Origin of the sequence: Rhizobium sp. CF122 (genome assembly GCF_000282035.1) — a bacterium.
GTDB lineage: Bacteria > Pseudomonadota > Alphaproteobacteria > Rhizobiales > Rhizobiaceae > Rhizobium.
Genome location: NZ_AKKA01000078.1, coordinates 57,672 through 108,828 on the forward strand (window position 1 = coordinate 57,672; position 51,157 = coordinate 108,828).

Annotated in this window: 43 protein-coding genes and 2 pseudogenes (1 of these 45 running past the window's edge); 19 read left to right on the forward strand and 26 right to left on the reverse strand. The window is 61.6% G+C overall.

All coding sequences use genetic code 11. The features are described from left to right. Window positions 1-498 carry the 3' portion of a histidinol-phosphatase gene (hisN, locus tag PMI09_RS18700; RefSeq protein ID WP_037083526.1) on the forward strand. The gene continues 276 nt to the left of window position 1, outside the view, so the window shows 498 of its 774 coding nt (coding positions 277-774); its start codon lies beyond the left edge, outside the window; it ends in the stop codon at window positions 496-498. A gap of 42 nt (window positions 499-540) precedes the next feature. Here hisN and PMI09_RS18705 read toward each other — a convergent pair whose 3' ends face one another. Next, window positions 541-1,515: an alpha/beta fold hydrolase gene (locus PMI09_RS18705; protein ID WP_007797798.1), complete on the reverse strand. Its 975-nt coding sequence runs from the start codon at window positions 1,513-1,515 to the stop codon at window positions 541-543. A gap of 260 nt (window positions 1,516-1,775) precedes the next feature. Between PMI09_RS18705 and PMI09_RS18710 the strand changes: the two genes are divergently transcribed. Both PMI09_RS18710 and PMI09_RS18715 read left to right on the forward strand, forming a co-directional pair. Beyond that, complete coding sequence (locus PMI09_RS18710; protein WP_007797800.1) at window positions 1,776-2,654, forward strand: Hint domain-containing protein; 879 nt, start codon at window positions 1,776-1,778, stop codon at window positions 2,652-2,654. A gap of 358 nt (window positions 2,655-3,012) precedes the next feature. Then, window positions 3,013-3,480: an Hsp20 family protein gene (locus PMI09_RS18715; protein ID WP_007797803.1), complete on the forward strand. Its 468-nt coding sequence runs from the start codon at window positions 3,013-3,015 to the stop codon at window positions 3,478-3,480. A gap of 64 nt (window positions 3,481-3,544) precedes the next feature. On the opposite strand, the gene PMI09_RS18720 is transcribed toward PMI09_RS18715, so the two are convergent. After that, window positions 3,545-4,549: a bile acid:sodium symporter family protein gene (locus PMI09_RS18720; RefSeq protein ID WP_007797806.1), complete on the reverse strand. Its 1,005-nt coding sequence runs from the start codon at window positions 4,547-4,549 to the stop codon at window positions 3,545-3,547. Between the two features lie 93 nt (window positions 4,550-4,642). Here PMI09_RS18720 and PMI09_RS18725 point away from each other — a divergent pair, with 93 nt between their 5' ends. Further along, window positions 4,643-5,500, forward strand: coding sequence for a LysR family transcriptional regulator (locus PMI09_RS18725; protein WP_007797809.1), 858 nt, complete (start codon window positions 4,643-4,645; stop codon window positions 5,498-5,500). Between the two features lie 101 nt (window positions 5,501-5,601). Here the strand turns inward: PMI09_RS18725 and PMI09_RS18730 are convergent, their stop codons facing one another. Further along, a complete protein-coding gene (locus tag PMI09_RS18730) occupies window positions 5,602-6,099 on the reverse strand; it encodes a GNAT family N-acetyltransferase (protein ID WP_007797812.1) in 498 nt (165 codons plus the stop codon). A gap of 269 nt (window positions 6,100-6,368) precedes the next feature. On the opposite strand from PMI09_RS18730, the gene PMI09_RS32550 reads away from it, so the two are divergent. Next, window positions 6,369-6,497: a hypothetical protein gene (locus PMI09_RS32550; RefSeq protein ID WP_259128832.1), complete on the forward strand. Its 129-nt coding sequence runs from the start codon at window positions 6,369-6,371 to the stop codon at window positions 6,495-6,497. A 10-nt stretch (window positions 6,498-6,507) separates the two neighbouring features. On the opposite strand, the gene PMI09_RS18735 is transcribed toward PMI09_RS32550, so the two are convergent. Beyond that, window positions 6,508-7,557 (reverse strand): threonine aldolase family protein, encoded by a 1,050-nt coding sequence (locus PMI09_RS18735; protein ID WP_007797820.1) that lies wholly within the window; start codon window positions 7,555-7,557, stop codon window positions 6,508-6,510. A 539-nt stretch (window positions 7,558-8,096) separates the two neighbouring features. Here PMI09_RS18735 and gltB point away from each other — a divergent pair. The 3 genes from gltB (at window position 8,097) to PMI09_RS18745 (ending at window position 14,529) form a co-directional block, all read left to right on the forward strand. Beyond that, window positions 8,097-12,818, forward strand: coding sequence for a glutamate synthase large subunit (gene gltB / locus PMI09_RS18740; RefSeq protein ID WP_007797823.1), 4,722 nt, complete (start codon window positions 8,097-8,099; stop codon window positions 12,816-12,818). 66 nt (window positions 12,819-12,884) lie between these two features. Continuing rightward, window positions 12,885-13,055 carry a hypothetical protein gene (locus PMI09_RS31410; protein WP_007797826.1) on the forward strand — a complete coding sequence of 57 codons (171 nt, stop codon included), beginning with the start codon at window positions 12,885-12,887 and terminating at the stop codon, window positions 13,053-13,055. Window positions 13,056-13,074: 19 nt separating this feature from the next. After that, window positions 13,075-14,529 carry a glutamate synthase subunit beta gene (locus PMI09_RS18745; protein ID WP_007797829.1) on the forward strand — a complete coding sequence of 485 codons (1,455 nt, stop codon included), beginning with the start codon at window positions 13,075-13,077 and terminating at the stop codon, window positions 14,527-14,529. 48 nt (window positions 14,530-14,577) lie between these two features. Here the strand turns inward: PMI09_RS18745 and PMI09_RS18750 are convergent, their stop codons facing one another. The 3 genes from PMI09_RS18750 to PMI09_RS18760 form a co-directional block, all read right to left on the reverse strand. Beyond that, window positions 14,578-15,222, reverse strand: a complete 645-nt coding sequence (locus PMI09_RS18750; RefSeq protein ID WP_007797831.1) for a nucleotidyltransferase domain-containing protein — start codon at window positions 15,220-15,222, stop codon at window positions 14,578-14,580. A gap of 121 nt (window positions 15,223-15,343) precedes the next feature. After that, on the reverse strand, window positions 15,344-16,573 hold the full coding sequence (locus PMI09_RS18755) for an SGNH/GDSL hydrolase family protein (protein ID WP_037083508.1): 1,230 nt from the start codon (window positions 16,571-16,573) through the stop codon (window positions 15,344-15,346). Between the two features lie 60 nt (window positions 16,574-16,633). After that, complete coding sequence (locus tag PMI09_RS18760; protein WP_007797837.1) at window positions 16,634-17,857, reverse strand: lytic murein transglycosylase; 1,224 nt, start codon at window positions 17,855-17,857, stop codon at window positions 16,634-16,636. Between the two features lie 201 nt (window positions 17,858-18,058). Between PMI09_RS18760 and galU the strand changes: the two genes are divergently transcribed. Then, the gene (galU, locus tag PMI09_RS18765) at window positions 18,059-18,946 is read left to right on the forward strand and encodes a UTP--glucose-1-phosphate uridylyltransferase GalU (protein ID WP_007797839.1); all 888 of its coding nucleotides are present in this window, start codon (window positions 18,059-18,061) and stop codon (window positions 18,944-18,946) included. Window positions 18,947-19,015: 69 nt separating this feature from the next. On the opposite strand, the gene PMI09_RS18770 is transcribed toward galU, so the two are convergent. Beyond that, window positions 19,016-20,539: an outer membrane beta-barrel protein gene (locus tag PMI09_RS18770; protein ID WP_007797842.1), complete on the reverse strand. Its 1,524-nt coding sequence runs from the start codon at window positions 20,537-20,539 to the stop codon at window positions 19,016-19,018. Between the two features lie 125 nt (window positions 20,540-20,664). Here PMI09_RS18770 and PMI09_RS18775 point away from each other — a divergent pair, with 125 nt between their 5' ends. Next, window positions 20,665-21,660, forward strand: a complete 996-nt coding sequence (locus tag PMI09_RS18775) for a KpsF/GutQ family sugar-phosphate isomerase (protein ID WP_007797844.1) — start codon at window positions 20,665-20,667, stop codon at window positions 21,658-21,660. On the opposite strand, the gene PMI09_RS18780 is transcribed toward PMI09_RS18775, so the two are convergent. After that, entirely contained in the window at window positions 21,661-22,116 is a 456-nt protein-coding gene (locus tag PMI09_RS18780; RefSeq protein WP_007797846.1) for an NfeD family protein, read from the reverse strand. A gap of 3 nt (window positions 22,117-22,119) precedes the next feature. Next, window positions 22,120-23,124: an SPFH domain-containing protein gene (locus tag PMI09_RS18785; RefSeq protein WP_007797849.1), complete on the reverse strand. Its 1,005-nt coding sequence runs from the start codon at window positions 23,122-23,124 to the stop codon at window positions 22,120-22,122. 202 nt (window positions 23,125-23,326) lie between these two features. Between PMI09_RS18785 and queC the strand changes: the two genes are divergently transcribed. Genes queC through queE form a run of 3 tightly spaced genes read left to right on the forward strand, consistent with a single transcriptional unit; the run spans window position 23,327 to window position 25,127 of the window. After that, the gene (gene queC / locus PMI09_RS18790; RefSeq protein ID WP_007797851.1) at window positions 23,327-24,037 is read left to right on the forward strand and encodes a 7-cyano-7-deazaguanine synthase QueC; all 711 of its coding nucleotides are present in this window, start codon (window positions 23,327-23,329) and stop codon (window positions 24,035-24,037) included. Next, entirely contained in the window at window positions 24,037-24,393 is a 357-nt protein-coding gene (gene queD, locus PMI09_RS18795) for a 6-carboxytetrahydropterin synthase QueD (RefSeq protein WP_007797855.1), read from the forward strand. The genes queC and queD overlap by 1 nt, the downstream gene beginning before the upstream one ends. Beyond that, window positions 24,390-25,127 (forward strand): 7-carboxy-7-deazaguanine synthase QueE, encoded by a 738-nt coding sequence (gene queE / locus PMI09_RS18800; protein WP_007797858.1) that lies wholly within the window; start codon window positions 24,390-24,392, stop codon window positions 25,125-25,127. The genes queD and queE overlap by 4 nt, the downstream gene beginning before the upstream one ends. On the opposite strand, the gene hemH is transcribed toward queE, so the two are convergent. The 7 genes from hemH to PMI09_RS18835 form a co-directional block, all read right to left on the reverse strand. Further along, entirely contained in the window at window positions 25,128-26,165 is a 1,038-nt protein-coding gene (gene hemH, locus PMI09_RS18805; protein WP_037083517.1) for a ferrochelatase, read from the reverse strand. It lies immediately after the preceding gene. 122 nt (window positions 26,166-26,287) lie between these two features. Next, window positions 26,288-28,183, reverse strand: a complete 1,896-nt coding sequence (locus PMI09_RS18810; protein ID WP_007797865.1) for a 5'-nucleotidase C-terminal domain-containing protein — start codon at window positions 28,181-28,183, stop codon at window positions 26,288-26,290. Window positions 28,184-28,366: 183 nt separating this feature from the next. Next, entirely contained in the window at window positions 28,367-28,735 is a 369-nt protein-coding gene (gene omp10 / locus PMI09_RS18815) for an outer membrane lipoprotein Omp10 (RefSeq protein ID WP_007797867.1), read from the reverse strand. A gap of 170 nt (window positions 28,736-28,905) precedes the next feature. Further along, a complete protein-coding gene (locus PMI09_RS18820) occupies window positions 28,906-30,357 on the reverse strand; it encodes a homospermidine synthase (protein WP_007797874.1) in 1,452 nt (483 codons plus the stop codon). Window positions 30,358-30,499: 142 nt separating this feature from the next. Further along, on the reverse strand, window positions 30,500-31,375 hold the full coding sequence (locus PMI09_RS18825) for a heme-dependent oxidative N-demethylase family protein (RefSeq protein ID WP_007797877.1): 876 nt from the start codon (window positions 31,373-31,375) through the stop codon (window positions 30,500-30,502). 9 nt (window positions 31,376-31,384) lie between these two features. Beyond that, window positions 31,385-31,753, reverse strand: a complete 369-nt coding sequence (locus PMI09_RS18830) for a nuclear transport factor 2 family protein (protein WP_007797880.1) — start codon at window positions 31,751-31,753, stop codon at window positions 31,385-31,387. A gap of 24 nt (window positions 31,754-31,777) precedes the next feature. After that, a complete protein-coding gene (locus tag PMI09_RS18835) occupies window positions 31,778-32,062 on the reverse strand; it encodes a YciI family protein (protein ID WP_007797883.1) in 285 nt (94 codons plus the stop codon). Between the two features lie 132 nt (window positions 32,063-32,194). Here PMI09_RS18835 and PMI09_RS18840 point away from each other — a divergent pair, with 132 nt between their 5' ends. Beyond that, entirely contained in the window at window positions 32,195-33,103 is a 909-nt protein-coding gene (locus tag PMI09_RS18840; RefSeq protein ID WP_007797885.1) for a sensor domain-containing diguanylate cyclase, read from the forward strand. Here the strand turns inward: PMI09_RS18840 and PMI09_RS18845 are convergent. From PMI09_RS18845 to PMI09_RS18855, 3 genes are read right to left on the reverse strand one after another with little or no spacing between them, the layout of a single operon-like run. Further along, entirely contained in the window at window positions 33,100-33,726 is a 627-nt protein-coding gene (locus PMI09_RS18845; RefSeq protein ID WP_007797888.1) for an aminotransferase class IV family protein, read from the reverse strand. The two genes, PMI09_RS18840 and PMI09_RS18845, sit on opposite strands and share 4 nt — an antisense overlap. Then, a complete protein-coding gene (locus tag PMI09_RS18850) occupies window positions 33,723-34,883 on the reverse strand; it encodes an aminodeoxychorismate synthase component I (protein ID WP_007797891.1) in 1,161 nt (386 codons plus the stop codon). Before PMI09_RS18850 ends, PMI09_RS18845 begins: the two co-directional genes overlap by 4 nt. Before the next feature lie 31 nt (window positions 34,884-34,914). After that, window positions 34,915-36,762 carry a M3 family oligoendopeptidase gene (locus PMI09_RS18855; RefSeq protein WP_037083529.1) on the reverse strand — a complete coding sequence of 616 codons (1,848 nt, stop codon included), beginning with the start codon at window positions 36,760-36,762 and terminating at the stop codon, window positions 34,915-34,917. A gap of 208 nt (window positions 36,763-36,970) precedes the next feature. Between PMI09_RS18855 and PMI09_RS18860 the strand changes: the two are divergent. The 5 genes and pseudogenes from PMI09_RS18860 to PMI09_RS18875 form a co-directional block, all read left to right on the forward strand. Further along, window positions 36,971-38,234 (forward strand): annotated as a pseudogene (locus PMI09_RS18860) (sigma-54-dependent transcriptional regulator); the annotation flags it as partial. Window positions 38,235-38,299: 65 nt separating this feature from the next. Next, window positions 38,300-38,524, forward strand: a pseudogene (locus tag PMI09_RS32845) (helix-turn-helix domain-containing protein); the annotation flags it as partial. A gap of 180 nt (window positions 38,525-38,704) precedes the next feature. Further along, the gene (locus PMI09_RS18865; protein ID WP_037083520.1) at window positions 38,705-40,597 is read left to right on the forward strand and encodes a DUF882 domain-containing protein; all 1,893 of its coding nucleotides are present in this window, start codon (window positions 38,705-38,707) and stop codon (window positions 40,595-40,597) included. A 172-nt stretch (window positions 40,598-40,769) separates the two neighbouring features. After that, complete coding sequence (locus PMI09_RS18870; protein ID WP_007797903.1) at window positions 40,770-41,678, forward strand: LysR family transcriptional regulator; 909 nt, start codon at window positions 40,770-40,772, stop codon at window positions 41,676-41,678. Between the two features lie 54 nt (window positions 41,679-41,732). Then, complete coding sequence (locus PMI09_RS18875) at window positions 41,733-42,854, forward strand: HPP family protein (protein WP_007797907.1); 1,122 nt, start codon at window positions 41,733-41,735, stop codon at window positions 42,852-42,854. 13 nt (window positions 42,855-42,867) lie between these two features. Here the strand turns inward: PMI09_RS18875 and PMI09_RS18880 are convergent, their stop codons facing one another. From PMI09_RS18880 to PMI09_RS18905, 6 genes are all read right to left on the reverse strand, one after another. Next, a complete protein-coding gene (locus PMI09_RS18880) occupies window positions 42,868-43,185 on the reverse strand; it encodes a hypothetical protein (RefSeq protein ID WP_007797910.1) in 318 nt (105 codons plus the stop codon). Further along, the gene (cysG, locus tag PMI09_RS18885) at window positions 43,185-44,681 is read right to left on the reverse strand and encodes a siroheme synthase CysG (protein ID WP_007797913.1); all 1,497 of its coding nucleotides are present in this window, start codon (window positions 44,679-44,681) and stop codon (window positions 43,185-43,187) included. Before cysG ends, PMI09_RS18880 begins: the two co-directional genes overlap by 1 nt. Continuing rightward, the gene (locus PMI09_RS18890) at window positions 44,653-47,310 is read right to left on the reverse strand and encodes a nitrate reductase (RefSeq protein ID WP_007797916.1); all 2,658 of its coding nucleotides are present in this window, start codon (window positions 47,308-47,310) and stop codon (window positions 44,653-44,655) included. The genes cysG and PMI09_RS18890 overlap by 29 nt, the downstream gene beginning before the upstream one ends. Beyond that, window positions 47,310-47,645, reverse strand: coding sequence for a nitrite reductase small subunit NirD (gene nirD, locus PMI09_RS18895; protein WP_085990691.1), 336 nt, complete (start codon window positions 47,643-47,645; stop codon window positions 47,310-47,312). The genes PMI09_RS18890 and nirD overlap by 1 nt, the downstream gene beginning before the upstream one ends. 4 nt (window positions 47,646-47,649) lie before the next feature. After that, window positions 47,650-50,100: a nitrite reductase large subunit NirB gene (nirB, locus tag PMI09_RS18900; protein ID WP_007797923.1), complete on the reverse strand. Its 2,451-nt coding sequence runs from the start codon at window positions 50,098-50,100 to the stop codon at window positions 47,650-47,652. A 19-nt stretch (window positions 50,101-50,119) separates the two neighbouring features. Next, window positions 50,120-51,157: MFS transporter (locus PMI09_RS18905; protein ID WP_007797927.1), on the reverse strand; the 1,038-nt coding region annotated here is incomplete at its 5' end.

Here is a 51,157-nt window from a genome sequence, read left to right on the forward strand (position 1 = left end):
TCGGGCGTGCCTGTCTGGGGAACGCTGATCGGTCTGCAGCGCGACGGTCGGGCCATTATGGGGATGATCGAGCAGCCCTTTACCGGCGAACGCTACTTCGCGGATGCGAATGGTTCCATCTACAGCGGTCCGGAGGGAGAGCGCCGGCTGCAGGTTCGCGATTGCGGCGCCCTGACGAACGCCATCCTTTTCACCACCTCGCCGCATCTCTTTGTAGGCGTCGAAATGGAGAAATATCGGGAAATCGAAAGCCAGGTGCGGCTGTTCCGCTACGGAACGGATTGCTACGCCTATGCGCTGCTTGCCGCCGGCCACGTTGACCTGGTGATCGAAAACAGCCTGAAGCCCTACGATGTCGGCGGCATCATTCCCGTCATCGAGAATGCCGGCGGGATCATCACGACCTGGGATGGCGGGCGTCCGGAAAACGGCGGTTCGATCATTGCCGCAGGCAGCCGCGCCGTCTACGAACAGGCAATGGCTGTCCTCAATCGATAACAGCAATCGGCACTTCCAGAGGTCACTCGGATAGCGATCGGGCTACGTGCCAAACCCTTCGACTTCCTCGACCGCCTCGGCATCGCTGCCGGGAATGAAGGCGTGAAATGCCGCAAGTGCTGCCTTGCGGTAGACATCGCGCTCCTGCAGCACCTCATGCCGCCCACCATTGATCGGTACGAACTGAGCGGCGCGGAAATAGCGTGAGATTCGCTCCTGCGCGATATAGGGCACGATGGCGTCGCGCGTCGGCGCGATCACGACCGTTGGTATGGTGATCGAAAACAGATGGCTCGGAGAGGTCACGCGGTCGATCGCCCGGAAGGAGTCGTGCAGCCAGCGCGCGGTCGGCGGGCCAAGCGTCAGTTCCGGATGGGCCGCGGCAATGGCGACGTTGCGCTCGAACCGCGTCTCGTCCGATGTTAGGGGGTTATCGCGGAACGGCTGCTCCTTGAGTTTGCGCGTTAGCGGAAACGAGCCGAGACCGAGCGAACAGGCGACCCCGGCGAGGGCGCGGATGGTGCCTTCCGACGCCGCCTGACCTGAGAGGCCGATAAAGGGTGCCGTCAGCACCATCCGCTCGATGCGTGTCGAAAGGTACGGGGCGGCGGACATCGCGATCAGCGCTCCGGTCGAATGCGCGAGAATGAAGAAGGGCAGGCGGGTATCCGGCAGCACGATCTTCTCGAGGAACGTGTCGAGGTCATGCTCGTAATCGATGAAGCGCCGGACATGGCCGTAGGAGCCCTTCTTCAGAAGCCGGTCGGAGCCGCCCTGGCCGCGCAGATCGAAGGTCGCGACCCAGAGCCCCTTGGCCGTCAGGTCGCGGATCGTCTCGAAATACTTCTCGATAAATTCGTTTCGGCCCTGGAGGAGGACGACAGTGCCCTTCGCTACCGGCGCATCAGAGCGGAAGACGGCATAGCGCAGCCGATGGCCATCGTGCGTCTCCAAGTAGCCTTCGGTGCGGTTTTCGGGTGCCGGATTGTCGGGGGTCGAAAAAAGGACCTGTTCCATGGTCGATCGATCGTGTCCTTCGCGGATTCGCCTCTAGAGTAAAGCGGATAGGCGATCGCGCTGTCAAATCAAAGAAAAAAGCTTCGGTAACGGGCGATGGATCGGACGTTGAATTTGGTCGTTGCCTTGCAAATCCTTGACCCGAACGACCGGCCTTGCCTACTCCCTTTTCGGTAGGTGTTAGCGCTATTCTCCGAAGTTCAATGCAATACAACTTATTATAACATGGGCTGGCGTTACTCTTATCAAAGGAAGCCAGCATGTCATCCACGGAAGATCCGAAGCTGCCACGCAATACCGCACGAAGGCATTTTCTAGGTGTGGCCGCCGCCGCCGGTGCTCGGCTCGCCAGCGTCGCGGCCGCAGCAACGGCAGTTTCCACGTCTCCCGCGAGCGCGATGGGCCGGCGTTGGGGGAGGGGAAACTCCGGGAGAGGCGGGAACGGCTCTGGCGGAGGCGGACACGGCAGTTCCGGCGGCGGCGGTGGCGGTGGCGCGCAGTGCTTCCTGCGTGGGACGGCGATCCTCACGGATTGCGGTGAAAAGCCTGTCGAGGATCTTCGCATCGGCGATCGCGTTTCGCTTCCGGATGGGGATGCCCGCCCGATCAAGTGGGTCGGCCGCCAAGTCTTCAAGAAAAGTGGTGCACGCTGGCATGAAGGCGTGGTGCCGATCCGCGTCTCGCGCCACGCGCTGGATAGCCGAACACCACATTCCGATCTCTACCTATCGCCCGGCCATGCGCTGTTCCTGAATGGCGTTCTGATCCGTGTGAAGGATCTGGTGAACGGCACGACAATCGCACCGGTCGTTCCTGCGGCCGATAAGTCGATCGAGTACTATGCCGTCCTGCTCAATACGCATGAGGTCATCCTTGCCGAGGGCGCTGCAGCCGAAACTTTCCATCCCTCGGACAGCAACCACGAAAACTTCTCTAATTTTGCGGAGTACGAACGTCTTTATGCCGGCGAGGCGCGCACTTCGATGACATCCTATGCGACGGTCCTCGGCGAGGAAGGCGGCTGGAAGCATTTGAAAGCGCTTCTTCTGCTTGGCGCTTCGCATTTGTTGCCGATGCGCGATCCATTCCAGGATGCCTGCAGGAAGATTAACGCGCGCGCCAAAGAGCTATCGGCCTGATTTCCTCGTCTTCGAGCTCGAATCAAAAAAAGACCGGCATGCGGAACTTGAGGGGTTTCGCGATGCCGGCCGGAGATCGGGCTGAAGACGAAGGGACGATACACTCCAGCCATCGGGCCAGTGTCACCCGATGGCACGATTCCTAATCCCCCACTCATGAACGGCTTCCGAACCGGCTATTCATATGCGGTTCACGCAACGTGAGTTCGCTCCTGTGCCAGGGTCTTGAACTGCGCAAAAGCCATCCCCATCTCATTCCTGCAGGCGCCAAACGGGCCTGCAGAACCGTCCCAAAGCTGCCGAATAAGGGGTTTTAGGGGCACCTATCGCAACACGTCGCTTCCTTAAGGAGGACATCATGCGTCACGTAGACTTCTCTCCCCTTTATCGTTCCACCGTCGGTTTCGACCGTCTCTTCACCATGCTCGACAGTCTCGGTCAGCCTGACCAGGGCCAGACCTATCCGCCCTACAATATCGAGCGCACCGGTGAAAACACCTACCGCATTACTATGGCCGTTGCCGGTTTCGATGAGACCGAAATCTCCATCGAGGCACAGGCCCACGCTCTGACCGTCAAGGGTGAAAAGAGCGAAGACAATGCGGAAGGCAGTGAGTTCCTCTATCGCGGCATCGCCAAGCGCGCCTTCGAGCGCCGCTTCCAGCTTGCCGACCATGTGGAGGTTACTGCCGCTTCGCTGAAGAACGGTCTGCTCCACATCGACCTGCTTCGCAGCATTCCGGAAGCCATGAAGCCGCGCAAGATCGCGATTGCGGCTGAGCCGGTCAGCGCGCCGAAGGCCATCGAGGCGCAGGTCGCCAACTAATCGGTCCTCCCAGGCCAATGATGCCGGCGGCGCTCGTTCGAGCGCCGCCTTTTTGTTATCGAGGTCAGGCTGGGCTTGCCGCCTCCTCAACTTCCTCTTCGGTGATGCGGTGCGCGGCCTTCGCCGCATATTTCTGCGCGATCACGGCGCAGACCATCAACTGGATCTGATGGAATAGCATCAGTGGCAGCACGATCGCGCCGACCGATTGCCCGGCAAAGATGACGCTGGCCATCGGCGCGCCGCTGGCGAGGCTCTTCTTCGATCCGCAGAAGGTGATAGTGATCTCGTCGGCCTTGCTAAAGCCGAGGAGGCGGCTGCCAAACATGGTGAAGCACAAGACGAGAGCAAGCAGACTCATGTCGGCGATAATGACCGCTGCAATGTCGGCGATCGAGAACGTGTGCCATAGCCCCTCGACGACCGCCTTGCTGAAGGCAAGATAGACGACCATCAGGATCGAGCCGCGGTCAACCGGCATCAGCAGGGTCTTTTTCGCGCGGATCCAGTTGCCGATCCAGGGCTGGAGCGCCTGGCCGACGACGAAGGGCAGCAGCAGCTGCAGGAGGATCTGTCCGAGGACGTCCCATGAGAAACTGCCATGGCCGCCGACCGAGAAGAGCAGTCCGACGAGCAGCGGCGTCAGGAACATGCCGAAGATGTTCGAGGCCGATGCCGAGCATATGGCAGCCGGCACGTTGCCGCCTGCCATGGACGTGAAGGCGATCGAGGATTGCACCGTCGAAGGCAGGACGCAGAGATAAAGGATGCCGAGATAGAGGGGCTTCGGCAGGATCCATTCCGGCACGAAGCCGAGACCCAGGCCGAGGATGGGAAACAGGCCGAACGTCGTCAATAGGATCGCAAGATGCAGCCGCCAATGCAGCAGGCCGGCGATCACGACGTCACGTGACAGGCGGGCGCCGTGCAGGAAGAAGAGGAGGGCCACCGCCAGGTTCGTCGCGATCCCGAAATAGCCAACAAAGGTGCCTTTGGCGGGCAGCAGCGAGGCGAGGATGACGGTGCAGACCAACAGCATCGTAAAGTTATCGGGTAGAAAACGGCGCATGACGGATACTCATCGAGATCGGTAGATCATTTGTCTTTCTTCCATTATGATACAGGATGCAAGGAATAACAGTTATCGTATTTCTGGATTGCCATGCTTGATCTTACGCAGCTGCGCAGTTTTGTTGCCGTCGAACAGATGGGAAGCTTCACACTGGCAGCCGAAAGGCTCGGCCTCGGCCAATCGACCGTCAGCCAGCACATCCAGCGGCTTGAAAGCGCGGTCGGACGGCGGTTGCTGGCGCGCGACACCCACAAGGTGCAACTGACGACCGACGGCGAGGCGCTGCTTAGCCATGCGCGGGCGATGCTGGCGATCGAGGCACAGGTTCAGTCGCAATTCAGGGGGCAGAGGCTGCGGGGCAATCTGCGGCTCGGCGTGTCGGAAGACTTCGTGACCAGCCAGCTACCGGCAGTGCTCGAGGATTTCGTTCGCTCGCACCCATCGGTCGATTTGGAGCTGACGGTGGCGCTCTCCGGCACGCTCTACGAGATGCAGGATAATGGCGAGATCGACCTCGTGCTGGCGAAGCGCCGGCTCGGCGATGCACGCGGGCGGCTGGTCTATCGCGAGCCACTGGTCTGGCTAGCACGCGATCCCGAGCACGTCTTGAGCGGTGGGCTCCTGCCATTGATCGCCTTCCCGCCGCCGAGCGTGACGCGCAGCATTGCACTCGAAGCGTTGGGGCGCAGCCAGGTCGCGTGGCGGATCGTCTGTACCTGCGGCAGCCTCAGCGGACTGACGGCGGCAGCGCGGGCGGGGATGGGCGTTCTGGTGCAGCCACGCAGCATGGCGCCATCGGGGTTGAAGGAGATCGGCAAAGGCAGGCTGCCGGTGCTTGAGGACGTCGAGTTTGTGCTGGTGCCGCGCAAGGGGGCGGACCAGGCACTGGTTTCAGCCCTATCGGACGACATCCTTGGCAAGGTGCGCAGCCTTCGCGCCAACGCATGACAAGCCGTTGGCTTTCAGCCGCCGGACGAACAATCGCGAACCAGTTTCCTAACCTCAGTTATCGAGAAGGCAGCCTTGTCTTTAAGACCTCAGCTTCGCTATCAAGTGGCGTTGAAGCCAGCGTGATAGCTGACTTTGCCCGCAGGCGTGTCGCCGTCGAACGCCAAGCGCATGAAATATTCCGCAGGCGCAGCCTCAAAGATCAGATTGGCGTCATTCTGGAAGCCGAAGCGCATATAGTAGCCGGGATCGCCGAGAACGACGCAGCCTTTGGCTCCGATATCGGCGAGTCGCGATAGCCCGTCGCGAATGAGTTTTCCGCCAATGCCCCCTTTTTGACGGTCCGGCCTGACCGAGACCGGTCCGAGTCCATACCAGCCCTTGTCTTCGCCATCGATCGTAACGGGCGAAAACGCGACATGCCCTACAACGGCACCATCCTCGACGGCGACGTGCGAGACGATCAGGGCGTCCGCATTACGCAGAGCGTCGACGATCTCTGCTTCTGTTTGGCTGCTATAGTCCATCGGTGCGAACGCCGCCTTTGTTATCTGACGGATCGCCGCGATGTCGCTTAGCTGTTCAGGACGGATTTCCATTCGGGTCTCTTTCGCCGTTTTCCGATTTCAGACCGGTGCCCCGTGATAGCGCGGCTGCGGCAGGGCGGTCAGGGATAGGTAATCAACCACGCCGATCCTGCAACAAAGCTTCATGCCGGCGCAATTCTGGTTCGCCTCTTGCCTCAAAAGTTAATGGACTACTTACCATCTTAAGGCGCTTTCAACCCTATGGGTTAGGCATCTGGTTAGGTTCGGGGTCTAGGCTCCCCTGCTGGATGGTCGATCTTCGGGGCAAGGAGAACGGACCGATGACGTATGGGGTACTCTTCGTATCCGGGCTGGTTGCCTGTGTGATGCTGATTGTCGTGGCCGGACACGACGCGAAAACGACGGATAGCGGCAAGCCGCAATCCGCCGTGACGGGGCATCAGAATTGAGCCCTGCGACTCAGCCTGCAAGGCAGCCCAGGAAGCCATCGACGTCTGCCTCATCTGTCGCAAAGCTGGTGACGAGGCGGACCAGCGTCTCACCCGAGCCGACGAGTTCGGGCGTTGCCGGCGACACCGGCCATTCATAGAACTTCGCGCCCTTCTCCTCGGCGGTTTTGGCCGCGCTCTTCGCGATGACGGCAAAGACTTCGTTGGCCGAGGTCGGCCATGCGAGGCGGGCCAGGTTGCTCGCGGTGATGCCGGCGCGCAGACGATCGGACATGCCGTTCGCATGGCGAGCGAGATCGAGCCACAGATCGTTCTCGAAATAGGCATCGAACTGGGCCGCGATGAAGCGGGACTTCGAGAACAGCTGGGCGGCGCGCTTGCGGATGAACGGCATCTCTTTCGCCTGCTCCGCATTGAAGAAGACGATCGCTTCCGCGCACCAGCAGCCGTTCTTCGTGCCACCGAAGGACAGCATGTCGATGCCGCGCTTCCAGGTCATCTCGGCCGGACTGACACCGAGGGAGACGAGGGCATTGGCAAAGCGTGCGCCGTCCATGTGGAGGGGTAGGTTGTCCCTTTGGGCGATCGCGGCGATTTCGTCGATTTCCGACAGGCTGTAGACCGTACCGGCTTCCGTCGCCTGAGTGATCGTTACAGCCGTTGCGCGTCCGTGTTGCACGGCCGTTTGCGGGTAAGCTGCGACCTTCTGCTTCAGTTTAGTCGGATCGATCTTTCCTTCCGCGCCGGGGACGCCGAGCAGGCGGGCCCCGCTGAAGAAGTCGGGCGCGCCGCATTCGTCCGCAATCACGTGCGCTTCGGAATGGCAGAAGGTGATGCCGCCCGGCCGTTGGACGCTGGCGAGCGACAAGGAGTTCGCTGCCGTCCCGGTGCCGACGAAGAGGACGGCGACCTCGCGCTCGAAGACTTCGGCAAAGCGCCGCTCGACGCGCCGGTCGAGATCGCTCGCGCCATAAGCTGCGGCAAAGCCGTCGGATTCCCGGAGCAGACGTTCGGCGATGGATCGATGGGCGCCGGCCCAGTTGTCGGATGCGAAATACATGGAAGGAAACCGCTTGGGATGGATGAGGATCGGGTTCGGGGCGGGACACTACGCGATCATCCCGGCTGGTCAAAGAGGCGGCGTGGAATCCATCACAAAAATTGACTTCGGCAATCAATAAACAAAATAGTGCGGAAAGGCGTAATTTTATGTCGCATATATGCGTTGTTTCGGCAATATTAGGTCGCAAACTGCCGATTTTTTGAATCTGCACTCTTGCGTAGACAATATGTTTCTGGCATAGATCAGGTGAATTAGGACAGTGTTGCTGTCCTATTTTGGCCGCGATGGCCGAAGAGGCGCCAAAAAACCTTACACTTGTGGGGTTTCACGCTATAGTTCTTCAAAAGCGGGCAAAAGCCCGCGTGCGGAGGCGGATGGCAGGCGCGGGAGCGCACGGTTGCTTTCCCTGGAAAGCCTGCCGCCGGCGACCGGATCTTCGATAATGCAACAGCGCTGTCACGCGCCGAACCTAGGATCAGGGACGGCGCGCGACAAGAAGCCGCCCGCAGCCCCGCGGGCTCTGACAGGAGGGAAAGATGACGAAGACGCCGTCCACGGGTTTTGACCAGTTCGCAGCAGCAACGATGCGCGCGACGGCCAATACGCGTAAATTCGCCTCCGGTCTGCCGCGAAAACAGGGGCTTTACGACCCGCGCAACGAGCACGATGCCTGCGGCGTCGGCTTCGTCGCTCATATGAAGGGTCAGAAGTCGCACCAGATCGTCAAGGACGGTCTCTTCATTCTCGAGAACCTGACGCATCGCGGTGCCGTCGGCGCCGATCCGCTGATGGGCGATGGCGCCGGTATTCTCGTGCAGATTCCGGACCGCTTCTTCCGCGAGGAAATGGCCAAGCAGGGTATCACCCTGCCGAAGGTCGGCGAGTACGGCATGGGCCACATTTTCATGCCGCGCGACGAAAAGCAGATCGCGCATTTCAAGAAGGTGATCCAGGACGTCATCACCGAAGAAGGCCAGGTCTTCCTCGGCTTCCGTGACGTGCCGGTCGATAACTCCTCGCTGTCGAAGGCGCCCGATATTGCCGCCACCGAGCCGCACCACGTGCAGGTCTTCATCGGTGCCGGCAAGGACGCTGCGACGAACGACGAGTTCGAGCGTCGCTTGTTCACGCTCCGCAAGGTGATCTCCAACCGCATTTACGACGAGTTCGACGGCGAGGAGAGCAACTTCTATCCGGTCTCGCTGTCGTCGGCGACGGTTGTCTATAAGGGCATGTTCCTGGCCTACCAGGTCGGTGCCTACTACAAGGACCTGTCGGACCCGCGTTTCGAAACCGCGGTCGCCCTCGTCCATCAGCGCTTCTCCACCAACACCTTCCCGTCGTGGAAGCTGGCGCACCCCTATCGCATGGTCGCCCACAATGGCGAGATCAACACGCTGCGCTCCAACGTCAACTGGATGGCGGCGCGTCAGGCCTCTGTTTCCTCGCCGCTCTTCGGTGACGACATCTCCAAGCTCTGGCCGATCTCCTATGAAGGCCAGTCGGACACGGCCTGTTTTGACAACGCGCTCGAGTTCCTCGTGCGCGGCGGCTACTCCATGGCGCACGCCGTGATGATGCTGATCCCGGAAGCCTGGGCCGGCAACCAGTCGATGGCGGCCGAGCGCAAGGCATTCTACGAATATCATGCCGCGCTGATGGAGCCGTGGGACGGACCGGCGGCTGTCGCCTTCACCGACGGCAAGCAGATCGGCGCGACGCTCGACCGCAACGGTCTGCGTCCTGCACGTTATCTCGTCACCAGCGACGACCGCGTCATCCTCGCTTCGGAAGCCGGCACGCTGCCGGTGGCTGAAGAGGATATCGTGCAGAAGTGGCGCTTGCAGCCAGGCAAGATGCTGCTGATCGACATGGAAAGAGGCCGGATCGTTTCCGACGAGGAAGTGAAGTCCGAGCTTGCGACCAAGCATCCCTACCGCAACTGGCTGGATCGCACGCAGCTCATCCTGGAAGACCTGAAGCCGGTCGAGCCGCGCGCGCTGCGCCGCGACGTGTCGCTGCTCAACCGCCAGCAGGCCTTCGGCTACACGACCGAAGACACCAAGATCCTGATGTCGCCGATGGCGACGACGGGGCAGGAAGCCGTCGGCTCGATGGGCACGGATACGCCGATCTCGGCGATGTCGGAGAAGTCGAAGCTGCTCTACACCTACTTCAAGCAGAACTTCGCGCAGGTTACCAACCCGCCGATCGACCCGATCCGCGAAGAGCTCGTCATGAGCCTCGTCTCGTTCATCGGGCCGCGTCCGAACATTCTCGACCATACTGGCATGGCGAACGCCAAGCGCCTGGAAGTGCGCCAGCCGATCCTGACCAATGGCGATCTCGAAAAGATCCGCTCGATCGGTCACACCGAGGACCGCTTCGACACCAAGACGCTCGACTTCACCTATGACGTCGAGCGTGGCGCCGAAGGCATGCCCGAGATGCTCGACCGCCTCTGTGAGCGCGCGGAAGCGGCGGTGAAGGGCGGCTACAACATCATCGTGCTCTCCGACCGCCAGATCGGACCGGACCGAATCGCGATCCCGGCGCTGCTGGCGACCGCTGCTGTCCACCATCACCTTATCCGCAAGGGTCTTCGCACCTCGGTCGGCCTCGTTGTCGAGACCGGCGAGCCGCGCGAAGTGCATCATTTCTGCCTGCTCGCAGGCTATGGCGCCGAAGCGATCAACCCTTACCTTGCCTTCGACACGCTGCTCGACATGCATGCCAAGGGCGAATTCCCGAAGGAAGTGGACGCTAGCGAAGTCGTCTACCGCTACATCAAGGCGGTCGGCAAAGGCATCCTCAAGGTCATGTCGAAGATGGGCATCTCGACCTATCAGTCCTATTGCGGCGGTCAAATCTTCGATGCGATCGGCCTGCAGCAGGAGCTGGTCGACAAGTACTTCTTCGGTACGGCAACGATGATCGAAGGCGTCGATCTCACGGCGATCGCCGAAGAGACCGTTGCTCGTCACACCTCCGCTTTCGGCAAGGATCCGCTGCTGGCGACCACGCTGGATATCGGCGGCGAGTATGCCTTCCGCATGCGCGGCGAAAGCCACGCCTGGACGCCGGATGCGGTCGCGACACTGCAGCATGCCGTTCGCGGCAATGCCGAAGACCGCTATCGCGAGTTTGCCGAGATGGTGAACACCTCGGCGCTGCGCATGAACACGATCCGCGGCCTCTTCAACATCAAGAGCGCCGAACAGCTCGGCCGCGCGCCCGTCTCGGTCGACGAGGTCGAGCCGGCGATCGATATCGTCAAGCGCTTCTCGACCGGTGCCATGTCCTTCGGCTCGATCTCCAGAGAGGCGCATACGACGCTGGCGATCGCCATGAATAGGATCGGCGGCAAGTCCAACACCGGCGAGGGGGGCGAAGAGAGTGATCGCTACATGCCGCTGCCGGACGGTTCGTCGAACCCGGAACGCTCGGCGATCAAGCAGATCGCATCGGGACGCTTCGGTGTGACGACCGAATATCTAGTCAATGCCGACATGCTGCAGATCAAGGTCGCGCAGGGGGCAAAGCCCGGCGAAGGCGGCCAGCTGCCCGGCCACAAGGTCGATGCGACGGTTGCCAAGACCCGTCACTCGACGCCGGGCGTCGGCCTGATTTCGCCGCCACCGCACCACGACATCTACTCGATCGAAGATCTGGCGCAGCTGATCTACGACCTGAAGAACGTCAACCCGACGTCCGATGTCTCGGTAAAGCTCGTCTCGGAAGTCGGCGTCGGCACGGTTGCCGCCGGCGTTGCCAAGGCGCGCGCCGACCACATCACCGTCTCCGGCTTCGACGGCGGCACCGGCGCATCGCCGCTGACCTCGCTGAAGCATGCGGGCAGCCCGTGGGAAATCGGCCTTGCCGAAACCCAGCAGACGCTGGTGCTGAACGGCCTGCGTTCGCGCATCGCCCTGCAGGTCGATGGTGGTCTGAAGACCGGCCGCGACGTCATCATCGGTGCGCTTCTCGGCGCTGACGAGTTCGGCTTCGCGACCGCGCCGCTGATCGCCGCCGGCTGCATCATGATGCGCAAGTGTCACCTGAACACCTGTCCTGTCGGCGTTGCCACGCAGGATCCGGTTCTGCGCAAGCGCTTCAAGGGCACGCCCGAGCACGTCGTCAACTACTTCTTCTTCGTCGCCAACGAAGTGCGCGAAATCCTGGCGTCTCTCGGCTTCACCAAGCTCGATGACATCATCGGCGCTTCGGAGTTGCTCGAGAAGGACGAGATGCTGGCGCACTGGAAGTCCAAGGGTCTCGACTTCAGCCGCATCTTCCACAAGGTCGAGGCGCCGAAGGATGCGACCTACTGGACAACCCGCCAGAAGCACCCGATCGACGACATTCTCGATCGCAAGCTGATCGCGGAGGCCGAGTCGGCATTGTCTTCGAAGACGCCGGTTGCTTTCGAAGTCGATATCAAGAACGTCGACCGTTCGGCGGGCGCGATGTTGTCCGGCGAAGTCGCCAAGCGCTACAACCATCGCGGCCTCAAGGACGACACGATCAACGTGACGCTCAAGGGCACGGCAGGTCAGTCGTTTGGCGCCTTCCTGGCGCGCGGCATCACCTTCAACCTGATCGGTGACGGCAACGACTATGTCGGCAAGGGCCTTTCGGGCGGCAAGATCATCGTCCGGCCGCCGGAGAACTCGAAGATTGTCGCGGAAGAGTCGATCATCGTCGGCAACACCGTGCTCTACGGTGCGACCGAAGGCGAGTGCTACTTCCGCGGCGTCGCGGGCGAGCGCTTTGCGGTCCGTAACTCGGGTGCGATCGCCATCGTCGAAGGCGTGGGTGACCACGGCTGCGAATACATGACGGGCGGTGTCGTTGTCGTGCTCGGCTCGACGGGTCGTAACTTCGCGGCCGGCATGTCCGGCGGCGTCGCCTATGTGCTCGACGAAACGGGCGATTTCGCCAAGCGCTGCAACATGGCAATGGTCGAGCTCGAGCCGGTTCCGGAAGAGGACGACATGCTGGAGAAGCTGCATCATCACGGCGGCGACCTCATGCACAAGGGGCGCGTCGACGTCTCCGGTGACATGACGCGCCACGACGAGGAACGCCTCTACCAGTTGATTTCCAACCATCTGCACTACACGGGTTCTACCCGCGCCAAGCTGATCCTGGACAACTGGGCCGACTACCGTCCGAAGTTCCGCAAGGTCATGCCGGTCGAGTACCGCCGTGCCCTTGAAGAAATGGAACGCGCCCGCATGGGAATTGCGGCGGAGTAATGCTCTTGAATCGCTAGGTCTATAACTGCTCTGACGAGGGGCACGGAGATACCGGAAAGGACGCTGATGAGAAATCGATGGTCGCTGTTCCACCTCTTCATATCCCTGTGCCTCGCCGTCGCAGTTTGCGCCGGGACCTCATATCTCGGCGATGACCTGAAAACGGAATTTGTAGCCCTGGGTGCGGTCATGGGACACGCCTACTGGTACTGGGGACCTCTGGGTCTTGGGCTTTGAGATGATGAGGGACGAAAATATGGGTAAGGTCACAGGGTTTCTGGAAATCGACCGGCAGGTGGCGAAGTATCAGCCTGCCTCGGATCGCATCCGGCATTTCCGCGAATTCACGATCCCGATGTCGGACCAGGAAGTGCAGAAACAGGCAGCCCGCTGCATGGACTGTGGCATTCCCTATTGCCATGGGCCGACTGGTTGTCCTGTCCATAACCAGATTCCGGACTGGAACGACCTCGTCTACAACAACAACTGGGAAGCGGCGATCCAGAACCTGCATTCGACCAACAACTTCCCTGAGTTCACTGGCCGTGTCTGCCCGGCGCCCTGCGAGGAAGCCTGCACGCTGAACCTCGAAGACACGCCGGTTGCGATCAAGACCGTCGAACAGGCGATTGCCGACAAGGCCTACGAGCTCGGCTTCATCCGCCCGCAGCCGGCGACGGTCCATACCGGCAAGAAGGTCGCCATCATCGGCTCCGGCCCGGCCGGCATGGCGGCTGCGCAGCAGCTCGGCCGCGCTGGCCACGAGGTTCACCTCTATGAGCGCGAGTCGAAGCCCGGCGGGCTCCTGCGTTACGGCATCCCTGACTTCAAAATGGAGAAGAACTTCATCGATCGCCGCGTCGAGCAGATGAAGGGCGAGGGCGTCACCTTCCACTGTGGCGTCAATGTCGGGGTCGACGTGAAGGTCGAGCAGCTGCTCGCCGATTACGATGCGGTGCTCTATTGCGGCGGTTCGGAAACGCCCCGCGAAGCGGGTATCCCGGGCATCGAGCTTTCCGGCGTTCATGATGCAATGCCGTACCTCGTGCAGCAGAACAAGCGCGTCGGTCGCGAAAACATCGACAGCGTTGGCTGGGCCTCTGACCCGATCCTCGCCGGCGCCAAGCACGTGGTCGTCGTCGGCGGTGGCGATACTGCGTCTGACTGTGTCGGCACGGCGTTCCGTCAGGGTGCAGTGAAGGTGACCCAGCTCGACATTCGCCCGCAGCCGCCGGAGAAGGAAGACAAGCTCGCCGTCTGGCCGTTCTGGGCGACGAAGATGCGCACCTCGTCCTCGCAGGCGGAAGGCGCGATCCGCGAGTTCCAGGTTGCAACGCTCGAATTCGTCGGCGAAGACGGCGTGCTCACCGGCGTGAAGTGCTGCGAGGTGGACGATCGCCGCAAGCCGATCGCCGGCACGGAGTTCATCATCAAAGCCGACCTCGCCTTCATCGCGATCGGTTTCAGCGGTCCGTTCAAGGACAGCGTGCTGAAGGAGCTCGACGGCAAGCTGACGCTCAATACCGACCGTCGCGGCTCGACCAACGTTGTTGCCAACGACCGCGACTACAAGACGTCGGTCGACAAGTTCTGGACGGCAGGCGACGTGCGCCGCGGCCAGTCGCTAGTCGTCTGGGCGATCCGCGAAGGCCGCCAGGCCGCCCGCGCCATCGATGAAGCCCTGATGGGCTCGACGGTTCTGCCGCGGTAAGCAAAGCCGTTTGATGAATGGAGTTTGGGCCGCTTCGAGCGGCCCTTTTCATTCCATAGGCTCCAGATCGAGCGTCATCGGCGGCTCTTGCAGGCTTTTCAACCATGCATGGTCGGGGTGGCATGCCGCAAGGCAGGTTTTCAGCCACAGACGTTCCGAAGCGGGCAGTTTCGGCAAGGCTTGCTCGAAGTCGATTTCATCCTTCGCGCGTCTGTATTTCGCCTTGAACAGCAGGACCGCAGCCGGCTTCAAATAGGGAATACCCTCAGCCGTCGTACCAACCATCTCTGCACGCGGCCGGGAGATGGTCGGATCCCGTTTGTAGACCCAGGTCTCGAACGTTCCCGGCTCGATCATCATGTCGACGCGCCAGCGTCGCTCCGCCATGTCCAGACACCATATCTGCGAGATTGCTGCCGGTGGCTCCTCGTCTGCTGGCAGGTACTCAACAACGCCATCTCCCGCCGTATGGAATTCCATGCCTTTCAGGGCGTCGCGAAAGATGCCGAGATCTTCGCGTAGAACCGTCAATTCCAGGTCCTCGTGCTCACGAGTCTGACAGCCATGCCAAAGGTCGAGCGCCCATCCGCCGACAATGCACCAGGGCCTTGAAATGCCACTCAACCGGCCTGCCAGTTCCGCTGGGCTCCAAGCGGACCATGCGCCGTGATCAGTCGGCATTTCTAATTGCATGACGTTTGTCTCCGTCTGCGGTGTCGAGCGGCGGTTGGGGTGAAGGTCTCCGCGCAACGGCAGAGGCAGTGCCTGAGATTGGCGACGGGTTGTCGCTGTAATTCGCCCTGCGAGGAAGCTGCTATTTGATGGAAACCTGTGCCGTGGGCTTCATCGGCGTCATGCGGTAGTCATCGACGCGGCCGGCTGGGGGAGGCGCCATCTCGCCGTCCTGAACCAGCATGTCGCGCGGTGACTTGGTTACGCTGACTGGCAGAGCTCTGCCGCCGAGAAGCTCCGCGCCGCCATCGAGGTTCGGGTCGGAGAGACTGATCGGTTCCGTGCGGCCGGGCATTGCAACCGCGTCGATCGCCGGCGCATTGCCCGTATCGAGGCGAACGAGGTCGGGGCTTGTTTGAATGCCGAGGATGCGTCGCACGGGCTTTTCGACATAAAAGGCGAGCTTGCGCCGGCCGGCCTCGGTGAGATTGATGCCGTCGGACGTGCGCAGGCGCACCTGCTGGCCGTTGATATCAGAGCCGGTGACGATGAAGTCACCACCTTCGCTGACGAAGCCGTCCCAGATATCGACGAACTCGCCGCCGCCGCTCTCCATCTGCTTGCGGAACAGCTGGTTGAGCTGCACGGCATCGGCGGTCATCGCGGGCGAATCGAAGGCCGGCAGGCCGACCCAGAGCAGTGGGATCTTGCGGCTGGTGACCTGCTTGCCGAAGGCCACGACGCGGCGCTGATACTCTGCATACCAACCGTCGGTCCTGAATTTCTCCTTGCCTACATCCGTTACCATCTGCTGGCGATCATTCGCGCCGAGCATGACGATGACCATGGCGGGCTTTGCCTCGTCCATGAATTTCGTCAACTGTTGCGGCCAGTCATAGTAGTCGTCTCGCACCAGACCGGAGGCGACGTTGCTATGTGTTTCGACGACAATGCCGGGAGAATCCTTGAATGCGGCATCCATGCCGACGCCAAGACCGCCGGCGAGAAAGTCGCCGACGACAAGGATCTTCTGAGCGTTGGCAAGTTTTTCGACCACCTTCTCTTCAACGACCACGGGAGCGGCTGGGCGTGGCGCTGCAGCCGCCTTCGGCGCCGCCTTCCTCTTCGGCGCAGGCTGTCGTTGCGGCGCGTTCTGAGACGGTGCTTGTGGCGGATATTCCTGGATGTAACGACGACCAAGGAAGAAGTCGAGAATGGAGCGGCGATAGTAATAGCGCTCCTGCGCATCGGCCACGTGCACCGGCAGCGCGCTGAAGACAAGCACCAACGTCGCAGTGCCGATCGCACCCCAGCGGAGCGTTGCCCGGTTTACTCGTTTACGCATAGTCAGCAGCCTCGCATCTGCCGGCATTCTCGCATGGAGCGGGAAGGTGCGTCCACACCCCAAAATGCATGTCGCCGATTATTCCGTCTACTTGCGAAGCGCGTTCAAGAGCGGCAGCGATGGCTCGCCGTCCTGCTGCATTCCCATGCGTGCCTGGACCGCCGCAATGGCTGCCTTCGATCCGCTACCGAAGTTGCCGTCGACCTCGCCCTCATAATAGCCGAGCGTCTTCAGGCGGGTCTGCAGTTCGAACTTCTCTTTCATGTCGAGTGTGCCGTCTGGTCGGGGCCAGCGTTGTTTCATGCCGCCGTAGCCGGCGAGCTCGTCCGCGAGCAGCCCGACGCCGATCGCATAGCTGTCCGAGGCGTTGTATCTCTTGATCGTGAAGAAGTTGCTGGTCATCAGGAAGCCGGGGCCGTTGGGACCGGCCGGCATCTTGAGGACGGCGTTGCCGCCGCCGTCGCGGAAACCCTTGCCGTTGGGCCGTGTCAGGCCGAGGGAGGCCCACTGCGCCAGTGTGTGGGTCTTGCCGACCTGCTTGCGTGCGCTCGCCGGCACGACGACCTCATATCCCCAGGTCTTGCCCCTGTCCCAGCCGTTCTTCATCAGCAGGTTCGCGGATGTTGCCAAGGCATCGGGCACGGAGTTCCAGATGTCGCGATGGCCATTGCCGTCCGCGTCGATGGCGTAGAGAAGATAGCTTGTCGGAATGAACTGGGTGTGGCCCATGGCGCCCGCCCAGGAGCCGGTCATGCCATTCGGGGAAATGTCGCCATTCTGAAGGATTTTCAAAGCCGCGATGAGCTGCTTCTTGGCGAACTTCGCGCGGCGTTCATCGGCATAGGCGAGTGTCGCCAGCGCCCGCGGCACGTAATGCAGGCGGTCGTCCTTGTCGAGAACTGCGCCATAATTGGATTCCATCGACCAGATCGCGAGGAGAATCGATTTGTCGACTCCGAAGCGGCGTTCGATCGCATTCAGCGTCGCGGCATGCTTGGCGGCCATCTGACGGCCGATCTGGACCGTGTAGGGATTTACACGGGAATCCACATAGTCCCAAATTTTTGTCGTGAATTCAGGCTGATAGGCAGCCTTCTCGAGCACGGTCGGGTCCGGATCGCTGACGCCTGCGAAGGCTTTGCGATAGGTTGCCTTGCTGATGCCATTTTGAGCGGCAGTTTGATAGAAGTCCGCGATCCACTTCTGGAACTGCTGATCTGCTTTCGCATTGATGGGAGCCAGGCCGGCGGACGCGGTCACGATGAATGCAATAGCAAGACCACGAAGGGAATTTCTGTGATTTTGAGTCATCGGCGGTCATCCGTCCTTTTCGTTTCAGGCACAGCAGAGCGCGAAGTTCCGCTCAGGCCCGAGACTACCCGAACGGAGTCAACAAATTCTTTACCATGACGCAGGAACGCAGTCACCATTTGCAAAACGGTAGCAAATCTCATCTAGTCCAATCAAAAATGCCTTTTATTTCAAGCGGTGTAATCATCGCAGGAGGATTGTGTGGCAGAGCATAAAAAAGTTCGCAAAGCTGTATTTCCGGTTGCAGGTCTCGGGACCCGCTTTCTCCCGGCCACCAAAGCCGTGCCGAAGGAAATGCTGACTGTCGTCGACAAACCCATCATTCAGTATGTCGTCGACGAAGCCCTGGAAGCTGGCATCGAGCATTTCGTTTTCGTCACAGGTCGCAACAAGCACATCATCGAAGACTACTTCGATATTCACTTCGAACTCGAGCAGACGCTGCGCGAGCGCAGCAAGCAGGCGGAAATGACGTTGCTTGCCGGCCAGCTTCCCAAGGCTGGTACGGTCAGCTTCACCCGTCAGCAGGAGCCGCTCGGCCTCGGCCACGCCGTCTGGTGCGCCCGCGAGATCGTCGGCAACGAGCCATTCGCGCTACTGTTGCCCGACATGATCATGAAGAGCGAAGGCAAGGGTTGCATGAAGGGCATGATCGATCTCTATGCCCAGAGCGGCGGCAACATCATCGCCGTCGAGGAGTGCGCCCCCGATCAGGCCCATAAATACGGCATCGTCGGCGTCGGCGAAGCGATCGGTGATGGCTTCCGCATCACCGGCATGGTCGAGAAGCCGGCCAAGGGCACAGCGCCGTCGAACTACTTCATCAATGGCCGCTACATCCTGCAGCCTGAGGTCTTCAAGATCCTGGAAACCCAGGAACGCGGCGCCGGCAACGAAATCCAGTTGACCGACGGCATGCTGAAGCTGCTCAAGGATCAGACCTTCGCGGGCTATCATTTCCGCGGCACGACCTACGACTGCGGCGCCAAGGATGGCTTCATCCTCGCCAACGTGGCATTCGCACTGGAACGTGCGGATATCCGCCCGACGGTCGAGGAAGGCTTCAAGGCGCTGCTGAAGGGCCTCTGAGGCAAGTCTAGATAATTCTTGAATAGATTGATCCGCCTTCAAGTCTCCCACTTGGAGGCGGATTTCGTTTCAGCGCTTCAGTTTAAGGCCGACACCGGCCCGCCACTGTTCGGAGTCAGTGCTCGTCTTGCGAGACGTCAGTTCGTAGCCGATCGTGCTGGTCAGATCGAGGTAGCGGTTGATGTTCCAGGTCAGGCCGGCGCTCGTAGTGTAGACCGTCTCGTCGCTGGTCGGGCTATCGGAGGGGTAGTCGCGGTAGGTGATGCCGCCGAGGACGGTGCCTGTCAGATTGTCACGCAGCTGATGCGTGACGCCCGTCGTCAAGGCATGGGAAACATAGCCGGATTCACCGGCGGCCGTCGACGGGTTGATGCTTGTCAGCAGGCCGATATTGACGTCGGTGCCTCTGAGCGGCGACCAAAGGAGTTGAGCGTCTACCACGGCCGTGTCGATATCCGAAAGGCGCGGATCGTCGAAGGTGGCCGTCTCGTAGCCAACCCCAACCTCCCCGCGAAGCTTTTCGCCCATATCAAGCTCGACGCCGACTTTGGCGCCATAGCTATCCCCCGACCGGCGGAAGCCGGCCGAATCAACTCTCTCGTCATAGACCGTCTTGCCGACATTGGCCTCGATGAAGGGGATGAGTGCGGGAGATAGCTCGTAGCCGATGCGACCGCGGATCGTGCCGCTCGTCTGGTTGCGGTCGCCCAGCGAAACAGTCGTGCCATCAGACAACGTGGCGTCGGAATAGATCGCGCGGTTGAGATCGATGCCGGTACTGCCGCGCAGGATGCCGAAATCGCGTTCAATCGAGGCGCCGGCGCTGAATTCCTGGACATCCGATTGCTGGTCCGCGTTCTGCACGGCATTCGGATCATCAGTGTCTTCGCGGTAGAAATGATAGCCGCCGGTAATGTGCGCCGTCGTATCCTCTGGAAGATCAAGGCGCAGATCGCCGATAATCCTGAAATCCGGCTGTTCTTCACCTTCGCCGCTGACGTTTTTCTGCCAGGCACCGTCGGTCGTCACCAAGAGCTGGTGCAAAGCCCAGTCGGACGTCAGCGTCGTGTGCATGTCCGTTTCGAGAAACGCGCGTGTCTGCTTGACGCCGCCATCCTCCTGCGTCTCGGTGTTGATGCTCTGGGTGATGGTGGGGCGCAGTACGAAGGTGCCGATGTGGATGCCCGGCGTTTCCTCGGTAGCCGGATTCGGCTCCGGCTTGCGGGGCGGCAGCCGCTCGTCGAGCGGCGCCTCGCGCGTGTTGAGGCGCATCATGTCCTCATCAAGGATCGCCCCGGTGGTTTCATCGCTCGGCTTCTGATCGGGCGCTGCGATGGTGGCGGTCGTGGCTCCTTGTGCGGCATTATCGGTCGCTGACGTGGTGCTATTCGGCGTTTCGGGGATATCGCTTTCATCCTCCGGCGCCGCGAAAGCCGGTGCGTTGGATGAGCGTATCGAGGTGTTGGAGACCGGCGTCGACTGCGCAAATGCGGCTTGGGAAACAAGGAAAGCGCCTACGGTGAGAGCCATGGACACGGCAAAGCCCACCGCGCGGAGCGGCGTGAGACTGCTCGTGTCCTTCCAATGACTCATGTCGATCCTGGCATGCTTCGAAGCGTTACCCGAACGTAAAGGCTTGTGGTTAACCATTCGTTTCCCGGGCATGCCTTGAGGATCAGCCGATGGACTCGGCCAGTGAAAACCGCTAACCCAGTGCCATGATCAAAAGAGCGGTAAATGTCATCGAAGACGGTGTCCTGGAGTCTGCGAAGCGGACGATCGGCACCGAGAGGCGGGCGCTTGAGGCCTTGGAGCGTGCTTTTGGCCACGGCCTTGCTGCGCCCTTCATGCGGGCGGTCGAGACGATTACCGGGATCACCGGTCGCGTCATCGTCACCGGTGTCGGCAAGAGCGGCCATATCGGGGTGAAGATCGCCGCCACATTGGCTTCGACAGGCACGCCGGCCTTCTTCGTCCACGCTGCCGAGGCGAACCACGGCGATCTCGGGATGATTGGCACGACCGATGTGGTTCTTGCCCTTTCCAAGGGCGGGGAAAGTGCTGAGCTTCGCAGCATCGTTGCCTATACGCGCCGTTTCTCGATCCCACTGATTGCCGTCACTTGTTCCGAGAAATCGTCACTCGCCACTGCCTCCGACATCATCTTGCTGATGCCAAACGAAGAGGAGGCCTGCCCGCATGGGCTTGCGCCGACGACGTCGACGTTGATGCAGCTTGCCATGGGCGATGCGCTGGCAATCGCCCTTTTGGACGCGCGCGGCTTCTCTGCCCGCGATTTTCATGTCTTCCACCCGGGTGGCAAGCTCGGTGCAAGTCTCAGCCACGTCGCCGACATCATGCATACAGGTGATCGCGTGCCATTGGTAGCGAGGGGGACGTCGGTGCCGGAAGCCATCTCGACACTCTCGCGCAAGCATTTCGGCTGCGTCGGGATCGTGGAGGAGGACGGCCGTCTCTGCGGTATCGTCACCGAAGGCGACGTGGCGCGCAACCTGGCGCGCAACCTCTCCGAACTGCTGGTTGACGATATCATGACCCGGACACCGAAGACGGTGAAGCCGACAGTGCTGGCAACGGCCGCGCTGGCGATGCTCAACCAACACAGTATCGGGGCGTTGATCGTGATCGACGATGACAACCGCCCGATCGGGCTCGTGCACTTCCACGATCTGCTGCGGATCGGCGTCGCTTGATCAGGCCGCTTCCACGGTGAGATCGCGGCCGCTGCTTGCCACTACCTTTACCTTGGTGCCGACCGGCAGATCGGGGCCGCTGACGCGCCAGACCGTATCGTCGAGGCGAATACGGCCGCGCCCTTCGCGAATGGGCTCCGCAAGGGTTGCGGTACGCCCCACGAGGCTTTCGGCCCGCTGATTGAGGAAAGGCTGATCGGTTTCGCCGTGCCGCACGGTCAGTTTGCGGCCGATGAAGGTTGCCACGACGGCAAGCAGCGCAAACAGGATGGCCTGAACTTGCCAGAACCAGAAGCTGCTATCCCAGAACAGCAGCGACAGCATGCCGACGATCAAGGCAGCAAGGCCGATCCAGATGAGGAAGAAGCCCGGGGCGATCAATTCTGCCGCCAACAGTATCAGGCCGGCAATCCACCAGCTCCAGGGCCCGAGTTCCGCGACAAGGCTGGCAATCATGGCTCAGCGCTCCGTTGGCGGGTTGAAGGGGTTGACGGCCGGGGTGGTGCGCGGCGTTGGCTGCGGACGCGGCGCCGGCGGCGTCGGATTGTCGCCAAAGACCTCCTTGGCGATCGCGCCGATACCGCCGAGCGATCCGATGAGGGAGGAAGCCTCGACCGGCATCAGCACGACCTTCGAATTGCCGGCGGTGCCGATCGCGGTCAGTGCCTCGGTATATTTCTGGGCCACGAAATAGTTGATGGCCTGGACGTTGCCTGAGGCAATCGCCTCCGACACCATTTTTGTCGCCTTGGCTTCGGCTTCCGCGAGCCGCTCGCGGGCTTCCGCATTCCGGAATGCCGCCTCGCGCTGGCCCTCGGCCTGAAGGATTGCGGACTGTTTGGCGCCCTCGGCCCGGAGGATCTGCGCATTACGGGAGCCTTCGGCTTCGAGCACCTGCGCGCGCTTCTCGCGCTCTGCCTTCATCTGCCGTGCCATAGCGTCGACCAGGTCGCGCGGCGGCTGGATGTCCTTGATCTCGACGCGCGTCACCTTGATCCCCCACGGCTGCACCGCGTCGTCGACGACGCGCAGCAAGCGGTCGTTGATCGCGTCGCGGTTCGAGAGCAGTTCGTCGAGGTCCATCGAACCCATGACCGAACGGATGTTGGTCATCGTCAGGTTGAGGATGGCGTTTTCGAGGTTTGATACCTGATAGGCGGCCTCGGCGGCGTTGAGAATCTGGTAGAAGGAGACCGCATCGGCAGAGACGGAGGCGTTGTCCTTGGTGATGACCTCCTGTGTCGGCACGTTGAGCACCTGTTCCATGACGTTCATGCGGGCGCCGACGCGCTCGATGAATGGTGTAATCAGGTTGAGGCCGGGCTCGAGGGTGCGGGTGTAGCGGCCGAAACGCTCGATCGTGTAGCGGTAGCCCTGCGGCACCGTCTTGATACCGGCAAACAGCACCAGGATGACGAAGACGACCAGAGCAATAACGACGATATCAAAGCCGCCCAGAACCATAAAACTCCCCCGCGATAGAATCGACTGTCACAACCTTAAACGAGCCGACCCCAAACGCCAGTAGCTTCGGCCGGCGACGCCGTTCGATCATGGATTCGATATGGGATGTCCGGAGGCTATTCACAACGGGGTCGCTTTGGCATAGAAGTCCCGCAGAAAATACCGGTCGCAGCCCACCCGGTCAAAACAAGGGATCCTCATTATGAAGACTATCGTCATCTGCTCCGGCGGATTGGACTCCATTTCGCTCGCCCATCGGGTGGCGGCGGAGCATCAACTTATCGGCCTGCTTTCCTTCGATTACGGACAGCGCCACCGCAAGGAACTGGACTTTGCCACCGCCTGCGCCAAGCGACTCGGCGTGCCGCACCAGATCATCGATATCCGCACCATCGGCCGGCACCTGACAGGATCGGCGTTGACCGACGATGTCGACGTGCCTGACGGCCACTATGCTGAGGAGACAATGAAGGCGACCGTGGTGCCGAACCGCAATGCTATCATGCTGGCAATCGCCTTCGGCCTCGCCGCGGCCCAGAAGGCGGATGCGGTGGCCGTTGCCGTGCATGGCGGCGACCACTTCATCTATCCCGATTGCCGCCCGGGCTTCATCGATGCCTTCCAGGAAATGCAGAACCAGGCGCTCGACGGCTATGCCAGCGTTTCGCTGCTGGCACCATACGTCAACATCTCGAAGGCCGACATCGTCACGGATGGCGCGAAATACGGGACGCCCTTTGCCGAGACGTGGTCCTGTTACAAGGGCGGCACACGCCACTGCGGGCGGTGCGGCACCTGTGTTGAGCGGCGTGAGGCTTTTCATCTGGCCGGCGTCGCCGATCCGACGGAATACGAGGATCCGGATTTCTGGGTGGCCGCAACGTCAGGCTATTCGGCCAGGGAGGTGAAGTGATGTTTCGCATCACCAAGGAGTTCCACTTCTCCGCATCTCATCAGCTGACGCATCTGCCCGCCGATCATCAATGCGCGCGACTGCACGGGCACAACTATATCGTCGTGGTGGAGTTAGCTGCCGCCGAGCTCGATGAGAACGGCTTCGTGCGCGACTATCACGAGCTTTCGCCGCTGAAGCGCTACATCGACGAGCGCTTCGACCATCGGCATCTGAACGAAGTGTTCGGCCATGATCGCGTGACATCGGAATATCTCGCCAAGCACTTCTACCACTGGTGCAAGGAGCGACTGCCGGAGACATCGGCGGTGCGCGTTAGCGAGACGCCGAAGACCTGGGCGGAATACCGGCCATGAGCGCGGCTCGCGAGACGCAGATCCGCGTCAGCGAGATCTTCGGGCCGACGATCCAGGGGGAAGGCATACTGATCGGCCTGCCAACCGTCTTCGTCCGCACCGGCGGTTGCGATTATCGCTGTTCGTGGTGCGACAGCCTGCATGCTGTTGATAGCGAGTATCGCGATCAATGGCTGCCCATGACGGTCGATGGCATATGGGCAGAGGTGACGCGGCTCTCCGGCGGCAAGCCGCTCATGGTGTCGCTTTCGGGCGGCAACCCGGCGATCCAGCCGCTTGGCGGTCTCATCGCGCACGGGCATGAGCAGGGCTACAAGTTCGCGCTGGAGACGCAGGGCAGCGTCGCCAAGGAATGGTTTGCCGATCTCGATGTGCTCGTGTTGAGCCCCAAGCCGCCGTCGAGCGGCATGGCGACGGACTGGGATGCCTTCGAGGACTGTCTTCGCAAAGCGGGCAATGGGCCTGCCATCGCCTTGAAGATCGTCGTTTTCGACGATCTCGACTATGCCTATGCCCGGGAGGCGGCGGTGCGTTATCCACATCTGTCCGTCTACCTGCAGCCGGGAAACCACACGCCACCGCCGCCCGACGACGACGATGCGCGCGTCGATATCGACGGTATCATGGACAGGATGTTGTGGCTGGTCGACAAGGTGACCGAGGACCGGTGGTTCGAGGCACGCGTGCTGCCCCAGTTGCATGTCCTGATCTGGGGCAACAAACGCGGCGTCTGATCAGACCCAGCCGAGCAGTTCGCGGCGAACGACCTTTTCCAGCACCCGCATGCCGTCTTCGCTGTCGTTGAGGCAGGGAATGTGGGTGAACTTCTCGCCGCCATTCTCATGGAAAGAATGGGCAGCCTGTTCGGCAATCTCTTCCAGCGTCTCCAGACAGTCGGACACGAAGCCGGGGTTCAGCACGGCGATCTTCCTGACGCCATCCTGCGCCAGCTTCTCGACCGTCTTGTCGGTGTAGGGCTGCAGCCACTCTTCCGGGCCGAAGCGAGACTGGAAGGTCACCATGAATTTCTCCTCCGGCAGTCCCAGCCGTTCGCGCAGCAGCCGACCAGTCTTCTGGCATTGCCAGTAATAGGGGTCGCCCTGCTCGGAGTAGGAGAGCGGAATGCCGTGGAAGGACGCGAGCACCATGTCCGGCTGCCAGTCGAGCGTCGCCAGATGGTTGGTCACCGAATTGGCAAGCGCCTCGATATAGGTCTCGTCGTCGTGATAATCCGGGACGGTGCGCAGCGCCGGCTGCCGGCGCATCTTGAGCAGCTGCTGGAAGGCCTTGTCGTTGACGGTCGCGGTCGTTGCGGCGGCATATTGCGGGTAGAGCGGGAAGAGAACGATGCGGTCGCAGCCTTCGTCCTTCAGCGTCTGGATGCGCGAGGGGATCGAGGGCGTCCCGTAGCGCATCGCCCAGTCCACCTTGACATTCGGCAAGTCCTTCAGGCGTTCGGCCATAAGGTCGGACTGGTTGCGCGTGTAGGTGCGCAGGTAGCTCTCATTCCTGTCCTTGTTCCAGATCGTCTCATAGGCCTTGCCTACCTTCTGCGGACGGGTGTTGAGAACGATGCCGAACAGGATCGGATACCACTTCCAGGGCGACCACTCGATGACGCGCTTGTCGGTCAGGAATTCCCGGAGGTAACGGCGCATGGAGGCGTAGTCGGTGCCATCGGGCGTGCCGAGATTGACAAGCAGGACGCCCACCTTGCCTGATTTCACGGGCGGATGGTCCGCCGGACGGTGCGCAGTATCAACAGTCGTCATTTAAACCCCGGTATCGTCTGGTCTGCCGGCTCATACGCAGCCCGGCTTCGATGGTTCACCCTATAGGAACAAAGCCGGCCCGGGAAACCCCGGACCGGCTTTCAGGATCGAGACAAATCGTCTTACTTCGACGGAATCTGCAGTTCCTTGCCGATCGTCAGGTGGCGTGGCGCCGGCGTGCCGTTGGCCTCGGAGATCTTCTTCCAGAGCGCGCCGTCGCCGTAGAACTGCTCGGCGAGATCCCAGAGCGTATCGCCGGCGGCGATGACGTGGTTGGTCGGCGTATTCGGGGCAAGCGCTGCGGGAGCTTCCGCGGTCGGCGCTGCCGGGACCGCCAACGTTGCCGGTGCCGTCGGGGAGGCAGGCGCAGCGGGCGCGGGTTCCGTCGTCGCCGGTGCTTCGGTTCCGGAGGCTGCGACCTCGGTCACGCGACCGTCGGTGTAGGGCTTGTAGGGCGAGTGCGCGGCAATGTACTCGGCCGTCACGTCGGCTAGGTCGGGGCCGAAGTCGTAGGCGTTCTTGCCTGCTGTCTCGAAGATCGAATAGCCATCGCCACCGGCACGCATGAAGTTGTTGGTGACGACACCATAGGTTTTCGCGTCATCGAGCGGCACGAAGGCGTCGCCCTCCTTGGCCTCGACCGATACGAGACGGTTGCCGGCGGGCTTGGTCCTGTCGAAGGTGTATTTCAGGCCCGACACCTGTGGAAAGCGGCCGGCGCCCTGTTCGATCTGGCTTAGGCCGTTTTCCAAGGCCTTGCGGATTTCGGCGCCCGTCAGCTGGAAAGTCGCCAGCGTGTTCTGGAACGGCAGAACGGTGATCACTTCGCCCTGGGTGATGTCGCCGGCATCGATCGATGCGCGCAGTCCGCCGCCGTTCTGGATGGCGATGGTCATGCCCTGGCTCTTGCCGCGGTCGAGCATGGCGTCGGCAACGAGGTTGCCCATTGAGCATTCCTCGACGCGGCAGACAGTGCGGTCACCTTGGATCGGAGCTTCGCTGGAGCCGATGACCTTCTTGCGCAGTTCCTCGATCGGCTTGGCGAGCTCGGCGATCCGGGCGGTGAGTGTCGGATCGGGGGTGAAGGAAGAATCGATCAGGATCGGGTCGCCCTTGGCTTCCTTGACAACGCCATTGTCATCGAAGGTGACGACGAGGTCGCCGAGATACTTGCTGTAGGACGCGGCCTGGACCACCGGCACCTTGTAGCCGCCGGGATTGTCGACCATCGTCGGGTAGGGGCCTTCCGCTTTCGGGTCGGTATTCGACAGCAGGCTATGCGAATGACCGCCGACGACAACGTCGACATCGGGGATCTTGGCGATGGCCGCGAGGTCGCGCGGATAGCCGACATGGGTCAAAGCGATGATCTTGCTGATACCCTGCTTCTTCAGGTCTTCGACGGCCGCCGTGATGGTCTGCACGTCGTCGGCGATCATCACCTTCGGGCCGGGCGAGGACAGTTCTTCCGTGTCGTTGGTCACGGCGCCGACGATGCCGATCTTCTGGCCACCGACATCGAGCACCAGCGAAGGCTTGATACGGTCGCCGAGCTTGGAGCCGTCGCCGGCCAGGACGTTGGCCGAAATGACGGGAAACTTGACCTTGTCGAGGAAGGTTGCCAGGCCATCCTCGCTGTCGTCGAACTCGTGGTTGCCGACGGTCATCACGTCGAACTTCATCTCATTCAGCACTTCGGCTTCGACAGCGCCCTTGTAGGTGGTGTAGAAAAGCGAGCCTTGGAAATTGTCGCCGGCATTGAGCAGCATCACGTTCTTGCCGTTCAGGGCATCGCGACGCTGGTCGATCGCGGTCTTCAGGCGGGCTGCACCGCCGAAGCATTCCTTCTTGCCCTCTTCCTCGGCAGAGCAGGTGGAGTCGAACTTGTTGATCGACTCGATGCGCGAATGGAAATCGTTGATGTGAAGAATATTGAGCTCGTAATCGGCAAAAGCGGCGCCGCTCGACAGCGTCAGCATCGACGCGGTCAGCAGACCGAATTGAAATGATTTCGTCATCCTGCTCTCCTGATTTCTGGGCGAAGCCTTTGACCCCTGCGCTCCGCCGTCCCTGCGTGATCGATGTTTTCACCTAGCACTAGCGGCGGCAAGAGAAAAAGCTGTGACAGCCTCGGTGCTTTCCAAGAGCAGTAAACAAAAAAGCTCCCCGAAGGGAGCTTTTGTCGTTCGGTGCTGGCGACCTTACATGCGGCGGGTCAAGGTGAATTGCGACCCGGCGTCCGAGGTGCAGTTTAGCTGGCTCTGGGTCACCAGCGCGCAGTTGACCTTGGATTGCGTCTTGCGCACCAGCGACGTCATATTGATCTCGACCAGCGACGGAGAGGTATTCACATAGGTGCCGGACGCCAGAAGCTGATTGCTGTCGGTCGTGCGGGTGGTGAATGTTCCCGCCTGGAAGGTGGAGATGATGCCGTTCGGATCCGCCCATGAGCCTTCGACGCCAGACGGAGCCGGATTTGCTGCAACCGGCACCGGGCGTGGCGACGACATAGTGCAAGCAGTCAAGGCTGCGGCGGCGCCGACAATGGCAACGAGGGTTCTGATTTTCATAGGCTTCTCCCGGAGATTCGGAGCAAAAACTATCCGTGTGGTTGCAGAAAACATGGCGCGAGCACCCAAGGAAGGCAAGGCTGCGTCGAGATGAGACGGCATTTATACAGCAGGCGTTACAAAAATGCCCGCCTTGCGGCGGGCACCTTGGAATGCGGTTCTGGCTAAGATCAGCGAACGAGGATGTTCTTGAACTGCCAGGGATCCTTGGTGTCGATCTCTTCCGGGAAGAGTCCCGGGCGACCGTCCAGCGGCGTCCAGTCGGTGTAGTGGCCTTCGACGGGTCCGAGGTATTGCGTCTGCACTTCGAGGCAGCGCTTGTAGTCGATCTCGTCGGCTTCAACGATGCCGGCGTCCGGGTTTTCGAGCGCCCAGACCATGCCGGCGAGAACAGCGGAGGTTACCTGTAGGCCGGTGGCGTTCTGATAAGGCGCGATGCGGCGGGTTTCTTCCAGCGACAGGCGCGAGCCGTACCAGTAGGCGTTCTTTTCGTGGCCGTAGAGCAGGACGCCGAGTTCGTCGATGCCGTCCTCCAGTTCGTCCTCATCGAGAACGTGGTGCACCGGCTGCGACGTGCCGCCATTGCCGAACATTTCGTGCAGCGACAGCACGGCGTCGTTGGCCGGATGGTAGGCGTAGTGGCAGGTTGGGCGGAAGGTTACTTCGCCGTCCTTGTCGCGAACCGTGAAGTAATCGGCGATCGAGATCGACTCGTTATGGGTGACGAGGAAGCCGTACTGCGGGCCGGGCGTCGGGCACCAGGTGCGGACGCGCGTGTTGGCGCCAGGCTGCTCCAGGTAGATCGCAGCCTTGCAGCCCTTCTTGTGCTTCTTGCCGTTCTTCGGCATCCAGTTTTCGTGGGTGCCCCAGCCGAGCTCGGCCGGCTGCAGGCCTTCCGAGATGAAGCCTTCGACAGACCAGGTGTTCCAGAAGACGTTGAGCGGCTTCGGATGCTTGGTGCGCTGCGTGTCACGCTCGGCGATGTGGACGCCCTTGACGCCGACCTTCTTCATCAGCTTTGCCCAGCCTTCGCGGTCATGCTGATCCGGCTCCTCGAACTTCAGGCCGATATCGTTGGCAAGGTTGACGAGCGCCTTCTTGACGAACCACGAGACCATGCCCGGGTTAGCGCCGCAAGTCGAAACAGCAGTGGCACCGCCTGGGTTCTTCGCCTTTTCCTTGCGCAGGGTTTCGCGCAGCGCGTAGTTGGTGCGGTCGGCGTTCTTCATGCTCTTGTCGAAATAGAAGCCCAGCCAGGGTTCGACAACAGTGTCGATGTAGAGAGCGCCGAGCTTGCGGCAGAGCTTCATCAGGTCGACCGACCCGGTATCGACGGAAAGATTGACGCAGAAACCCTGGCCGCCGCCTTCGGTCAGAAGCGGCTTCAGTAGCTCCTTGTAATTGTCCTTGGTGACATGCGACTTGATGTGCCTCACGCCGTGCTTTGCCATGATTTCGGTGTGATCTGCGTCGTCGCGCGGGTCGATGACTACCATCCGGCTCTTGTCGAACTTGAAGTGGCGCTCGATCAGCGGCAGCGTGCCGCGGCCGATGGAGCCAAAGCCGATCATGACGATCGGGCCGGTAATTTCGGCATATACCGGGTGGGTCTGTTCCGTCATTCTTTTCTCCTGTGGAAGGCGACGAAGGCGATGAGCCTTAAGAATTAGAATTCATCTGAAATGGCGCAGATAATGCGAAGTGACCGGCTCTAACCATAAAACAGCGTCACAATAAAGAGCGTTCGGGCCGGGAACACGAATATCAGGCGGGAAAGAGGGCGGCTGCGAGTGCCCGAAGCTTGGCGGCGAGCTCCGCCTTCTGCAATGTCAGACCTTTATAGGCCGCCTGATGATCATCGAGACTGTCCAGTTGCACGGCGAAGCTTTCGGCGAGTTTGCCGGCGTTCGGATGATGGGCGATCGCTGCAATTGGATCGACGTGGACGCGGATCGTGAAAAGGATATCGCCCGACCTGGGCAGTCTGCGCAGTGTCTGCCGCTCGACCCGCGCAAAGCGCTCGGCGAGCGTAAACGGTTCGGCAGACGGCGGGCGGCGGTGTTTGGAGACCGGGAGGAAGAGATCGTCCGTGACGTTCACGGACCAATTCAGTCGTTCCACTGGCTGCGAGACCTGCAGGTTATCAAAGATGCGGGTGATGAGCGCCGCGTTGCGCGTCCCTTCGCCGAAACCGGGCACGTCGGCGTGGATCGCCTGCATCGGACGACCGAACTTTTCTTGCAGCGACCACGAGGAAGGGAAGGCGACGAAGCCGGCGACGAGATGCCAGCCGTCCTGCTTACGCCGCATGATGACAAGATCGTCCTGCACCAGCAGGCCGGCGCGCAGCAGGGGTGGCGCGTCCCGGTTGGCGGCATCGGTAACGCTGTGGGCGAACTCCGGATGGCATTCTGCAAGGTGAGCCTGCAGGAGATCGAAGACCTCCTGTTGCGCCTCCGCGGTCTCCTCCTCGGCAACGAAAATCTCGTCGCGATGGCTCTCGATCAGTCGTTTCTTCTCGCCGATATAGCGTGCCCAATCGCTATCCGGTTCGATCCAGCGGGCAAGATCGAGCGGCATCAAGCCGATGGTGAACGGGGGAGTGGAGCCGTCATAGGGCGTGTGGGTCGGAAGCGTCATGACAGCACTCTATGCCGTCAACGTCCCCTGATGGAAGACCATCCGCCACTGACCGTCGGCATCATACCGCCAGACGGAACTGCGCAGCGATCTGACGGGCGGGCTGGCGGGAACGGTCCGCATCGCCCTGTAGGTGACGAGCGCCAGGTCGGGAGAGAGCAATTGCATCTCGAAATCGGTCAAAGTGCGCGCTGTACCGTCCGGTGGCTCAGCGAGTAGGGCAGATATGATGTCCTCATAGAGATACAGGCCACCGGAAGCGCCGATTTCCCGGAATTCGGGGGCAAGAAGGGATTCGAGCGCGGAACGCGAGCTGCGGACTTCCGACTCGAACAACAGCTGTTCCAAAGATTGAAGATGTTCACTGAGGTCGTTCATACCGCTGCCACGTTGGTTTGGCGTTTAGTCTTTCAGGATATCCAATCCCGCCGCCGTCGTGGTGATGGCGACCTCGGTGATCTCGTATTCGGCGATGCCATTCACCGTGAACGGGTCTTGTGCGACATAGGCATCGATTTCGGCGCGCTGTCCGATCGCAAGGACCACGCCTCCGGTGCGCGGCACTTTGCGTCCGGAGGCGAGGAACCAACCTTTTGCATAGCCTTCCCTGACCCAGGCCATATGCGGCTCCATGTGCTTGTCGGCTTCCTCGTTCGGCTTCACATAGGTTAGGGCGAGGATGAACATCGCAGAATTTCCTTTCAGGGTGTTGCGTTCCGACGCACGTGAATATTCAATTGGCGCGGAGCCATCCATACTCTTTTCAGAATTCTGCTCCAAAGTGCGAACCGTTAATGTCAGCACGCCCGGAACAATCGGATGAACCAGATATCTGAGCGGCTTGCCGAATTGCAGGAAGACAGTGCCGTCCTGATTGCCCTTTACGATCAGGAAGACCGACTGCGCTATGCAAATCCGGCTTTTCGTTCGACCTACGCCATCGAACCCGATGAAACGCCTTTGTGGTCGGAACTGATGCGGCGCAATACGCGCGCCGGCAAGGGGACGATCATTCGCACTGCCGATTTCGAGGTGTGGCTCGTTTCCGCGCAGTCGCGCCGCGGCAAGCTGCCATTTCGCGCTTTCGAGACGGACGTCGTCGACGGGCGCTGGTTCTGGATGACCGAGACAGTGCAGAAAGATGGTTGGATGCTCTGCATTGCCAGCGACATCACGCATCTGAAGCAGAGCGAACGCGATGTCAGGCAGGATCGTGATTTTGCGCTGCGGGCCTCGCAGACGGATGAGTTGACGAGTATTTCCAACCGTCGTTTCATGATGGCGGCGCTGGAAAGCCTGATTGCACGTCAGGGGTCCGCCAATGCAGGCGTCGTCGGCTGCATCTGCATCATGGACCTCGACTTCTTCAAGCGCATCAATGACATTTATGGCCACCAGTTCGGCGACGACGTACTGATCGATTTCTCGCGCCGCGTGCAGCCGGTCATCCGGCGACGCGACAGCTTCGGGCGGATCGGCGGCGAGGAATTCATGCTGATCCTGCCGGATACGACGCTGGCGCAGGCGGAACTGATTGTCGACCGTATCATCGGAATGGTGCGCGGCGCCCGCCCCATACCGACGGTGCCTTCGTTCTCTTACACATGCTCGGCGGGACTGGCCGAGTTGCGGCCGGGCGAGACGGCGCGCGAGGTTTATGCCCGGGCCGACGAGGCGTTGTACCACGCCAAACAGAGCGGCCGCGACCGGCTAAAGATCGTCGCCTAGTCGACGAGGCGGGCGTGGATCAGCCCCCGCAACGAATTGCCGACATAGAGTTTGCCTGCTGTGAGATCCTGTCGGGTAATGCGTCCGACGCGTGCCTTGCGCTGGCAGATCAGTTCGGTGCGCAGCACGCCGGCCAGCAGGCCGCAGGAAATCGGCGGCGTTCGCAGCATTCCCGACCCGTCGTCGAGGAAAATGGAGGTGATCGTGCCGTCGCAGACGTCGTCTCGCTCGTTCAGGAGCAACACTTCGTCGGCTTCCGACGCGGGATATTCGGCACGAGCCGCCTCATAGACGCCACGGCGCGTCGTCTTCAGTCGCAGCAATTTGTCAGTGGAATCAAGGCGCGCCTTTGCGAGCCGGACCTTCCATTCGGTGCCGGTGGGCGTGGGGACAAACGGTGTCGACATCACTTCGATATGCCCGTGCCGATCGAGTGTCAGCCGTATGCGCAGGGGCATATCAGCGCTCGCAACGGCCGCCTCGAGTTTGGCGGCGGTAGCCGCGGGATTGGGAAAGCCGATACGGCGGGCGGAGCGGGAGAGGCGTGCCAGATGCAGGCGTAGTCGGACGAAGCCAGTGTCCGGTTCCCAGCGCAGGGTTTCGATCAGCGAGAAGTCGTTCATCGCGCGATCTCCTGATCGCCGATCGCAAACCGCGCCTTCAGAAGGCACTCTTCGTATTCGGCCTCGGCGGTGGAATCGAAGACGATGCCGCCGCCGACGTTGAAGACCGCCTTGCCACCGGCAAACAGGCTGATGGTGCGGATCGCCACCGAAAAGCGCATGGCGCCGCCGGGCGCAATCATGCCGATCGCGCCGCAATAGGCGTCGCGTGGCGCGTCCTCCAGCGTGTGCAGGATCTGCATGGCGCTAAGCTTTGGCGCGCCGGTGATCGATCCGCAGGGAAAAAGTGCGGCGAAGATATCGCGGATCGTTAGATCGGGGAGGAGTTTCGCCTGCACATGGCTGACCATCTGGTGCACGGTGGGATAGGTCTCGATGTCGAAGAGCTTGGGAACGTCGAGCGTTCCGACCTCCGTGATGCGCGAGATATCGTTGCGCAGCAGGTCGACGATCATGCGGTTTTCGGCCTGGGTCTTGATGTCCTCACGCATCGCGGCAATGATCGCTGCATCTTCGGCTTCGCTCGCCCCGCGTTTTGCCGTGCCCTTCATCGGATGCGTTTCGATCCAGCCTTCCTCGTCCGTGCGGAAGAAGAGTTCGGGAGAGCGGGAAAGGAGGATCGGGCCGCCAAGATCGACAAGCGCGCCGTATTTCACCGGCTGCCGTTCGATCAGCGACCAGAAGGCGGCGCGCGGATCGCCGCGGCAGAGGGCGGTGATCGGCATGGTGAGGTTCGCTTGGTAGCAATCTCCCTGGCGTAGATGCCAATGCAGGCGCTCGAAGCGCTCCTTATAGGTAGAAAAATCCCAGCCGGCTTTGGGTTCGCTCAGGAATTCGTCGTTCTCGCTGCGGTGCTTGGGCTGGGCGAGGGGATGGGTCTCAGGCAGCGGGCCATCGAAGACGCCAAAGGCGAGCAGCGGCGTTTCGCGACCTTCCTGCAGGAAGGTCGCCAGCTTTTTCTCGAAGAGGTAGCCGGCTTCATAGGCCATGTAGCCCGCCAGCCATTTGCCGGCAGCCTTTGCCTCTTCCATGCGGGCAAGTCCAGCAAAGAACTCACCACCCGTCCGGGCAATGATGATCTCCGACGGGTCGGAAAAGAGCATCACTTGCCCGGTCGTGTCATCCCGGAACAGAACGTGGCGTTCAGCGTTGGTCATGCCTGCCTTTGGATCGAGAGCCTATGCGCTCTTAATCAAGCGCTTCCAATTCGTCGATCAGCCCTTCGATCATCGACAGCCCCTTGCTCCAGAACGACGGATCGGTGGCATCCAGGCCGAACGGTTTCAGGAGCTCCGAATGATGCTTGGTCCCGCCGGCCTTCAGAAGCTCGAAATACTTCTCCTGGAAGCCCTTGTCAGCCTTCTCGTAGACGGCATAGAGCGAGTTCACCAGGCAGTCGCCGAATGCGTAGGCGTAGACGTAGAAGGGCGAATGGATGAAGTGCGGGATGTAGGCCCAATAGGTCTCATAGCCCTCTGAAATCTTGATCGCCGGCCCGAGGCTCTCCGACTGCACGGAAAGCCAGAGTTCGCCGATGTCCTCCGACGTCAGTTCACCGGCCTTGCGGGCGGTGTGAATCTTGCGTTCGAATTCGTAGAAGGCGATCTGGCGCACGACTGTATTGATCATGTCCTCGACCTTCTGGGCGAGCATGGCCTTGCGCTCACGCTTGTCCTTCGTCGTGTCGAGGAGGGCGCGGAAGGTCAGCATTTCACCGAAGACGGAGGCGGTTTCCGCCAGAGTGAGGGGCGTCTGGCACATCAGGGCGCCCTGGGCACCAGCCAGAACCTGGTGGACGCCGTGACCGAGCTCATGAGCGAGTGTCATCACGTCGCGCGGCTTGCCGAGATAGTTGACGAGCACGTAGGGATGCGCCGACGGGACCGTCGGATGTGCGAAGGCGCCCGGCGCCTTGCCGGGGCGAACCGGCGCGTCGATCCACTGTTCGTCGAAGAAGCGCTTGGCGATCGCAGCCATCTCAGGCGCGAAGTTGCCGTAGGCGGAAAGGACGGTGTCCTTCGCCTCATTCCAGGAGATGATGGCGTTGGAGGTTTCCGGCAGTGGCGCGTTGCGGTCCCAGAAGTTCATCTGGTCCATGCCGAGCCACTTTGCCTTCATCTTGTAGTAGCGGTGCGAGAGGCGCGGATAGGCTTCCTTGACGGCGCCGGCCAACGCATCGACCACTTCGCGCTCGACGCGGTTCGCAAGATGCCTGCTATCGGCGATGTCATCGAAGCCGCGCCAGCGGTCGGAGATGTCCTTGTCCTTGGCGAGCGTGTTGGTGATGAGGGTAAAGGTACGCAGGTTCTCCTTGAACGTCTGCGCGAGCGCCATCGCGCCCTTGCGACGGACTTCGGGGTCCTTTTCCTGCAGCATGTTCAGGGTGACTTCCAGCGGCAGCTTTTCGCCATCGACGTCGAAGCGCAGTTCCGTCATCGTCTCGTCGAACAGGCGATTGAAGGCCGCGGCCGAGGTCATCGACTTTTCCAGGAAGAGCTGCTCCAGCTTGTCCTCGAGCTGATATGGCTTGTCCTTGCGCAGATCGACGAGCCACGGGCGATAGTGGCCGGCATCCGGGTCATCAACCATGCAGGCATCGATGACGGCGTCGTCGATGCGATTGAGTTCGAGCGAAAAAAACAAGAGATGGCTGGAGAATTCGGTGATCTTCGCCTGGGCGTCGCCATAGAGCTTGCCGTTTACCGGGTTTGATGTGTCGGAGAAATAGGTGAGGCCGGTAAAGGAGCCGAGGCGGCCGATGATGTCATCCAGCGCCTCGTACTCCTTCAGCGCCTGGCCGATGCCCTCCGTGCCCGTCTTGGTCGCGGCGTCGGCAAGCTTGCCCTTCCACTTCTCTTCGAAGGCGATCGCCTGCTTGCCGGCCTTCTCCATGTCGCCGGTGAAGGCCGTGGACGTCGCGGAAGGGTAGAGGTCCTGCAATTTCCAGGTCGGCAGGTCGCCGAGCGCGGCATCCGTCGCGGAGGCAGCAGAACTTGCCGAAAAATTAATGGCCGTGCCGGAGAGCGTGTTTTTCATCATCGGGGTCCTCTTCCTCTTTTGCGACAGGCTTGACTGTCTAGGCGCCTAAAGGCTTGGCATCAAGGGGCTTTCGGCTGCCCATAAGCTCCGTTTCGGGTCGGATTTGGCCCCACCGCAAACGTTAAAATGCAATTGTTTCTCAAAACTGGATGTTCAAGCCTTTCTGCCACAGTGCTTCTCAGGTTTCGCATGAAGTGAGGCAGCAATGACCGGTTACAATGAGCTCAAGGGTGCAGCGCAGATTCTTGTCGTCGAGGACGACCCGATCCAGCGTCGGCTGCTCAAGAACGCGATCGAGCGTCACGGCCACGTCGTCCATCAGGCGGAAAACGGCCGGATCGGACTAGAGATGGTCAAGAGAGGCAGTGGCCTCTACAACATCATCGTTCTCGACCTGATGATGCCCGAGATGACGGGCCTCGAATTCCTCGAGGCACTGCACGAATTCGGCACCCATGTTCCGGTGATTGTCCAGACGGGGCAAGGCGGCATCGAGACTGTGGTGCAGGCGATGCGTGCCGGCGCTTTTGATTTCGTCGTCAAGCCGGTTTCTCCCGAGCGGATCGCCAACTCGATCTCGAATGCCCTGAAGCTCGACCAGCGCGAGGTCAAGGCGCGCGCCGGTCGCCGGTCGCGTTCCGGCTCTGTCGGCTTTGACGACATCGTCTCGGCAAGCCCGGCGATGATCCGCGTGATTGATCTGGCACAACGCGCCGCGCAGTCGAATATTCCCGTCGTGCTCGAAGGCGAGTCCGGCGTCGGCAAGGAATTGGTGGCCCGCGCCATCCAGTCCGGCAGCGACCGGTCCGGCAAGCCATTTGTCACGGTCAATTGCGGCGCCATTCCGCACAATCTGGTCGAAAGCATCCTCTTCGGTCACGAGAAGGGCGCGTTCACGGGGGCAACCGAGCGCCACATCGGCAAGTTCATGGAAGCCGATGGCGGTACCATCTTCCTCGACGAAATCGGCGATCTGCCACTCGAGGTCCAGGTCAAGCTGCTGCGCGCGGTGCAACAGGGTGAAATCGAAACCGTTGGCGCGCGCACGGCGCACAAGGTCAATGTCCGCCTGATTTCGGCGACCAACAAGGACCTGATCGAAGAGGTCAAGAACGGCCACTTCCGCGAGGACCTCTACTATCGCCTGAACGTCTTTCCGATCACCATCCCGGCGCTGCGCAAGCGCAAGGAGGATATTCCGCACCTGGTGCGGGTCTTCGCCGAGCGCTTCTCCAGCGAGCAAAAGGGCGGCCAACGAATGTCGGTGAGCTCCGGCGCGCTGGCCCTGCTTACCGCCTACGACTGGCCGGGCAACATCCGCCAGCTCGAGAACGCGATCTTCCGCGCGGTAGTGCTGGCCGAGGGGGGCGAACTGACCGAAGCAGACTTCCCGCAGATCGCGGCGCAGCTGCCAGAATACGAGGTCGTCGATCACCTGGCGCTGGTCGCCGACAACACGCGTCTCGACCGACAAAACAACCTCTCAACCGCCGATTACCCGGCTCACCAGGCCAGCGTCGAAGAGGCGGTCGCACGAATCACGGAGGCGCCTGATAACGCGATTGCGAGCACAAACCCTGCCGGAGACGTACGAAAGCTTGCGGATGTGGAGGAGGAACTGATCCGATTCGCCCTTAAATTCTATCGGGGGCAGATGAGTCAAGTGGCCCGAAAACTGGGCATCGGACGATCCACATTGTACCGGAAACTCAAGGATTATGGCATAGATCCGGACAATCCGCAGAAAGACGCCGCATAAATCGCCTAAATTAACGCTCCGGCAATCATCTTTTGTTACCAATCATAAACCACTTGTTAGTGGCCTGTTCATTATGTAAGGAAAAGGTTGATCACGTGTGGCATTTTTGCCATCGTGTGACCGCATTTAACAGCCAACGGTGTCAAAGAGGGACCATCGGCTGTCTGACGGGGATTGAGTTTGCCGGATCTGAATGGGAATACGAGGCCTTCGCGCTTGAACGGGCGCACTAGGTACACGGACCTTTGCGGAAAGGTGTTTAGGACGGCTATGGCCGCCCTTCTCGCACTCGTTGTTTCCTCGCCGGTTCTGGTCAGCTCGCCTTCCGAGGCGGCCGGCGAAACACGCAGTCTCAAGCTCTATTTCATTCACACCGGCGAAAAGGCCGTTATCACCTACAAGCGCAACGGCCGGTACGATCCGAAGGGTCTCCAGCAGCTGAACCGATTCCTTCGCGACTGGCGCAAGAACCAGCCGACGAGAATGGACCCCCGCCTTTTCGACCTTATCTGGGAGGTCTACCGCCAGAGCGGCTCGCGCGACTACATCAACGTTGTCTGCGGCTTCCGTTCGCCGGCCACCAACGCCATGCTGAAGGGCCGCTCACGCAATTCCGGCGTTGCCGAAAAGAGCCAGCATATGCTCGGCAAGGCGATGGATTTCTTCATTCCTGACGTCAAACTCGCCACTTTGCGCGGCATTGGGATGAAAATGCAGGTCGGCGGCGTTGGATTCTATCCGAAATCCGGCTCTCCCTTCGTTCACATGGATGTCGGCGGTGTTCGCGCCTGGCCGCGCATGAGCCGCGAAGAACTGGTCCGGCTTTTCCCGAACGGCAACACGATGCACATCCCCTCGGATGGTCGTCCGCTGCCGGGTTACGAGCAGGCCGTGGCCGATTACAAGCGCCGCGTGAGCTCGTCGCAGGTACAGATGGCAAGCTCCGGCGCTTATACGGGCTCGTCATCGAGTGACCAGCCCAAGCACAAGACGCTGTTTGCAGCCCTGTTTGGGGGCGGCGCCGACGAGGCCGAAGACAGCTCCGATGATGATAGCAGCGCAGCAGTGGCGGTCGCCAAGGCGTCGCCGCCGAAGGTTGACATGCCAAACGCCGCCGATCCCGGCGAGCAAGCGCCCGCGCAGGCTACTGAAGTCGCAAGTGTAAGCGCGCCGGTTCCGCAGGTGCGTCCGGCGTTCGCCAATCAGCCAGGCGGTAGCGAGATGGCCAGCGCCCTCGTCGCTCCGCAATCCGGAAACGCAGCGCAACAAGCCCTTTCTACAGTGACCGAGCAAGGTCAGCAGCAGTTTGCGGATCTCAGCGCCTACAGCGTACCGGTTCCTTCTCTGCTCGGACCGCGCCGCGCTCCGGGCGACGCGGAAGTCGCTTCGGCCGATCCGTCTGCGATGACGGGGAATCTCGCAGCGGTTCCGACGCCGGCTGAACGACCGGCGCTTGCCGAAAAGCTTCTGGCAGCGGCGAATGCCGATGCTGAAGCAGAGGACGACGCGGCAGACCAGGAGGATACGCTTTCTCCGGCCGTTGCCGATGCCCTTGACCAGCAGAATGGTGATGGCGACCGTCAGGTCGCGTCCAACCAGCCGCCGGTCACGAGCATCGAGCAGGCTATCAACGCGGCAACGCCGCAAAAGGTTCCAAGCGAGAAGCCGCCGTTGCAGCTTGCCGCTCTTGCTCCCACCACGAAGTCCGCAAGCTTCGGCGATGGCTTCGATGCACCGAATCCGACCGACGCGAATGGGCTGTCGCAGGGCCTGCCGACCAAGGGCGCACGCCCGACGAAGCATGAGGCCGCAGAAGCCGACGCCAGCCGCGCGACGATTCGCACCGAGCCGAAGCTGACGCAGAAGATCATCTCGCAGTGGGCGCTTACCAACTCCCGCATGGAAATGGTCACCAAGCCGGTCAAGGCGCCGCGCTTCGTCAGTCAGACGCTTCGTGCCCAGCCGACTTCGGTCTATGCCGAAGGCTTCACCAAAACGGCCTCCATCGATCCGGGCCGCTTCAGAGGCAGCGCAGTCAACTTCATGGAAGTGCGGAAGTTCGACTCGAACTGAGGCGGACAAGGAAGAATTTGAAAGAGCCGCCGGAGCGATCCGGCGGCTCTTTTGCTTTGCGGACTGTGGCGGAAAGTCGCGCGGTGAGGTGCGGTTTCGGGACAGGCGTGGGGTTGAGTTTCATTTCCATATCGAGAATATGGCGCCTCCTGTATTCTCTGTAAGTGAAGATATGGATCTGTCGTCAATCGAAATTTTTAAGGCAGTCGCATCGCATTGCAGCGTCACGAAGGCTGCGGCGGCGGTAGGCCGTGTGCCGTCGAATGTCACGACGCGCATCCAGCAGCTCGAAGAGGATCTCGGAGTGGCGCTGTTTTGTCGCGACGGCAAGAAGATGTCGCTGACGCGCGAAGGCTCGATCTTCCTGTCCTATGCAACGCGTCTTGCTGACCTGGCAGAGGAAGCAAAGCAGGCTGTGCGGCCGCTGGCGGCATCGGGAATGCTGCGCGTCGGAACGATGGAAAGCACCGCCGCAAGCCGGCTTCCTGACGTCATCAGGCGGTTCGGATCGCTGTGGCCTGACGTCTCCTTGCAATTGACGATGGGTGCGACACGGGAGCTCATGCTGGGCGTGCTGGCCGAAGAGCTGGACTGCGCATTGGTCGCCCGGCCGCCACAGGCGTCGCTCGACGAGACGCGCTATGCCGATCTCGACCTCGGCAGCTTCGATGCACGGCGCATCTATGTCGAGGACCTCATTCTCGTCCTTCCTCCGAAACACCCCGACGTCAAAGCCGCGGCCGACCTGCGTGTTGGGACACTTGCCGTGATGGAGCCAGGGTGCACCTATCGCCGCATGGCCGAGGAGTGGGCACAGGACGCCGCCTCACTGCGCACGCTGGAGCTCGGTTCTTATCATGCGATCCTCGCGAGCATTGTCGCCGGCAATGCCTTTGGTGTCATGCCGCGCTCGGTGTTCGATCTGCTGCGCTGGCCCGTCGATATCGTCACCGGCGAGATCGGCGCGGTGGAAACATTTCTCGTGCGTCGAAAGGGCGACCGATCGGATTCGTTCGAGGCCTTTCACGATGTCCTTATTGCCTCGCGGGGCAGGGACGGCCTCTCACTTCCAAGCGGCTAACCTTGCATCCTTCTCTCAATCAAGACGCTTCGTTTCACAAACTGCCGGTTCGTCATGTCAAATTCCAGCAATCCCAACACCGATCCCGGAAGGCGCCTCCGTCTCCGCCTGTTTTCGCCGATCCTCGCCGGTGCCACGCTGCGCGAGCGCATGCTTGCGTGCCTTGGTGCGCTGATCGCGATCGCGCTGACTGGCATGGTCTGCGGTTACTTCGTCGGGCAGGGCTCGCACCTGCCGCTAATCGTTGCGCCGATGGGCGCTTCGGCCGTGCTGCTGTTCGCCGTGCCGGCTAGTCCGCTTGCGCAGCCGTGGTCGATCATTGGTGGCAACACGATCTCCGCCATGATGGGCATCATCGCCGCACACTTCATCCATGAGCCGATCATCGCGATCGGCGTCGGCGTCTCGCTGGCGATCGGCGCTATGTCGTTCACCCGCTGCCTGCACCCGCCCGGCGGCGCTGCGGCGCTGACCGCTGTGCTGGGTGGTCCAGCTGTTGCAAGCTGGGGCCTGCTCTTCCCCTTCGTGCCGGTAGCCCTGAATTCCTGTATCCTGGTGGCGCTCGGCATTCTCTTTCACAAGCTCGGGCGGCGAAACTATCCGCATGTCGCCGCGCCGGCGCCGGTCAATACGCATCAGACGATCGATCCGCCGTCCGCTGTGCGGATTGGTTTCCGTGAAGAAGATGTCGATGCGGCGCTGGCGAAGTTCGAGGAAACCTTCGATATCGATCGCGGCGACCTGAGCCGCTTGCTGAGGCAGGTCGAGGTTGAGGCTGCCGTTCGTTCGCACGGCACCGTCAGGTGCGCCGACATCATGTCGCGCGACGTGATCGCGGTGGGCGAGAACGCCACGGCGGAAGAGGCGCGCGCGCTGCTCCTGAAACACAATGTCCGTACGTTGCCCGTAAAGGATGGCAGCGGGCGATTGGTCGGCACGGTGGGGCTGCGGGAATTGATGCAGGCCGAGCGGCTTGCCGATCACATTGCGACGGCCGCGACCACTTCCCCGGATGCGCCCGCCATTAGCCTGTTGCCTGACCTGACCGACGGGCGCACGCACGCAGTCGTCATTGTCGATGACGGCGACCACGTGCTCGGGCTCATCTCGCAGACGGATCTGCTGAACGCCATGGCTCACCTGCTGCCGGAACAGACGACGCGAAGCGCCGCGTGAAGTGCTAGATTAGCTAGAAAATAGTGGCCAAGCCGAACTGCAGGTAGGCGGCCAGGCTGAGCGTGGACAGCGACACGGCGAGCGGCGGCGCTGGCGTCCGCACCGTCCAACCGAGAAGCGGGCCAAGCGCCGCGATCAGCATGCCGAGCCATGGCCCGTTGCCGGCGAAGGCCAATCCGAGGGCGGAGAGACTGACCGCGCTGGCGATCATGGTGAGCGGGGCGATTGCCACGGCAGCATCCGTTCTGGGGCTGAAGATGCTGATGAAGCGCGGCCAGCTGAGGGCGATGGTGAGAACCAGGAAGACGGGAGCGATCGTCTGGAGTTGCATCAGCGCGCTCCGACGGCCAAGCGGAAATAGCCATCGAGATGGCCGGCCTCGCCGGTGCCGCTCTGGCGTGCCGCAAGGGCGCTGCCGACAGCGATCAGGACAGGATTGTCATAGCCGATTTCCGCGATCCCACAGGCGACGGTTGAGAGTGTGCCGCGCCAATCGCGTTGTGTCGACCGGCTGACGTCGCTGATGATGATGGCCGGCGTTTCAGGCGACAGGCCTTCTTCGATCAACCGATCGGCGATAAGCGGCGCCGTCCTGCCGCCCATGTAAAAGACGGTCGTCGTATGCGGATCGGCGACGGTGGCCCAATCGACATTGGCCGGCAGCCCGCCATGCCGAGAATGGCCGGTGATGAAGCGGACGGATTGCGCGTGGTCGCGGTGCGTCAGCGAGATCCCGAGGCGGGAGGCCATGGCGCTTGCGGCGGTGATGCCGGGGATGACATCGACCGGAATGTTCTCGCGATCAAGATGGGCAATTTCCTCGCCGGCGCGGCCGAAGATCATCGGATCGCCGGACTTCAGCCGCACGACACGCTTGCCTGCCTTGGCGAGCTTCACCATCATGTCGTTGATGTCTTCCTGGCGGCAGCTCGTGCGGCCGCCGCGTTTTCCCACCAGCATGCGCTTTGCCTCGCGCCGGGCAAGCTCCAACACCTCCGAAGAAACCAGATCATCGAAGAGGATCACGTCGGCTCCTTGCAGGGCGCGAACGGCCTTCAACGTCAGAAGCTCCGCATCGCCGGGGCCGGCGCCGACCAGCGTCACACGACCCTTGGAGTGGGCGGGCGCTTCCCGAAGCCTTTCGGCTTCTTTGAGAAGCTGCCCGCCGACGCCCTCCTCCGGCGTATCCGAACTTGAAAAGGCGCGATCAACGAATCTCTCCCAAAAAGCGCGGCGCAAGGGGCCGGGCGCCAGCCGCTCGTTGATCCGGTCTCGTAGCGAGTGTGCCAATTCCGCCCAGCCTTTCAACGCCCGCGGCAGTAACGTCTCGATCCGCCGGCGGATTGCCTGGGCAAGGATCGGGGCGGCACCATCCGTTGAGATGGACACGACAACAGGCGAGCGGTTGACGATCGAACCAAACTGGAACTGGCAGAAGGCGGGCTTGTCTATGACATTGACCGGCACCCCGGCCATACGGGCGGCGGCGAAGAAGGCTTCCGCCTCGTCATTCCCCTCGCAGTCGGCGATGGCGATGGCAGCGCCGGTGAAGATCGTTTCATTCCATGCTTCGGCGTGATGGATGAAACTGCCCTGAGGGTGTTCGGCGCCTCGCAGGATCAGTTTCTCGAAGGTGTCGGAAAGCTCGTGCGCATAGATATGGACTTCCGCGCCGCATGCGGCGAGAAGCTCGGCCTTCCAGGCGGCGGCATCGGATCCGCCGGCGATGATCACGCGCTTGCCTTCGAGCGCCCAGAACACCGGCAGCTTGGCAAGCGGCTCCATGCGGGCGGGTGTTTCACTCCGCGGCGGCTGCAAGACATCCATCGATGATCCCCCTGATCTCGGCGCGGCAGGAGCCGCAGTTGGTTCCGGCATTGAGTTCCTTGCCGACGGCTTCGACGCTGTGGCAGCCGCCGCGAACGGCTGCGACGATCTGGTTGACGCCGACGCCAAAGCAGGAGCAGACGGTAGCGCCCGGATCAGGCTTGTCGGCACCCGGGCGACCGGCGACGAGAGCGAAGCGCTTGCGCAGATTGGTGTGCTCGGCGGTGAGCTGGGAGATCGCCCAGTTGCGGGCGACGGCCACCGGTTCGCGCGCCAGGAACAGGGCCGCAAGCAGTCGCTTGCCGTCGAAGAAGGCGAGCCTCAGATCGCCGGATTGCTGGTCGGCGTAGCCGAGTGGCTCGACATCGTCAGGGATAGCGAAAGTGGTGCGGCACCAGGCGCACCAGTCCTCGACCGGCCGGTCGAAGGCGAGCTCCACCCGCCACCCGCCTTCGGCCTTTGCCAACGCCCAATACGCGGCATCGAGATTGTCCGGCTTGACTTGGGAGACCGCAAAGCCGTAGCGCGCCGCTTTGAAGCGTTGGGCAGCGACTGCGACATTTTTCGAGGCGGGTTGGCCCGAGAGCGCATCGGTCAAAGGCGCGACGACGGCGTCGATGCGCGCCTTGGCGGCAAACTGATCGTTCCAGTGCATCGGCACGAAAATGCTGCCGCGGGCCTGCCGCTCCGTGATCAGGGCGCGAACCACGGCCGTGCCGTGTGGGCTTTCGATCTCGACAAGACCGGCATTGCCGACGCCGATCTCGATCGCGTCACGTGGATGAAGCTCGGCGAAGGGCTCGGCGATGTGGGATGAAAGCCGCGCACTTTTACCAGTGCGCGTCATCGTATGCCACTGGTCGCGGATACGGCCGGTGTTCAACGTGAAGGGATAGTCGGCGTTGGTGCGATCCGAGGCGACCGGTTTGACGGCGATGAAGCGTGCCTTGCCGTCGGCGTGGTAGAAGCCGCCATTGGCGAAGAAGCGGGTCTCACCATTCTCTTGACCCGCCGGCTGTGGCCACTGGAAGGGAGGCAGTTCGTCATAGGCCTGTAGATCCATGCCGACATATGCGCCGATGTCGAAGTCGCGATTGCCGTTGTTCTCGAAGGCGGAGAGGGTGGCGTGTTCGTCGAAAATCTCTGCGTTGGAGGCGAAGTCGAAGGCCTGGGAAAAGCCCATCCGTTTGGCCACCTCGGCAAGCTGCCACCAGTCGGCCCGGGCTTCTCCGGGCGCATCGAGGAAGGAGCGCTGGCGGGAGATGCGACGCTCGGAATTGGTCACCGTACCGCTCTTTTCGCCCCAGCCGAGCGAGGGCAGAAGGACGTGCGCGTGACGCGCGGTATCGGTGTCCTTCAGGACGTCGGAGACGACGACGAAGGGACAGGCCTTGATGGCGGCCTCGACGGCGTCGGCATCCGGCATGGAAACGACCGGGTTGGTCGCCATGATCCAGAGCGCCTTGATCCGTCCGTCTGCAACGGCCCTGAACATATCGACCGCCTTCAGGCCCAGTTTTTCGGCAATCGTCGGCCCACCCCAGAAGCGCTGGACGCGGTCGCGATCCTCGGCGCTTTCGATTGCCATGTGGGCGGCCAGCATGTTGGCAAGCCCGCCGACCTCGCGCCCGCCCATGGCGTTCGGCTGGCCGGTGAGCGAGAAGGGTCCCATGCCGGGCCGGCCGATCCGGCCGGTGGCGAGATGACAGTTGAGGATGGCGTTGACCTTGTCGGTGCCCGACGAGGACTGGTTGACGCCCTGGCTGTAGCAGGTGACGACCTTCTCAGTCGTGGCAAAGAGGCGGTAGAATTCGCGAAGCTGCATGGCTGGCAGGCCGGTCAGTTCCAGCACCTCGTTGAAGGAGATCCCGGAGGCAGCCGTAAAGGCCTCGGCAAAGCCGTTGGTATGTTCGGCAACGTAGTTCTGGTCGATGGCGTTGCTTGCGATCAGATGCTCGAAAAGGCCGACAAAAAGAGCGACGTCGCTGTCCGGGCGGATGGCAAGGTGCAGATCGGCGATATCGGCGGTCATCGTGCGCCGTGGATCGATGACGACGACTTTCATGCTGGGGCGTGCTGCTTTGGCGGCGGCCAGTCGCTGATAGATGACCGGGTGGCACCAGGCGAGGTTCGAGCCGGTGAGGATCACCAGATCGGCGAGCTCCAGGTCCTCATAGGTTCCCGGCACGGTATCCGAGCCGAAGGCGCGGCGGTGGCCGGCGACGGAGGATGACATGCAGAGCCGCGAATTGGTGTCGATGTTGGCCGAGCCGATGAAGCCTTTCATCAGCTTGTTGGCAACATAGTAGTCCTCGGTCAGCAGCTGGCCGGAGACGTAGAAGGCAACGGAATCGGGGCCGTGTTTCGCGATGGCATCCGAAAATCGTTGCGCGACGAGGTCAAGCGCCTGTCCCCATTCCGCCCGCTCCCCCGAAACCTCCGGGTGGAGGATGCGCCCGTCGAGATCGACGGTTTCGCCAAGCGCCGAGCCCTTCGAGCACAGCCGCCCGAAATTGGAGGGGTGGTCTGGGTCGCCCATGACGGAAACCTTGCCGTCGTCTGCGACCTTGGCGATGACGCCGCAGCCGACACCGCAATAGGGACAGGTTGTCTTGACCTCTGTTTCCATCATTCGGCCGCCATCATCAGGCTTTCGAGCGCGATGAAGAGGGCGCCGTTTTCGTTGCGCACCGGGATGGTCCGCACTTCGCCCTCATCGGCGCCCAGCGCCTTGCCGGTTTCGAGCGAGATCACCCAGTTATGCAGCGGGCAGGTGACGGCCTTGGCATGGACGATGCCTTGGGAGAGCGGCCCGCCCTTATGCGGGCAGTGGTCCTCGATGGCGAAGATCTCGTTTTCGGCCGTGCGGAAGACGGCGATCTTGCCCTGGGGTGTCTTCACGCAGCGGGCCCCCCGCAGCGGAATTTCGGAGATGTCGCCGATTGCAATCCAATTCATGTCCATCTCCTTACTCAGCGGCCTGCGGGTAGCCGATCGTCGCCATCGGCTTGAACTCATGCTTGTCCTTGCCGGAGACGCGCTCCGACCAGGGGTCGACCTGGGCGAATTTTTGCGAGAAGACGAAGCGGTCGTAATAGGCTTGGCGCTTTTCGGCATCGCCCATGATCTGGCGGCGGATTTCGTCCAGGCCGACACGCTTCGCCCATTTGTAGATGCGCTCGAGATAGCGGGCCTGCTCGCGGTACATCTGCGTCAGCGCCACGATATGCTCCAGCGCTTCGTCCTCGGTCTTCACGAGGCCGAGAACCTCGGTGCCCTTGATGTCGAGGCCCGCAGCACCGGCGAAATGGATCTCGAAACCGCTGTCGACGCAGATCACGCCGATGTCCTTGCAGGTCGCTTCGGCGCAATTGCGCGGGCAGCCCGAGACCGCCATCTTCAGCTTGGCCGGCGTCCAAGACCCCCACATGAACTTCTCGATGCGGATGCCGAGGCCGGTGGAATCCTGCGTGCCGAAGCGGCACCAGTCGGAACCGACGCAGGTCTTCACCGTGCGCAACCCCTTGGCGTAAGCCTGTCCGGAAACGAAGCCGGCCTTGCCGAGATCGGCCCACACCGCCGGCAGGTCTTCCTTCTCGATGCCCAGCAGGTCGATGCGCTGGCCGCCCGTCACCTTCACCATCGGGATTTCGAACTTGTCGACGACATCGGCGATGGCGCGCAGTTCGTTGGAGTTCGTCACGCCGCCCCACATGCGTGGAACGACGGAATAGGTACCGTCCTTCTGGATATTGGCGTGGACACGCTCGTTGATGAAGCGCGACTGGTAGTCGTCGGCATACTCATCCGGCCAGTCGCAGACGAGGTAGTAGTTGAGAGCCGGACGACACTTGGCGCAGCCGCACGAGGTCTTCCATTCGAGTTCCTGCATGACGGCGGGGATGCTCTTGAGGCCCTTGGCCTTGATCAGGCGGCGCACGTCGTCGTGGCCGAGTTCGGTGCAGGTGCACATGGGCTGGACGGCGGCCGGGTTGTAGCTGTCGCCGAGGGTCAGCGTCATCAGCTTTTCTACGAGGCCGGTGCAGGAGCCGCAGGACGCGGAAGCCTTTGTGTGGGCACGCACGTCGTCGAGCGACGTCAGGCCCTTAGCTGTGATCGTCGAGGTGATCTTGCCCTTGCAGACGCCGTTGCAGCCACAGATTTCCGCGTCATCCGGCAAGGCTGCAACGGCCGCCATAGGGTCCAGCGGCGACCCTCCCTGATAGGCTTGACCGAAGATCAGCGTTTCGCGCATCTCCTTGATATCGGTCTGTTTCTTTTTCAAATCGTTGAACCAGGCACCGTCGGCGGTTTCGCCGTAAAGGACGGTGCCGATGATCTTGTTGTCCTTCAGCACGAGGCGCTTGTAGACGCCGGCCGAGGCATCCCGCAGCACGATTTCCTCACGGTCGTCGCCATCGGCAAAGTCGCCGAGCGAGAACAGTTCGATGCCGGTGACCTTGAGCTTGGTCGGGGTGTCCGAATGCACGAAGGCGGCAGAGCGGTCGCCCGACAGATGCGAGGCGGCGACGCGGGCCATCTCGTAGAGCGGTGCGACAAGGCCGTAGACCATGCCGCCAACTTCCGCGCACTCGCCAAGCGCCATGATGCTGCCGTCCGAGGTCTGCATGCCATCATCGACGACGATGCCGCGGTTGACGGCAATGCCGGCATCCTTTGCGAGCCCGACGCTCGGGCGGATGCCGACCGCCATGACGACCAGGGTTGCCGGAATGATGCGGCCGTCGTCGAGCTCGATGCCCTCGACTTTGCCGTTGCCGACGATCGCCTTGGTATTGGCCTTGGTGATGACCTTGATGCCGCGTTCTTCAACGGCCTTCTGCAGGAGATAACCGGCCGCCGGATCGAGCTGGCGCTCCATCAGTGTCGGCATGACGTGCAGGACGGTGACGTCCATGCCGCGCGACGCAAGGCCGGCCGCCGCTTCGAGGCCGAGCAGGCCGCCGCCGATGACGATCGCTTTCTCGCGCGACTGGGCGGCAAGCAGCATCGCCTGCACGTCGTCGAGGTCGCGGTAGGTAATGACGCCGGGCAGATCCTTGCCGGGCACGGGGATGATGAAGGGCACCGAGCCGGTGGCAATCACCAGCTTGTCGTAGCTTTCAACGACGCCGTGATCGGAGGTGACCGTCTTGGCGGCACGGTCGATCGCGACGATCTTGTGGCCCTTGTAGAGCGTAATGCCGTGCTTGATGTACCATCCATCGCCGTGGATGATGATCTCTTCATACTCCTTCTCGCCGGACAGAACCGGCGAAAGCATGATGCGGTCGTAGTTGACGCGCGGCTCGGCGTTGAAGATCGTGACCTGATATTGGCCCGGTGCCTTTTCGAAGAGGTGCTCGAGCATGCGCCCGGGCGCCATGCCGTTGCCGATGATGACAAGCTTCTCAGTCATAGGTTTCAGGTCCTCAAAATCAGGTGGCAGCGACGGCTTGTGCGGAGAGGCCCCGGCGGTCGAGCTGCCTGACCGACAGGTGCATCCAGACCAGCGAGATGACGACGATCGCGAAGAGCAGCATGAAACAGCTCGACCACAGGCCGGTCATGTCCTTCAGGAGGCCAAAGGCGATCGGCAGGATGAAGCCGCCAAGGCCGCCCATCATGCCGACGATGCCGCCGACCGCGCCGACGCTTTCGGGGTAGTAGGCGGGGATGTGCTTGTAGACGGCAGCCTTGCCAAGGCTCATGACGAAGCCGAGGGCAAAGATGACGACGATGAAGACGACAGGCGTGATCCCGAGTGCGGAGCCGGTGCCGGCGGCCGGGAGCGAAAGGATCAGGGTTGCCACAGCCGACACGGCAAACATGACGTACATGACGCTGCGAGCGCCCTTCTTGTCGGAGAGAACGCCGCCGAAGGCGCGGAAAATGCTGCCCGGAATGGAATAGGCGGCTGCGACCATGCCGGCGACGCCCAGATTGAAGCCGTAGACACCAACCAGATAGCGGGGCAGCCACAGCGACAGGGCAACGAAGCCGCCGAAGGCGAAGAAGTAATAAAGCGAGAAGCGCCAGACCTGGGCATTCTTCAGCGGTGCGAACTCCTGCAGGAGGCTCTTGGAGGCGACGCCGCGCTCGCGGCGGAGGCGGAAGGCCGGATCATCCGTCGTGGTGAACCAGAAGACGATCGCCATCAGCGCCAGGCCGATGGCCCAGATCTGGGCAACAGCCTGCCAACCCCATGCAATCAGGATGAACGGGGCGGCGAACTTGGTCACAGCAGCGCCGACATTGCCGGCGCCGAAGATGCCAAGTGCTGTTCCCTGCTTTGCCGCCGGAAAGAATGGCGAAACGTAGGCGACGCCGACCGCGAAGGAACCGCCGGCAAGCCCGACGCCGAGGCCGGCAATCAGCATCTGCGTATAGGTGTGGGCATAGGAGAGGAGGAAGGTCGCCACGGCGGCGGCCAGCATGGTGAGCGTGTAGACGAGGCGGCCGCCGTAACGGCCGGG

What these genes read in the sequence shown, in the direction of transcription:
- PMI09_RS18705 (WP_007797798.1), bottom strand. Translation starts at nt 1,515, where the DNA reads ATGGAACAGGTCCTTTTTTCGACCCCCGACAATCCGGCACCCGAAAAC.
- PMI09_RS18710 (WP_007797800.1), top strand. Translation starts at nt 1,776, where the DNA reads ATGTCATCCACGGAAGATCCGAAGCTGCCACGCAATACCGCACGAAGG.
- PMI09_RS18715 (WP_007797803.1), top strand. Translation starts at nt 3,013, where the DNA reads ATGCGTCACGTAGACTTCTCTCCCCTTTATCGTTCCACCGTCGGTTTC.
- PMI09_RS18720 (WP_007797806.1), bottom strand. Translation starts at nt 4,549, where the DNA reads ATGCGCCGTTTTCTACCCGATAACTTTACGATGCTGTTGGTCTGCACC.
- PMI09_RS18725 (WP_007797809.1), top strand. Translation starts at nt 4,643, where the DNA reads ATGCTTGATCTTACGCAGCTGCGCAGTTTTGTTGCCGTCGAACAGATG.
- PMI09_RS18730 (WP_007797812.1), bottom strand. Translation starts at nt 6,099, where the DNA reads ATGGAAATCCGTCCTGAACAGCTAAGCGACATCGCGGCGATCCGTCAG.
- PMI09_RS32550 (WP_259128832.1), top strand. Translation starts at nt 6,369, where the DNA reads ATGACGTATGGGGTACTCTTCGTATCCGGGCTGGTTGCCTGTGTGATG.
- PMI09_RS18735 (WP_007797820.1), bottom strand. Translation starts at nt 7,557, where the DNA reads ATGTATTTCGCATCCGACAACTGGGCCGGCGCCCATCGATCCATCGCC.
- gltB (WP_007797823.1), top strand. Translation starts at nt 8,097, where the DNA reads ATGACGAAGACGCCGTCCACGGGTTTTGACCAGTTCGCAGCAGCAACG.
- PMI09_RS31410 (WP_007797826.1), top strand. Translation starts at nt 12,885, where the DNA reads ATGAGAAATCGATGGTCGCTGTTCCACCTCTTCATATCCCTGTGCCTC.
- PMI09_RS18745 (WP_007797829.1), top strand. Translation starts at nt 13,075, where the DNA reads ATGGGTAAGGTCACAGGGTTTCTGGAAATCGACCGGCAGGTGGCGAAG.
- PMI09_RS18750 (WP_007797831.1), bottom strand. Translation starts at nt 15,222, where the DNA reads ATGCAATTAGAAATGCCGACTGATCACGGCGCATGGTCCGCTTGGAGC.
- PMI09_RS18755 (WP_037083508.1), bottom strand. Translation starts at nt 16,573, where the DNA reads ATGCCGGCAGATGCGAGGCTGCTGACTATGCGTAAACGAGTAAACCGG.
- PMI09_RS18760 (WP_007797837.1), bottom strand. Translation starts at nt 17,857, where the DNA reads ATGACTCAAAATCACAGAAATTCCCTTCGTGGTCTTGCTATTGCATTC.
- PMI09_RS18770 (WP_007797842.1), bottom strand. Translation starts at nt 20,539, where the DNA reads ATGAGTCATTGGAAGGACACGAGCAGTCTCACGCCGCTCCGCGCGGTG.
- PMI09_RS18775 (WP_007797844.1), top strand. Translation starts at nt 20,665, where the DNA reads ATGATCAAAAGAGCGGTAAATGTCATCGAAGACGGTGTCCTGGAGTCT.
- PMI09_RS18780 (WP_007797846.1), bottom strand. Translation starts at nt 22,116, where the DNA reads ATGATTGCCAGCCTTGTCGCGGAACTCGGGCCCTGGAGCTGGTGGATT.
- PMI09_RS18785 (WP_007797849.1), bottom strand. Translation starts at nt 23,124, where the DNA reads ATGGTTCTGGGCGGCTTTGATATCGTCGTTATTGCTCTGGTCGTCTTC.
- queC (WP_007797851.1), top strand. Translation starts at nt 23,327, where the DNA reads ATGAAGACTATCGTCATCTGCTCCGGCGGATTGGACTCCATTTCGCTC.
- queD (WP_007797855.1), top strand. Translation starts at nt 24,037, where the DNA reads ATGTTTCGCATCACCAAGGAGTTCCACTTCTCCGCATCTCATCAGCTG.
- queE (WP_007797858.1), top strand. Translation starts at nt 24,390, where the DNA reads ATGAGCGCGGCTCGCGAGACGCAGATCCGCGTCAGCGAGATCTTCGGG.
- hemH (WP_037083517.1), bottom strand. Translation starts at nt 26,165, where the DNA reads ATGACGACTGTTGATACTGCGCACCGTCCGGCGGACCATCCGCCCGTG.
- PMI09_RS18810 (WP_007797865.1), bottom strand. Translation starts at nt 28,183, where the DNA reads ATGACGAAATCATTTCAATTCGGTCTGCTGACCGCGTCGATGCTGACG.
- omp10 (WP_007797867.1), bottom strand. Translation starts at nt 28,735, where the DNA reads ATGAAAATCAGAACCCTCGTTGCCATTGTCGGCGCCGCCGCAGCCTTG.
- PMI09_RS18820 (WP_007797874.1), bottom strand. Translation starts at nt 30,357, where the DNA reads ATGACGGAACAGACCCACCCGGTATATGCCGAAATTACCGGCCCGATC.
- PMI09_RS18825 (WP_007797877.1), bottom strand. Translation starts at nt 31,375, where the DNA reads ATGACGCTTCCGACCCACACGCCCTATGACGGCTCCACTCCCCCGTTC.
- PMI09_RS18830 (WP_007797880.1), bottom strand. Translation starts at nt 31,753, where the DNA reads ATGAACGACCTCAGTGAACATCTTCAATCTTTGGAACAGCTGTTGTTC.
- PMI09_RS18835 (WP_007797883.1), bottom strand. Translation starts at nt 32,062, where the DNA reads ATGTTCATCCTCGCCCTAACCTATGTGAAGCCGAACGAGGAAGCCGAC.
- PMI09_RS18840 (WP_007797885.1), top strand. Translation starts at nt 32,195, where the DNA reads ATGAACCAGATATCTGAGCGGCTTGCCGAATTGCAGGAAGACAGTGCC.
- PMI09_RS18845 (WP_007797888.1), bottom strand. Translation starts at nt 33,726, where the DNA reads ATGAACGACTTCTCGCTGATCGAAACCCTGCGCTGGGAACCGGACACT.
- PMI09_RS18850 (WP_007797891.1), bottom strand. Translation starts at nt 34,883, where the DNA reads ATGACCAACGCTGAACGCCACGTTCTGTTCCGGGATGACACGACCGGG.
- PMI09_RS18855 (WP_037083529.1), bottom strand. Translation starts at nt 36,762, where the DNA reads ATGAAAAACACGCTCTCCGGCACGGCCATTAATTTTTCGGCAAGTTCT.
- PMI09_RS18870 (WP_007797903.1), top strand. Translation starts at nt 40,770, where the DNA reads ATGGATCTGTCGTCAATCGAAATTTTTAAGGCAGTCGCATCGCATTGC.
- PMI09_RS18875 (WP_007797907.1), top strand. Translation starts at nt 41,733, where the DNA reads ATGTCAAATTCCAGCAATCCCAACACCGATCCCGGAAGGCGCCTCCGT.
- PMI09_RS18880 (WP_007797910.1), bottom strand. Translation starts at nt 43,185, where the DNA reads ATGCAACTCCAGACGATCGCTCCCGTCTTCCTGGTTCTCACCATCGCC.
- cysG (WP_007797913.1), bottom strand. Translation starts at nt 44,681, where the DNA reads ATGGATGTCTTGCAGCCGCCGCGGAGTGAAACACCCGCCCGCATGGAG.
- PMI09_RS18890 (WP_007797916.1), bottom strand. Translation starts at nt 47,310, where the DNA reads ATGGAAACAGAGGTCAAGACAACCTGTCCCTATTGCGGTGTCGGCTGC.
- nirD (WP_085990691.1), bottom strand. Translation starts at nt 47,645, where the DNA reads ATGGACATGAATTGGATTGCAATCGGCGACATCTCCGAAATTCCGCTG.
- nirB (WP_007797923.1), bottom strand. Translation starts at nt 50,100, where the DNA reads ATGACTGAGAAGCTTGTCATCATCGGCAACGGCATGGCGCCCGGGCGC.